The following is a 41,743-nucleotide window of genomic DNA, read 5'->3' on the forward strand; positions in this document are numbered from 1 at the left end:
GCGCTCTTGACCCCTCCCTAAAGGAAGGGGGTTGCCGCGCTTCTGGATCACAGACCGCCTTCCTGCGCTTGTCCGTTCAAAAAACCGTGGTATTTTGCCTGACGATTTCTCCTGCATCGCCTTGAGATTCTGCTAGCTAACTTGAATTATTTTTTCCATATTTTCAGTATATGTGAACGGTTTTCGTAACGAGCTCTTTCTCATCCAAAATTGCATGAACACTGTTGAGTGTTCATGCTGAATTTCCAATCCAATTCAGGCACTCACAATGACATCGAATTCTTCCATTGCCGTTGTCGGCAGTCCGTCATCCACAATGGAGCTTACACTTGACGTTATGGATTCGGCATCGGATCGACGTCTTGTAGGCGGAATGGTTTATTACGATCTCCGGCAGGAAGACCGCGCGGTCCGCGTTACAGGACAGATCACCGAATTGCAGATGCGGAATGCCTGGCATGAGAAGGATGCTATGCGCAACGTTATCAAGACACGCGGGTCCATTCCGACGATGACAGGAAGCCAGGATACACGTACTGCTGTTCTGTCGGCCGGAGCCGCCTTCAGCCGACAGAGCGAAGATGACTTTTGGAGTCATGAGGTTGTCGGAACGGTTCCATCTGCCGGTACGAGCGTCAAGCGCCTTGACCAGGCGACGTTAGACGGTCTCGTCGAGGCGCAAAAGCGCGACCTGTTCTACGTCGGCAAGGCGTACGGCGACGACAGCGTTTCCCTGCCCATGTACGTCAAGCACTTCGGCAATCCGGCGACGGGCGGTCAGGGCGAAGCGTATCACAGCCTGATCGTTGGTAAGACCGGGTCCGGCAAGTCGACGCTCGCCAAGTTCATGCTGGCGGGATACTGTCGGCACGACGACATGGCGCTCCTGATCGTAGACCCGAAGGGTGAGTTCGCGGACGAGGTCGCCGGATACGAGGTTGGAGACAGCGGCCTGCCCTTTCGGGGGATCCTGAAAGGCTTGAGCCGCCCAGCTCGTCGTTACGGCATCACGCAGATCCGACTCGAGGGCTATGAGCTGTTCGAGGACGTTCTCGGGTCGCTGGGACTCGACAAGGATCTAAACATTCGCGGTGCCGACAACAAGGTGGAGCTCGCGACCGCCATCGTCGAAATCATCCGGGCGAGCGACGAATTCACCCTCGAAACGTTGCGTCCGAAGAAATGTCTCGAGAAAATCCTCGAGAGAATCGCCGATGCTGATGACGGCTACGTTGACCGGATCTACAAGTCCAAGGAGCCTCAGGATTCCTTGCGCAAGGAGATCGAACGGATTATCGGCAACGAAAAGCATCGCATTTGGCAGACTTGGGACTTCCTTGGCTTCCTCTTCGAGCGAGGAGACGGATCCAGACCGACCGTCGGTCAGGTCGTTCGGGGGCTGATGGAGAGCGATACCGGTGAGCGTCCCTTGGTCGTCCTTGATCTCTCCGTACCGGGCAACCGCCGAGATCTGGAGGATATCGGAGATGACTTCCAGGCTGCGCTCGATGAGGATCGCGACCTCTTCACTGACGCGCTTCAGAAGAAGGTGATCTATCGGATTGTCAGCGATATGCGACGGCTGGCTGAAAAGATCGTTTCCGACCGCCTTCGCAGGGGTGACCGCCGGAACGTAAATACGCTCGTCGTTTTCGAAGAGGCGCACCGTTTCGCCCCCAAGAGCGTTCCAGTCGACGAGGAGGACGCAAAGAAGCTCAAGACGAAACTGATCGAGGCCGTTCGAGAGACCCGGAAGTTCGGTCTCGGTTGGTTCTTTATCGACCAGACCATCGGTGGTCTGGACAAGGAGATCACCCAGCAGGTGCGTTGCAGCTACATCGGCTACGGCTTGAATATGGGTGAGGAACTTGACCGCGTTCGCGAGATGGTTGGCGCAGATTCCCGCGATGTCTCACTTTATCGCTCCTTCAAGGATCCAGCCTCCTACGGCAAGCCGAAGGATAAACGTTTCCCCTGGATGGCTTTCGGTCCCGTCTCCCCAATGGCGGCCAACCATCCTCTTTTTTTCAACGCGTTCGACGGCAACGGGTTTGCTTCGATCAATTCTCTTCCGGTTGATAGTTCCGACCGGCCAATGCGTCTCCCCACTGCGTCGATGATCGGACACGGAAAGGGGGGTGGCAATTATAAACCTGTTTCCCTATCCGAACTTCCCGACGACATTCTCTCATGAAGCCTCCTGGAGCGCCGTCCGGGACCATGTCGGACGGGATGCCGTCGTCGTGACCGACGACGGCATCAACACCAACTACGTGGAGAGTTTCTTCAGCCGGATCCAGCGGGCCTATGTCGGAGTCCACCGCCGCTTCTCTCCGGGGATCATCGCCGGATGAACAAGGGCCAGCTGGTAGGACTGATCCTTGCGGACGTCATTCGAAGCCTGGCATCCCGATTGCCCTGCGGTTAATGGCGGGGAATAAGTTGGAGGATTCGGATCTGGGGGCCTTCGGCGCATAAGGCATTTTGACTAAGCACACGGAAACACAAACGGGATCCCTAAGGATCCCGTAAGGCGGTCGGCATTAAGCCAGACCCCGTGGCAGAGCCAGATACTCTAGGTATGCTGATATTTTGTCGAGGTCAAGGGACTCGCAAAACTCACGCGGCGATTTCTCACATATTGCAACGAGTTTTTTCAGGTTGGGTGCCTCGATTCCTAAAAATTTGTTGACGAGTTCCTGCTTTTGTGTGTTCCTTGAGCCGTTCACATGGATTCAGATCATGCAAGACACATCGCTCCCGGATTTGAGGGTCGGCTTCTCCGATGTCGTTCGCAGTCTCCTTTGCCTGACCGGTCCCGACAGGGGGCTGGATGTCGTCGTGCATGCGATGCTGGGTGGCGGGAAATTCAAGCCCGTCGTCGGGCCGGAGGATCTGAGGCACCACATGTGGCTGTTCGACCAGATTCCTCGTTACACCGCAGATGCCTCGGCTGTGTCCGTGTTGGCTTATCGGCACGGATTTCAGGTCACGCTCGACGCTCTGCCGGATGGGTCGCATCAGGCGGTGATGTCTGATCCCGAGACCGGGGTTTCCAAGTCCCTCACGGGGAGGCATTCCGCCGGCGTAGCTCTGGTTTCTTTGATCGCGGCTCTGCGCTCCAGGATGACTTTAGTCACGCCGGTCGTGGCAGCGTAAACATCTGGCTCAAGAGAGGTTTTGAGATTTCCTGCGTCCGGGAGACCATTGCGTCAGGGACTTGAGTAAGGTTCCGCAGTGGAGGTCGGATGAAATTTGGTAAATCCGGAAAAATGATCGATCGCCCGGGGTGGACCGGGAAGTGTTTTCTTCGGCCTTTCAAATTCAGGGGTGCGGCAGTGATGCCGCGCCCTTTTTTTGTTGTCGATCGTGTCCGAGCAGACCTAAGGGAGTTCAATTAATGGGGCGTGCGCAGCAGAGGAAATCGGATCGCAGGATCAGGGCGATCAACGAGACGATGCTCGAGGGTGGATCAGTCATCGACATGGAACGCTTCAGCGGGGACAAACGTGGCTCGATGAACGCGGTCCCCCGGAAGCTTCCGAAGCCTCGAAACGACAACCAGCGACGTTTCGTGGAGGTGATTGAGAATTCGGACATTTCCTTCGGTGTCGGTCCCGCGGGCACGGGCAAGACCTTTCTGGGCGTTGCGACGGCGGTCCGCCTCTTCAAGGCGCATCCGGACAAGTACACCCGATTAATCCTTTCTCGCCCGGCGGTCGAGGCTGGAGAGCGTCTCGGCTTTCTCCCGGGTGATCTGAAGGACAAGGTAGATCCCTATCTTCGGCCTCTTTACGATTGTCTTTTTGACTTTCTGGGTCCGAAGGCCGTCCCAGCGATGATCGACCAGAAGATCATCGAGGTCTGTCCCCTGGCCTTCATGCGCGGCCGCACGTTCAATAATGCTATCATTCTTCTGGATGAGGCGCAGAATGCTACCAGAGGCCAGCTGAAGATGGCGCTGACCCGCCTCGGATACTCATCCAAGATGATCATGACCGGGGATCCGGATCCTTCTCAGAGGGATCTCCTGGATAGCGAAAGCGGTTTATCGCCCGTTCTCGAGTGCCTAGAGGGTGCCCCCGGTGTCGGTGTCGCAAGGTTCGATCGCGCCGACGTCGTGCGTTCGAAGATCGTACAGACCGTCATTGAGCGTCTGTAGTTCCAAACAAAACGGCCCCCGAAACCGAATTCGGGGGCCATTGTTTTTTCTTTTGGTATTCTCCGGTCAACGTCTTCCCCACCCTGAAGGAAGGGTTTTACCGCGCTTCTGGTCAGCCGGCGTTGACTGCGGCCTTGAGATGTTTGCCTGGCTTAAGACTTACCCGGCGGGCGACCTCGATCATGATTTCCTCGCCCGTCTTTGGATTCTTGCCGCGCCGGGCTGGCCTGTTCTGCACCTGAAACGTACCGAAGTTGACGAGCCTGACCGCCTCCCCCTTCACCAGGGAGTCCGTGATCGTGTCGAGCACCGCTCCGACAACTTCGTTCACGATCTTTCGGTTCACCGCGGTCTTTTCCGCCACGGTCGCTTCGAGGTCCAGCCTGTTCATTTCTGTTTCCCGTTCTTGGTTCGACGTGAATTCGGCGTTTCCCACTCAATGATTCGAGTAGCTCAAGATTCAGGTTTGAAGTGAACCGTCTCCGTGTCAAGCTCGGTAAACAAGGATTCAATACTTGGAAACGGACCTGCAATGGAAGTCGACGCGACCGTCGTGACATTACCCGACACATCCGAGTCCGAGGGCGTCCCGCGTCCCGGCAGCTTGCGCGAATTCATCGGTCAAAGTCATGCCAAGAAGAACCTCGAGATTTTCTTCGCTGCCGCTCATCGGCGGTCGGAGCCTCTCGACCATATCATCTTCAGCGGCCCTCCAGGGCTGGGGAAAACCACGCTGGCGCGGATCGTCGCCGGCGAAATGGGGGGAGGTTTCAAGATGCTTTCCGCTCCTTCCATCCAGAAACCCACCGACATCGTATCGACGCTCGTTACCGCCGAGCGGGGCGACATCATCTTCATCGATGAAATTCACAGGCTTCCGGTACCTGTCGAGGAAACGCTCTATACCGCGATGGAGGATTTCCGGATCGACCTCATCGTCGGCGAGGGTGCCGAGGCGAAGTCGGTTTCCGTTCCTCTCGAGCGATTTACGCTAGTCGGTGCCACGACGCGCAAGGGCGCCCTCTCCGTCCCGTTGCTAGATCGTTTCGGCATCTCCGTTGATCTCCTTCATTACACCGAGAACGAGATGATCCTGGTTCTGGAGAGGGCTTCCGATAAAATAGGGATGTCCTGCGGTGCGGGCGCGTTGTCCGTCATAGCCTCTCGCTCCAGAGGAACGCCGCGGATAGGGCTCCGCCTCCTTAAGCGGGTTCACGACTTCGTTCTGGCGCACGATTCCGAGGAGCTTACGGCGGAGGCCGCTGCTCTTCATCTCGACAGTTTAGGTATCGATGCCAACGGTCTCGACGAGAACGACCGTCGCTACGTAGAGTGCCTTCGGGGTCGGTTCAGGGGCGGCCCTGTCGGACTGAAGACGCTGGCGGCCGCGCTCGGACTGAACGCCGACACGATAGAGTATTCGATGGAGCCCTATCTCATCGTGAAGGGTATCGTGGACAGGACACCTCGGGGACGAATCCTTATCCAGTCCCGCAGGGAGGGTCAAGGACTCATTCTCTCTTGATATTGTCAACATTTTTGTGCATGTTCGCCGTTATGGAGAATTTGAAGTGAACGCAGTCTCGCCGCGCCTCAACGCGGAACGGGTTAGAATATCGGTTACGGCCGTTTATTCCGGCTCGGCCGTTCTGCTGAACTGGGGGCATACTGCCAAGGGCGGAATGACTATCGAGACCGTTCTAAAAGATTGCGGACTCATGGATGTCCATCCGTTCAAGGGAATGGGATGCGGCAAGGAGAATGGTCAGCGTTTTCGGATTTTCGTTGCGCTCGGCGAGACGAACGACGATCTCGCTGATCAGATTTACGCCGGCGAAGCCGTTTTGATGAAGTGGTCGGACGACAGCATCAACGGAACCACCTGTCGCTTCCTGATCGACGGCGGCCCAGACGGGGCCAACGGGCGTCACCCGTGCGAAGGTCTGTCCATCGGCCGCCGCGAGGGCGAACCTCTTATTCTCAGTGCTTGGGCGGTCGCCGATGACGAACGTCCGGAGGATCCCGGACGGGCGCGCCGTCGGTCGCGTACGCCGTTCTTCGAACAGAGCGAGGTCAAGCAGGCCGGCATTCTTTGTCGCGATGACAGGTTCGCGAGTTTTATTGCCGGTATCGAGGCAGAACTCCTTATCGGCAAGTTGGTCAGCCCGCGCCCCGAGGAAAATCACTCGGAGTACGCGGCCGCCGTCGTCCGGTCCTACCTCGACATCGCGAGCCGGGCGGAATTGGCCCACGACACCGTTAAGGGTCAGAAATCTCGGGAAAAATGGGTTCACCTCGTCAACCGATACATGGATCATATGAACTGGTCTGGACTTCGCGGTTGACCCCTTCCTCCAAATCGTTTTCGCGTTTTGTTCCGTCCTTGTCGCGTGAACTCGTTTTGTGTTTGCGAACCAGGGGCTTACGTTTACGAGTATCGACTTCGATGACTTCGTAAACTGGTCCGCGAAAAGCCCATGCACAACGTATGCAATATCAGAGATCCCGAGCTTTGGGGCAAGGTGCCCTCGCACCAGCGAGTGAGTGCCTACGTGCACCTTGTTGACAGCATGCTTGATCGCGTCGATGGCGGCCGCCGGACACCTGAACCGACATGGCGAATCGGCGAGCGGCAGTGATCTATGACTCCGCCGTCTTTATGGATTCGATGAAAAAAGCGTTGACCGATCCTTTTTCCTTCTCCTACCCTTGAACCTGTTCCCGCCCATTGGGGACTTGGTGAGGTTGTTCATTCAGTAAGCGGACAGATGGCATAAGGGTCGTCCCCAGCGCGGCGACACGCATGGATGCGTGTATCGAATTCGTCTTTTGGGAACCCGGTAATGACAGTCACAACCGTTGAAGATTTCTTCTCCTGGTCCGCTCGCCAAAACTCCGCAGGCTCGTCCGTTCGCTCGCCTTTCGACATTGGCCGTGCGCTCGGTTACTCGCCGGCCGTCATATCTTCTTGGAAGCGTCTCCCTTCCGACCACGCCGCGCCCGCGCGTCTTTGCCGCCTCGTGGACATCGTCGAGACTGCCGGTGTCTCCGGCTCCGTCGTCGCGACGCCGGAGATGATCGCGGAATCCCTCGCTGACATCCGCGTTGAGGACTTCTTCGCTTGGTGCGCCGACTTCGATTTCAAGGATTCCGAGGGCAATTTCGCGAACAAGGAGATAGGGGCTGCCTTCAACCTGTCCCAGCAGACCATCCGCAACTGGCAGAAGCAGGACCAGTCGTCCCGGCTGCCTATCTGGGTCGGCTACGTCCTCTTTCTTTTTGATCTGCACGCGGACCTGAGCGACAGCGGGACGTGGGTGTTCCCTAAATCCGAGCCCCCGAGCGTTCGGGACATCATGGACTGGCGTCATCGCGCGGGACTTTCGAGCTACGAGGATGTCGGGTCCGTGTTTAGCATCACGCGTCAGGCCGTTTACAACTGGTACAGCCGCGGGCGTTTTCCAAAATGGCTTGGTTTGGCTTGCGCCGGCCATGATGCCGTTTTCAGATCAAATAGTGACGAAGTTCCGACTGGTTGGAATTCGTCTTTAAATTCTCGCAGGAACGGGGACACGAAATGAGTATTTTGAAATCGCGTCGCGGTGGTGTTTTGGGTCTCGCCGCTCTTGCGCTCGCATTGACCACGGCTGCTTCTCACGCTTCGTACGAAGGATTCGGGAAAGACATCCCTCTGTCTTCGGCGGTCGGTGAGATCGTTCCGGATGGTTGGAAAATCGAATACGCCGACGGTGTGGACGAGTCAACGGCCATTTCCTGGGGCGCGGACTCCGATTGGAAGGCGTCCCTTTCGAGCGCGCTCTCCAAGAAGGACCTGAAGGCTGCCTACGGCTCCTCTACTGTCCTGATCGAGAGCGCACCCAAGGTTGCCTCGCGTCCTTATGCCGCCTCAGCGTCGGTTCCATCGAAGCGGTCTTCGTCGACGGCTTCCGTCACCAAACCGCGTATGCCCTCCAAGCCCAACAAGCCCGCGATGAAGACCGCGGCGGTGGGTGGCAGCGGCGGCTTCACGATGGTTCCGTACGAGGAACCCGCCGTTCATAAACCTTCCGGTGACGGGATAGGTGGAAAGGGGTCGGTCGACAAGGACGGATGGTCTGCTTATGCGGGCGATGCCGTTCTCGAGCCAGGACTTCAGGATGGCCACTACCACGCCGTCGTTGACTACACGCTTCGCACGACGCTTCAGGAGTGGGCCGATGATGCTGAATGGAAGCTCGTCTGGGACTCCGGATACGACTACATGATCGATGCAAGCGCCTCCTTCTCCGGCGACTTCGTCGAAGCCACAACCGCTCTCGCCGATGCCATGTCGGCGGCTCGTCCCCGCATCACGATCAACTTCTACAAGGGCAATCGCGTTCTCGTCGTCTCGAACGATGCCGCGGACCTGGTGAACTGAGACCGGAGGTTTTAGAGAGAAATGAACAAGTCACGAATTCTTCCGGCCCTTCTGCTGCCCTTCGTCGCCGCTGGTTGTCAGGTGAGCCAGGAGGCGGCTCGAAACACGGCTGACGTGCGCGATCAGGCATCCGGTCTTCTGCCGATGGCGGCCCAGCCGCTCGGCGCGAAGAACGTTGATCCAGTCAAGGTCAGTAACGGCGTCTACGTCGGTAAGCGCGCCATCGAGAACGTTCACGGCGACCCGCTCCCTTCCAAGTTTGAGCGTAAGGACGGTATCACGATCTCTCGTCAGGAGCCGATGACGCTTCGGGAGATTGCGACGGCGATCACCAAGCAGACGGCGATTCCGGTCGTCCTGGCATCCGTCCCCGTTTTTGAGAGCGCGGAAACCCAGACCGAGGACCCGAGCGTCGGCGGGCTTGCCTCCGGACCTATTCCGGAAGGGTTTCCCCTGGAGCAGGCCCTGAGTTCCATTAACGGAGCGCAGTCCATCGAGGCTTCTGGCATGTCCGTCACCGAGGAGAAGCTTCCGCTTCGCTTTACGGGCAAGTTGAGCAATCTCCTCGACGTGGTGACTGCTCATTACAACGTCGCATGGCGTCATAGCGGCGGTAAGATCGTCCTCGATCAGGTCGTCAGCCAGAGCTTTGACGTTCCTGCGCTCCCCGTCGTCGCGGAATTGGCGTTTTCGCTCGATGCCGAAAGCAACAGTGATGGAGAGACGTCATCGGCAACGTCCGGTCAGTCGGCATCGACGGAGTCGACCACCGACCTGTGGACCGAGATCAACGAAGCGCTGGAGTCTCTGGTTGGTACGAGCGATTCCTCGGGCAACACCTATTCGATCAGCAAGACCACGGGCGTGGTGAATGTCACTGCCGATCCGGCAACGGTTAAGCGCGTCGCCAACTACCTGAAGGGCATCAACGAGCGCCTTTCGGAACAGATCGCCATCAGTGTTCGGGTATATTCCGTTGCTCTCCGGGATTCGGAGAGCTTCGATTTGGATGTTGCCGGACTGATTGAGAAGGCTGGCAAGTACGGCATCGGTGTCGGCAACGGCGTGCCGGGCGGACAGGTGCCGTCGGCCACCGACGGCAACGCCGGTTTCGGTTGGGCGCTCCTGGACACGGATTCCAACTGGTACGGTTCCAACGCTCTCGTTCAGGCTCTTTCCGAGCGCGGCGACGTTTCGACCATCACCAACGCTTCGGTCACTACTCTGAATGGCGTGCCAGTGCCCTTGCAGGTCGGTCAGCAGCGCGACTACGTGAAAGACATCACCGTCATTACCGAGGATGGCGTTACGACGACAGAAATCACGCCGTCCACAATCACGGCCGGTTTTGGTCTGCATCTCGTGCCTCGCGTCGACCGTGATGGTGATCTGAACCTTCAATACGGCATCAACATCTCCGAACTGGTCGGCAGTAACGACGGTTTCGACAACTTCACGACGAACGAGCAGGTCGTTCAGCTGAAGCGCGTCAACCAGAGGAACTTCGTTCAGCAGGCGAAAATTCCGAACAACAAGACCCTGGTTCTGGCGGGCTTCGAGCAGGTTCGCTCAACCAACCGCGACCGCGGCGTGGGTCATCCGTTGTTCCCGCTGTTCGGCGGTGGCCGCAGTGCGATGATGGAGCGTGAAATCATCGTCATCGCTATCACGCCGACTGTGCTGGACCTAGGCAAGAAGTGATCGGGGATCTGAATGTCGAACGTTGAAGAAAATTTCGGCGGTAGCGATCTCGAGCTCGAGGAAGATTACCGCGAAGATGTCGGGAGCGGCGTCGGTAAGATTCGCGTCGGTAAGCGAGACTACGCGGTAGGTCTTCATTGGGATCTCGTAAACCAACCGTTACAGGCCGACAAGGAGGCACGTGGCCTTGCGCGCGATCCAAAGTTTCAGGCCGATTTCTACTGCGTTCGTCATGGCGGCACGCAGCAGTTCGGTCTTGGCTTCGCCCGCATGGGCCACCGGGCCAACATGCCCTCCTTGGCGGCGCATCTCGCTGCGGTAAACGGCGACAGCTGGCTCGGCGTCTTCGAGGTTGCCGGCGGATACTATGTCGTCGGGATTCAGTCGGACGGCGTCTTTTCCGAGACGGATCGCTTCTTCGAGGATGCCGAGAGCGCGCAGAGCTTCTTCGAGGAAATGCGCTCCTCGATGGAGGTTGGAGAGCTGTTTGCTCCCGAGGACTTCGGCATTCGTGACGCCCGCACCGTCTCCATCGATGTTCTTCTGGCTGGTAAGGTGCCGATTCGCCTGAAGTCCGTCGGTCGCAGTGGTTTCGTGGTCAAGGCCGTTGTCGCGGTCGGTCTGGTCACTGGTTTGATCGTCGGGACCAGTCTCTATCTCGACAGTCTCGAGATGGCACGTTTGCAGGAGGAGGCTCGCCTTCTCGCCCAGCGCGCGGCGCAGAGCGTTGGTTCTCAGCCCGAGGAGATCGATATCCCGTCGATGCCCTGGGAGGGTAAGTACCAAGGCGCCGCCGTCATCTCCGCCTGCGTCGAAAGCATCAACGAGTTTCAAACCTCGGTTCCTGGCTGGGAGGTTCAGGAGGTCATTTGTGCGGGGACGAACGCATCTGCGCGCCTCGTGAGAACCGGCGTTCTCGAGGACGGAGCTAGCTCGATCAACTGGATCTATCCCTACGTGAAGCGTCCCGGTTTCGACCCGGTTGTCAATCAGCCCGCGACCGGGTCTGCCGACATGGTCACGGTGGACTGGATCCTTGAGGAACCTCCCCTCATTCCGGTTGATCTCAAGACGGCTCCGCTTCTGGATGTTCGCAAAGCCTTGCTTGCGACGTTCGAAGGCCGAATGACCCGGATTTCACTCCAGAACGCCGATAGCAATGATTTCTGGCTGGGGATGAGTTTCAGCTTCTCCACCGACAAGGATCCGATGGCCTTCATGGACATCCTGTCGGCCATTCCGGGAATGATCGTCACACAGGTTCATCAGGACATCGCGACATCCAAATGGACTATCGAAGGAAAAGCATATGAACAACTTCCGCTTCCTGGGCCTCGGGCTCGCTAAAATCGCCGCCGTCACCACGGTTTCCTCACTGGCTCTCGGTTCCTTTGCGAACGCCCAGTCGGCATTCCCGGCACAGGATTCCCAACCCAGTCTGGCGATGCCGGGCACCGTGCAGCAGCAGCCCGCCATCGCGCCGCTTCCCAGCGGTCTGACCGCGGGCGAGGTCGGCAAGACGGCGCGGGACCTTTCGGCCGAGGCCAGTGATCTTCTGAAAAATTTCTCCAAGGGTTCCTTGGCCCCTGCAGAGGCGACAGACATCGAGGAGATATCTCGACAGAAACGTGAAATCCAGCGCCTCGAACACGAGCTGAAGAAGGTTGAGCTGAACGCCGAGATCTACGAGATCCTCAACCCGAATCAGACAGAGAACGATGCCCGCGTTGAAGATCTCGAGAACGAGGTCGAGCGTCTCCAGGCCGAGCTCATTGCTGCCGAGGAAGCTCCGATCGTGATCGAGCAGAAGGATCCGCCGCCCGTCGTCTCTGAAGTCCTTGGGGCAGCCGGGCGCATGGAGGCCAAAATCCTTGTTCCCTACATGGGTGAGGTCATCGCGCGTCACGGAACGGTGCTTCCAAACGGAATGAAGGTGACATCGATCACCTCCTCCGGCGTTCGCGTCATGGACGGCGACAAGTCGTTGCCTCTCGCCTTCGGAACCAAGGTTCCTTCCGTTCGTCCGATGGTGACTTCTGTTCAGCGTTAATTGTTGTTCGATCGATCCCGGGGTTGCGGGCCGTCTGAGGACGGCTCGTTCTCAAGAATAGCCGGAGATTTACTTGTCGCTTCTTTCGTTTCTTACGGGCGGTCTACCCGGGAAAGCCCCGGTCAAGGAGGTTAAGCGCACGCGTACTCCGGAGGCTCAGGGGCCTCAGGGGCCTCAGGGGCCTCAGGGGCCTCCTGAGCCTCCGGCGGTGCGTCGAGCCGTATCAAGGGATTCGTCCAAACCCCGCAAATCCGGATCGATTGATTCCTCGCGCAAATCCGGATCGATTGATTCCTCGCGTAAGGGCGGATCGATTGATTCCTTGCGTAAGGGCGGTCGCCCGGTACAGAAGGTTCAGCACAGGCAAAGTCAGGTCGTCGAACCTAGCCCGGAGGAACTCACCGAGATCAAGGAGTTCTCCGGTAACATCATTACCTCTCCGAGCGGCATGGTTCCGATCAGTCCGGCGCAGATGCAGTTCGTCGCGCTCCTGGACTTTCCGAACTCCCCGGTCCTGATTGTCTCGAAGTCGAATGCCAAGCAGCACGAGGTCTCCACAGCGAAGTCCCTCCTGCGTCGCAGGGGTTTCACCTGGCGCAAGGAGTTCCTCGTTGGTCTCGACGTGGTTCGTTCGGCATACGAACGTTCCGGCATCTTCATGGGCAGTTCCGGCGAGGTGCCGATGCAGGCCGTGGCCATGGAAAAGGCCTTCATCAACCTCCTCAGCGAGGCCGCCGCTCTCGGTACGTCCGACATCCATATCTTCGTTCGTCGTTACGAGGCCGAGGTTAAATTCAGGGTCGACAACCTTCTGACGCGCGTCAAGGACATGACGGCGATCGAGGCCTCAGAGCTGTGCCAGTCGGCGTTCAACATGGCTGACGCCTCCGATCCAACATACATGCCCAACGAACAACAAGGTGCCCGCATTAACGAAGCCAAGCTCAAATCCCTGAACTTCAAGGGCGACGTTCAGTCTCTTCGCCTACAATTCAACCCGCTTGCGGGTGGCGGCCGCCACATGGTTGCCCGCCTTCTCTACAATCAGAAGGTCGGGAGCAACGATGATGTCGATACGCTCGGCTACACAAAGAGCCAGATCGACCAGATCAAGAAGATGCGCCGCCGCCCAGTCGGGGTGAACGTCATCTCCGGTCCAACCGGCTCGGGTAAGTCGACGACCCTGCAGCGCGGGCTGACGGCGTTGATGCGGGAGAAGTCCGGACTGGCTACGCTGACCATCGAGGATCCGCCCGAATACATCATTGAGGGGGCCGCTCAGATTCCGGTCACCAACGCTCAGACCGCCGAGGAGAGGGCCGAGAAGTTTCGGGCGGCTATCGCCGGCGCTCTTCGCTCCGACCCGAACATTATCATGATCGGTGAAATTCGCGACGCATCGTCGGCGAAGCTCGCGTTCGAGGCCGCGATGACGGGTCACGCCGTCTGGACGACACTCCACGCGAACGACGCTGTCAGCATCATCGACCGTCTCCGCGACCTAAACGTTGAACTCTTCAAGCTTTGCGACCCCTCGAACATGTCCGGCCTCATCGGTCAGCGTCTCGTGCGCCGCTCCGTTAAGGACAGGGAGATTTCTTTTGAAGAAGGGGTTGAGCGCGAGTTCCTTCCGGTGGAGCTGGTCAAAAAGATTCGAGTCCTTTGTGGAGACAAGACATCGGGCATTCGCTTCGCCGGTGCCAACGAGTTGGATCCCGACTACGACAGCTACTTCTCCGGCCGTACCGTTGTCGCGGAAGTCATCGTGCCAGATCAGGAATTCCTTGACCTGATGCGGAACGATTCGAAGGCGAAGGCCATCAAGCATTGGCAAACAAACCTTGAGGGGCTGACGATGCTTGAGCACGGACTTCTGCGCGTCATGCGCGGCGAGGTCGACCCGCGGGAGATCGAGTCGAACATCGGTTTCATCTCCGAGATTGAGGATGAGCGCGGCGCATGGATTCGGGAACGGCTGGATCGCCTTTAAGGCGAGCGGTCTCGCCGGCGAAAGTCTGTTGTAGGATTCGATATGGCTTAGTGAAGGAATTAGGGAATGATGGAATCGTTCAATCGTTGGTTCATGAGGGTTCAGTTCGGCACGAAGACCCGGACCCGAGTCTTCCGTAAGCTCGTCCGCTTCCTTGGCAACTCCGTCTCCTTGTCGGCAGCGCTCGACATCATGTACGAGCACGCCTCCGACGACGGCAAGAAGCCGAAGGCGATCCAGGCGGTCGTTCTGGACGAGTGGCGTCGTTCGATCCGTGACGGTAAAACCTTCGGTCAGGCGATCCAGGGGTGGGTCCCCGACAGTGATCGTCTCGTCATCGAGGGTGGCGAAAAGGCGGGCGATCTGCCGACGGCGATTGAGAAGTCCATCCTGATCGGTCAGTCCGTGAAGCAGATCAGGAGCGCAATCATCGCTGGTCTTGCTTATCCGTTGGTGCTCGTCGCTGCCGCCATCGGTTTCATGGTTATTTTCGGGGTTGAGGTCATTCCGGAGTTCGAAACGGTCATGCCGCGCGAGCAATGGACGGGGGCCGGCGCACACATGGCTCTTATGTCCGATTTCGTTCACAATTGGCTGGCCATTGTGCTGACGGTCGTTGTTGCTCTGGTCGTTTTAAGCATCTTTTCGATGTCCCGTTGGACCGGCAGGCTTCGGGTTCGTTTCGACAAGATTCCACCGTGGTCCTTTTACCGTCTCGTCGTTGGCTCCGGTTTCTTGTTGACCGTGTCGGGCATGTTGAAATCCGGTATCGCGGTTCCGAACATCCTTTCAACGCTTCAGCGGGGTGCCAAGCCGTATTACCGCGAGCGTCTTTATCACACAGCTCAGAACGTCAAGAACGGTCACAACCTCGGTGCGGCCCTTCATATGACGGGCTTTGATTTTCCCGACAAGGAAGCCGTTCAGGACATTCGCTCCTATGCGGATCTGAACCGCTTCAACGAATCCCTCGAGATGATGGGTACGGAATGGCTTGATGATTCCGTTGACCTGGTCAAGCAGCAGTCGGGCATCGTGCGTAACGCCTCGATCATCCTGCTGGGTGTCGTCTTTGCGTGGATCGCCTCGGGCATCTTCTCGCTGCAGCAGCAGATTTCGAATTCTTTGTGAGGATAAATGGGTAACGAACTTAAGGTATCAGATTCGAACGAGGCGACCGAATACGAGGAAGCTATTCGTCTGTCTGATCTGGAATTCACCGACCTCTATATCGGCGAGACCGAGGGGATTGTTAAGATCCGCGGGATCGAGGATGCCAAAGGCCCCTTGCAGGTTGTCCCTGCCGGAGCCATTGACGACATCGATATCGTTCACCAGTTGGTTCAGCAGAAAGTCCAGAACAAGGAGCGGGAGTTCTTCGTCGATCACGACGAGGTTCGTTACAGGGTGTCTACCATTCCCTCAATCAACGGGGACTGGTACACGCTCCGCAAATCCAAGACGGTCATCCCGCGCCTCAAGGATCTCGGGGGGTTCAACGTGCCTACGCTTAGGCACTTCGGGTGGCTGGGCAAACAAGCCAAGATGGGTGCCAAATCGGGTTTGATCATCATTGCGGGTGCCACCGGAAACGGAAAGACGACCACGGCGTGCTCGCTTCTTCGTGAATACCTCCTGACCTTCGGCGACATCGCGGTGACAATCGAGGATCCGCCTGAGTTGATCCTCGATGGCGCTCACGGCCCCTTTGGGCAGTGTTTCCAGATCAAGCTCGCCCCGGAGGAAACCTTCGGTAAGGCTCTGGTCTCGGCTCTGCGTTACACGCCGAAATACATATTTCTCGGTGAGCTCAGGAAGGCAGAGGATGCTGGACAGGCGCTTCGCGCCGCCATCAGTGGGCACCTTGTAATCACGACCATTCACGCGGGCACCGTTGAGGAGGCCATCAACTCCATGTTGAAGCTGACATCCTCGGCCGACGAAAGCCTTGAGTTCGCGCAATCCCTGCTCGCGGACGGTCTCGCTGGGGTCATTCACCAGCGTCTGGTGACGCGAGGTGGCCGCAAGAGGCTCGAGATCGAGCAGCTCTTCATGGGCAACGAGAAGGGTCTCCGGAACATGATTCGGGACGGACACATCAATCAGATCTCGACCTCGATCGAACAGCAGAAGAACCTCATGCGACGCGGCGAAAATCCGGTCGGGGTGTAGGAGCGCGCGATGCAAATTCTCTTCATCGTTTCCCTGTCCATCATGCTGATGTCCATGTGGCTTTTTCTCCTGGAGGCCGACCATGGTATTGATCACGTCGAGTCTTTCGCCGTCGCCGAGCAAATGTCCCTGTGGCATCGAGGCGCGCATGACAGGTGCATCGATGTCGGGTGCGCTAAGGGGGTTGTCGATCCGGCGGGCTATCTCGCTCCGGTGATGTCTGCGGGTAAAATCGTCGGACGCGGCTACTTTACGACGCGATTCGATACCGCGAGCAATCTTCTGGTGACCTACATGGCTGACGGGTTCGTCGCCAGGGGAAACGTCACGCCCGCCCGCGTGGCGGCTGCTCTTCGGGTGAAAACGGGTGGACAGACGACGCAAGTCGGTTTCTGGAACGCGACTGACAGGATCGTGGAACCGAACTACAGTTATGGATTGGAGCCGACGGCCGTCGTCGCGCTCCCCTCTCCCTTTGCCGGGACTGTTTTGAAGGATGGAACTCCCGTCATCGTTTCGAAGCTGGTTCCCTAAAATACGGCCGGCCGCTGTATGATTGCAGGTAACTCATGATCTTTTGTTTCGGAGACGGAAATGGAACAGGCAGAACGTAGGCACGCGGTCGCCCGGTTTTTTGAAAGCCGCCGTCGTCGCGGTATGACCTTGATCGAAACGGCTCTCGTTTTGGCGGTTTTCGCCGTCGTGACCGCCGCTATTGTTACGTCCATGGCCGAAAACGCGGAACTTACCCGCGCCCGTGCGGTGTCCATGAAGATGATTGAGGTTAAGGAGGCCGCACACAATTACATCAAGGCGAACTACGCCACACTCGTATCTAAAGCTCCGAAGGCGCCGGGGGCAACCGTTGTTAGGGCCGGGCGTTCAAGTGGGGGATCTTCAGCTCCTGCCGGGAGTCTTCAGGCTGAGGGATTCCTTCCAGATTCTTTTATTGACGTTAATGGTTATGGTCAGCGTCATGCTCTATTGATTCAAAGTACATCGGCTAATCAAATTAACGCCCTCGTCGTCTCTTATGGTGGCCGTCAGATTCCTGACGCGACACTTGCTCGAATTTCTAGCATGATTGGCGCGGCGGGCGGTTATGTCCCGACCAAGCCACTTGCGGGAGACGCTGGGCAGGTTGTCGGCGCCTACGGCGGTTGGAGAACGAGTTTTACTCGCTGGGGTCCTGCATCGACCCGCCCTTCTCAGGGGCGCGTTGCAGCAACTCTCGCTTTTGAGGATGGCAGTCTGTTGACCGATTATCTCTATCGAAACGACATCGGTATCCCCGAGGCGAACCGGATGAACACCGATATTGATATGAATTCAAACGAGATCTATCGCGTTTCCAGGATTTCCGGCAATTCGAACATCCGTATGGACACCGACGTTACCATCGGTCGGGACCTGTGGGCGCTGAGGGATGTACGTGTCACTCGGGATGTGCGTGCCGTTCGGAACGTTAATGCTGGCCAAAACGTGTATGCCGACCTAAACATGTATGCTGGTCGCAACGTGACCGCTGGAAACAGCCTCTACGTCGGTAACGATGGATCTATTGGCGATGATTTGACTGTCAAGGACAGGACTACGACTGAATCCTTGCGTGTTAATGCGAACGCCAATATCGATGGAACGACGACGACTAACCGTATAGATGCTAACAGAATGGTTATCGATTCTCTCTTGGAATCCGGGAGTAGTGGCCGTTCGTTCAATACGGGCGGGTTGAGGCTTTCCGACCTCCTTCCCCGTCAGGTTGCTCAATATTCCTATCTGGTCACGCCTTCGAACAATATTGTGCCCAAGCCGAACTGCGCAGGCGACACAAGTCGGGCAAGGATTATGCTGTATAATAGGACAATCTCACGCCGATCCGTCCCGCAGTTACGGTTCACCACGTCGGGCGGCTACGTTACGGGCATCTATCCAGACTCATATGTTGACGTTGCGGGGGCTATTTACGCTTCACATAACGGGTCGTCCTGGCGGGTTAACTGGAGAGGTCAATCCGCCGCAGGTGTGACGCCTGAGGCGATTGCCCAAACCTACTGCTACTATGGTTAATCCAGAAGTGCGGCAAACCCCTTCCTTCAGGGCGGGGAAAACGTTAGGGTAAGGATTCGAAATTGCTGTTGTGACTGAATCCTTGCCTGTCGGCATTTCGGGTGATAGCTTCCGTCGAAACGAGAGAAACGGGGTACCCGATGGGCATAGGAACCGTCATCATCAAGCCGACTAAGTTCTGCAACGCAGACTGCACCTATTGCGCGGCGCCGCCCGAGGTGAACGGCGCTCCGAAGTGGTCCATAGACGATTTCAAGGGCTATTTCGACAAGCTCCATCCCTATCTCGACCCGAAGGCCGTCCTTCTTTGGCACGGCGGCGAACCCATGCTGATGGGGCCGAAATTTTACTGGGAGGCCTGGGACTACGTTCAGTCTATCAAGCCCGGCATCCGATTCTCCATGCAGTCGAATATCCTGGGATACGACTCCAAGCGCTGGCGCGATCTGATCGGCGGCCCCTTTCAGGGATCCATCTCGACGAGCTTCGATCCCGACGAGCAGTTCCGGGAATACAAGGGTTCGACCGCGCTTTATTCAAAGATCTTCTGGTCGCGTCTCGATGCCGTTCTCAAGGACGGTTTCAGGCCCAAGGTCATCGGAACCTATACGGAAGAAACCTCCGAACTCGCCATGGTCATGTACGAGAAATCCTTGTCCTACGGAGATCTCTGCTTCGATCTGCGCATGAACTATCGATATCCGGCGGGCCGGGACGAGGGAATGGGTGAGATGCTCAGCCCCGAGACTTACGGTCGAGTGCTGCTCAAGATCTATGAACGCTGGATTTCGGAGACACCCGACTTCGTTGTCACGCCTCTCGACGAGATGATGAAGCTCACCATAGGCCTGGAGGCGATGCGCTGTCCGTGGACCGGGTCGTGCGGTGGAAAGTTTCTGGGTATCGAACCGAACGGCGATGCCTACAACTGCTCCGAGTTCGCGGATCTTGGGGACGACGAGTACCGCTTCGGAAACATCAACGAGCACAGCGTTCCGCAGATGCTGGCGACCCAGGCCGCGAAGGCGGCGCGTCGCCGCCGGATGGATCTGCCCGACGATTGCCGGACGTGCGATCATTTCGCCGAGTGCGGCGGTGGCTGTATGAGAGATTCCGTCCTCTATGGGAAGGGGCTGGGCGGCAAGTTCCATTACTGCCACTCCTGGAAGATGGTTTTCGGACGCATCAAGGAGAGCATTCGCTCCGGCGAGGCCGACGGTGCCATTCGCAAATATGGTCTCGATCCGGATGCGACCCGTCGGCGCATGGGTATCGTGGAGGCGGCATGATCACGGCGTACGTCAAACCCACAAATCGCTGCAACGTCGGCTGCACGCATTGCTATCTCCCCGAGGAGGTGCGTGCGGACAAGCGTCGAATGAACGGCGATCTGGTTCTGGAGACGGCGCGGTTTCTCAGGGATATGGCCGAGCGTGGCCGGCACCGGGGCGCACACATCCTGTGGCACGGGGGCGAACCGCTGACCATCTCCGCGGACTGGTATTTCGAGGCCGGGGAGATTTTAGACCGGGAACTCCCTGGGCATACCGAGTCCATGCAGACTTCGCTCATTCCACTTCGTCCTGAGCACGTCGAACTCTTCGCGAGACGTCACGACGGGTTTGTCGGGTCTTCCGTCGACTTCTCCCAGCGGATGATTCAAGGGTCTGTCGAGGCTTATCACATCCTCTGGATGAAGAAGGTCGATATGGCGCGAGCGGGTGGCGTGACCGTCATTCCCGGTGTCGTTCCGACCACGCGTGAACTCGGCCGGGAGGCCGATATCGTGAAATGGTTCGTCGATCGCGGGTTCGAGGCGTTCAACATCGATCGTTACAACGCCTACGGTACGTATTTCGACGACCGCCCAAGCAACTTTCAGCACGCGAAGTTTCTGACGGGGCTTTTCGCGGCCCTCATGGCTGAGATGGAACGGTCTGGAAGCTCTCCCGTCGTTGGCACGGCGCGGGGTGCCCTGACCGGTGTCATGTTCGACATCGGCGGAGATCGCTGGGGCGGTTCCTGCCAGAATGACTTCGTCGTCGTTGAACCCGACGGGTCTCTGAATACCTGCCCTGACAAGGCCTCCTTCGAGGAATCTCACGGCAACATCCTCGACGGCTACGAGGCGTTTCTGAAGTCCCGGTTCCGTCGAAAATGGATCCGGCATCAAAGCGTGACCCACAAGAAGGACTACTGCATGAGCTGCGAGAACTCGTCGTTCTGCGGCTCCGGGTGCCCCATTACGCCAAACGGACCATCCGAGGGCGAGGACGAATGCTCCGGTTACAAGACGCACCTTACCTTCGTGCGTTCCTGGCTCGAGGTTCCGGGGAACAGGGATATCGCTATGGCTTATCTGCGGCAGACGGAACGGTCGGCGAAACTCGACGCGGCGACGCAATATGGAAATGCTGAACAAGGAGCGTGCGCGGCATGAGTGCGAGAGTTCCATTCGCTCCGACATTCGATCACCTAGTCTATATGCGGATATTCGAGGGCTGCAACCTTCATTGCGAACATTGCTTCATCCCGAAAAACCCCAAGCGGATGTCCATCGAAGATGTCGCGGCTTCCGCCGAGGTGGTCCGTTCGTTCGCCAAGCCGGGTCAACGCATTCTTCTCCAATGGCACGGCGGCGAGCCGACCATGTTCGGTTCGAACTGGCTTCGCGAGGCGATTAACGCCATCGAAGAGGCCGGCCCCGAATTCACCTGGGATCACGGAATTCAGACCAATCTGATGACCTATTCCGCCGAATGGGCCGATCTCTATCTAGAGAAATTCGGTGGGAACGTCGGGGTTTCTTGGGATCCCGTAATCCGGCTTCTGCGCGCCGGTCGGCCGGAGACGAATGCCGATTACGAGGTTGCCTTCCGGAAGAATCTCTCCCATCTGGTCGCGGACGGCCTCGCCCCCTACCTGGTTATGACGGCGACGCGGGTGTTTTTCGAGCGCTTCAGGAATCCCTTCGATCTATTCGACGAAATGCTCGCGATGGGCGTGCGCAAGGCGCACATCGAGCGATTAACGGAGACGGGCTACGCCCGCGCCAACTGGTCTCGCCTTGGCGTCGACAACGCGGCTTATTCCAAGGGGATGTCGCGCATCCTGAAGGCGTATGAACTGTGGCGGCGCAAGGACGGCAATGGCGCTCTCCTGAGCCTCTCTCCTTTCGACGGCCTAGTGGCCTCCGTCAGAGATATGGGAGCAAGGTGCGGCGGATACGGGTGCTGGTCCGGCGGTTGTGATACGCGTTTTCATACCATCGATTCCTCTGGCTACAAGCGGGGCTGTACCGCCCTCACCTCGGAATCCGACAACAAGTCCGCGAACGAATCCTTAAATTTTCCCCTTGGATTTGAGGAGGAACGAAGGATTCGACAGATCGTGGATTGCTCCAACTGCGATTTCAGGTCAGTATGTTCGAGTGGATGTCTTGCTCTTTCGATGGATGACGGCTCCGGGGAATGCTCCGGCGGCAGGAAGCTTTTCGAGGCCGCGGCTTCCATTGCAATGAGCGCTTAAGAGAGGGAGGTGGCGTGATGTCTGTTGGGTTGAAAACTGCTGGTGTTATTGTTTCGGCGTCCATGGCGCTCGTCGCCACCCAGGCGCTCGCCTACGTAGCTCAAAACAGCAAAGGTGTCGTCGAGGTCGAAACGGTTTCGGTTGATCCCGAGCTGGAGGCTCGGGTCGAAGCCGCCGTCGCGAAGCAGAACGTCAGGCAGGCAGTGTCCGCGTCCTTCTCGGTTCTCGCCTCGAAGCTCGGAACCGGCAACACCACTCTGAGCGCGAAATATTTTCCGAAAGCCGAGGGCATGGTCGCGTCAGCGTCCTCCGACGATTTCGTCGGCGGACCCAGTTGTTACTCGAATTGCCATGCCGCTTGTCACTCGGCCTGTCATTCGGCCTGTCACTCGGCCTGTCACGGATCGCGCGGCTGGCGCTGATCTCGTTTTCTACGCGAATTATGATCTTCATCTCCTGAAAGGATTCGATTGATGACGCTCCTTAGCGAACTGATCGAAAGGGGGTCCGCGCACCCGGACGTGGAAATCGTGGAATTCGACGGGGTCAAGCGAGCCTCCGTACACGGCGTCATTATCGATGTTGACGACGTGACCCCGCCCGAGGGTCTTCACGAGATCGGTTTCGTCGGGGTCATCGAGGACGGAGAGTTCTCCGATACGACGCTCGACATCGTCATCTCCGCGACCATGGCCGAAATCGATGTCACCGTAGAAATACCTGGCTCGGCCGAGATTTCCGATCCGCGCCACATGCTCGCGACCGCGTCCTCCATGGACTGCTCCCTCGCCCTTCTCCCACCCGAATCCTCCGACGACGGTTCCTTCGACGCGTTTGTCGACAGGGTTCTGGAATTCGCTCGCGCCTACGTTCGTCAAGCCAATATGACCCAGCGGCTCCTGCCGGTCTCGAGCTACCTGGAATACCTGTTCATCGAGGTTCTTGATCCGGAAATGGCGAAGTCCTTCGCCCCTGTCGATCCTCAGGTCGTTTCTCAATTCCACGAGGTGGTGACGGTCGAGCGCGCCGATGCCCTGAAGGCGAAGCTGCGCGCCGTCTTCCATGAGTCCTACGGCGGCGAGGATGAGTTTCGCAAGTTCGCTCTTTCCCTTATGGGTGCGATCTATAATCGCGTCGAGGAGAATTGCGTCGATGAGAGCAAACGTTTGTCCGAAACGTCCGGAGACACCTGCGCTGATGCCGATGACGGCATAATTCCAGCTGTCGCGGGTCTGTCCGGGGCGAATGGTGACATCTCGGCGAGTTCGGACGCGTCCGGCGGCGAGTGATCTCTCATGGGGTCTCACCTCACCCTGCACGTTCGCCTCGTCAAGGGGTGCAACGCCGACTGTTCCTATTGCTCGTCCTGGGAGGAGGATCCTCACAAGCGCATGAGCGCGGGTGATCTATCTACGGCGCTTGGCTTTCTTGTCGAAAGCGTTTTCCCTGTCATGGGTTGCGCTGGACCCGGATCGACGGTTTCCGTTCAGTACGTCGGCGGAGAGATACTCCTGGTTCCCAAAGACGAGATGCGCGACTGCGTTTATGCGGCTCGCGATATCCTTTCCGGCGTATTTGGAACCGTCCTTGACGGCGCTCAGTCGAACCTGATCGGTTCCGAGCGTCGTGTCCTCGAACTTTCCGCTCTCTTCGGCGGCCGACTCGGTACATCCGTCGACGGTCGAGGTGGCCAGCGAACCGTCAAGGGTAATCCCGACGCATATCGGAAGATCGTCGCGAAATCGCGTGAGGCGCTCATGAAGCGCCGTCGGCAGAACCCGAGTGCGATCTTCGTCGTTGACAAGGAGGGGCTTTCGAACGTCGCCTTCGAGGTCGGGGCGGCCAATGAGGCGGGTTATTCCCTCGTTCTTCGCCCCGTTTTTCAGGGTGGCAGCGATATCGACGGTGCATCCGAGATTGATCTCGTGGATGGTCTGGGTGCGGCGTTCGACGGTTGGGTTATGCGTTCGAGCGTTTCGGTTGAGCCGTTCACGCATCTCTTGGGTCGCCGTCTTTCGGAGACCGTTCTCGGGAGTGTCTGTCCTTTTCAGCGCAATTGCGCCGAGGTTTCTCTGGACCTCGAGCCCGACGGCACCCTTTACACGTGTCTCGACATGGCTGACAGCGGCCAGTTCCCGATAGGAAACGCGCTCAGTGGTGAATTTGACCTCAAACTCTGGGAAAGACTCAGGGATCGGAAAAAGCATGTCGACCCGACGTGCCGGGCCTGTCCCTATTTCGAGGCCTGTCAGGGCGGGTGCATGAGCGAAGGCATTCATGCAACCGGATCCATTTACGGAAAAACTCATCTGTGCCCCGTCTGGAAGCGCCTGTTTGCCTCGTGCGACCGGGCCATCGCGGAACATGGAACGCCGGAGGTGTCCAAATGGCTTCACTCCTTGAAAAGGTAGTCATTCCAAAGAAGGCGCTGTTCCTCGAGCCGGTGCGGTTCAACGCCGTTTGCGGCTCCGGCTCCGGCGGGCTGGTGGATCGTCTCGGCGCGGCATTCGACCTCGTCTTTCCCAGTTCCGGCAACGGTTGCGTTACTCATTGGCTCGAATTCGATGTCGTGGTTCATGCCGGAAATCCGCTTCTGGCGGCCCTTACCTGTCTACTCGCCTCGAGATCCGGTTTGTCCGTCGGGCTTGTTGCGGCATCGAACCGGGACGAATGGCCTTACGATCTCGCTGCTACTCCGGAATTCCTCAGTGTCGTGTGCTCCGCCTCCGGGTTTTCCTGCACCGACCTTCATCCCGCCTCGGTCTGCATGTCGATGGCGTTGTGCGCATCCTCTCGGTTGGTGAGATTCCCGTCCGTGGAATTCGGGCTTTCCCGGCGCTCCGCTGAAGATGGTGTTCTGTCCTTGATATTGAACGCCGCGCCCTCGGGCAGCGGGTTTGACGATGGTTACGGGTTCTTCAAGGGGATCAAGGGGGGTATCCATTCCTGCCCAAGCGTCGAGATCGGTAATTCCGGCTCTCTCGCCGTATTCTGCAAGCGCCTCGTGCTCACCTCCTCCTCCGTGATGTTCTCTGAAAGCGTCGCCCGGAACGACGAGCTAGGCCAGCGTCTGGGCTGGGGTAGCGACCTGATCTCGGCGGTTGGCTCTGCGGGGGCGGCTCCTTCCTCGGGAGAGAACGCCGCCAAGCTCGCGCTCGAGACCGTCCTGAGTGTCTCAAGGCTCTTCTGAACCCGATTCCGGCCGCGCATACGGCGCACGCTACAAGGATTCGGCTCGCCGAAGTGTCGTCCACCCGTTTCATCGTCATTTTTTTGTCGTTGACAGTCCCTCTAAAAACGGCGGAATTCAAAGACCGCGTCGTGCGCGGGCGAATTTCATGTAAGGATTCGATGCGAATCCTTGAATATTTTGTTGACAATTACCCCAAACCGAGGGAACTGTTTTTGCAATATTCGCAATTTCAGCGGATTCAGACGATAACTCCGGAGTAGATTCACTATGAGCGAATCCTTAACGGCTCAACCGACCGCCTCGGTCGACATGGTCCCGCCTACCTTTTCCACCCAGCATTTCGCCCAGGAGAGTGTCTTTGGCTGGTCCCTCTCTCAGCTGAGTCCCTTCGGGACGAGCCAGGTTCCTAAACTCGACAAATTATTCATGCACAACACGTCGACCGCCTTGAACGTGTTTCTTCGGGAGATGACCCAGAACAGTCTCGACGCGGCCAGCTCGAATTCCCTCGGCAAGAACAGCGTTCGTATCAGGATCAAACTCGCCAAGGTGAACCGCGCTGAATTCAAGCGCGCGTTTCTGAATGGTCTCGAACCTCATCTCGAGGCCTGCGAGAGGCTTGGTTTTCCGAAGGAACCCGTCTCGGACGAGGCGACCTGCCTGATCTACGAGGACTACGGCACCAGCGGCCTTCGCGGTCCGCTGAACCCCGCCCAGTCACAGACCAGCGAATACAAGAACTTCTCCAAGTACTTCTTCGAACATGGCGAATCTCACAAGGATGACAGCACGTCGGGCGGTCGTCACGGCGTTGGCAAGATCACCGGACCACTCCTGTCCTCCAGGAATATGATCATGGCGGTCACTCGAAGGGACTGCTCTCCGAACCTGGTCGCCTACGGTCAGGCTATCCTCTTCCCTCACTACATGCCTGACGGTACGCGCTACGAGCCTGTCGCCAACTACGGAGTGAGGACCGGTGAAGGTTCCGAGCCGATCGTGGGCCGTCAGGCCTCCCGTCTGGTCGATCGTCTCGGATTTGATCGTTCGGATAAAAATGGACTTTCCCTGTTCATTTATGACGTTAAGGCCGAGGAGATCGATCGGGACGTTATTCTGCGGGAGTTGATCAAACACTGCTTCGTTCAGATTTGCGAGGGCCAGCTTAGCTTCGATGTATTCGACCGCCATCTCGACAAGAACAACATCCTGTCCGTCGCCTCCGAATTCGATGAGACCCTCGAGTACGTGCCTCTCATTAGACTGGTGCAGACATCCCGCGAAGACACCTTCAATCTCAAGACGGACCGCCTGACCTCAAGCACCGCGCGAGGGGTGGTGAGCGGCGAATCCTTCACTGAGTCCGAACTTGAGGAGTTGTCCGTCGCCTTCGAGGAGGGTCGGCCGATCAGGGTAAAGTTCCCGGTCTACGTGTGTCGTCGCGACGGCGACGGCATCGAAAAGGGTTACGGCGAACTTCTAATCCGCAAACACGAGGACAAGAATACCTGTCGTGAGGTTTACGCCCGCGGCCGGGTAACTGTTATCAGTCAGAAGACCAAGGGCGGGAATTACGTTGCGGTCTTCAATACGCACGACAAAGTGTTGTCCACCTTCCTTGGGGATGCGGAAAATGTTTCCCACACCGCCTGGAGGGAAAGTTTGGTTAGGGACAGCTACCGCAATCCCCTGCGGACGCTGCGCGTCAAGTCTGTTGCTGCCGACGTGTATCTTCTCGCGACGGGGGCCGGTGACGGCAAGACGATTAAAAACGCGTTGAAGGATTTTTTCTACACGCCTGACGCTCCAACCAATTCGACCGTCCGCCCCTCGAGGGAGGAGAAGGCCGGTGAAACCGCCCGGCCGCAACTCGAGCTTGTGCCCCAGCCCAAGAAATTCGCGGTCTCCGAAACTCATGACGGTTTCGTGGTCCGCTGTGCACCGGCGGACGGTTCCCGTCACGACCTCAACGTTACCGCTTTCTACGGCGGTTTCGCCGGCAAGCCGAAATACGAGAAGTGGGACTTTGAATTCGGTGAAGATGTCTCCATTGAGGTGAACGGTCCGCACGAGTCCGTTGCGATACTGAGCGGCAACGAGGTCGCGGTCCGGGGTGTTTCCGCTGGCTGTGAGATCCGTGCGACTGGCTTCGACGGAATCCGGGATGTGCACGTGTACGTGAAACACAAACAGGTTGAGGAGGTTTGATATGGCCGGTTCCGTCAAGAGGGCGCTCAATTACACCAACCGTCTGAGGCTCAGGCTTTCGGATGTCCGCCTGAGAACCGAACCCGCCGTCGGGGGTGGTGTTCGAATGCTGCTGGACAACCTCAAGCTCCCGAAGCACGGCGGCGACATACACGGTGATCTGTGGCTTAAAAGCCGCATCGTGGTGTTCGCCAAGCAGCCGAAGAAGGACTTTCTCTTCTCCCGGGCTGTCTGCACGGTCGGGGAGGCTCTCTCCAACGGTCCGGATTGGGTTTTCCAGTGCGATTTGTCTGAGTTCGACGACCTCATGGGTATCAGGTTTAATCTCCGCGTCGTCGCTCCCGGCGGTCGTCTCCTGGCGAGCCTCGATGAATTCAGGGCCGAGAACGACCGCAATCTCGTCGCTGAACTGCTCGAGACCATGCCGGCCGACCTCGGCGAGGAGTCCTGGTTTCTGGACTGGAGCCGCGGAAATGGTCCGGTCCTCCTTATAGACCGGGAGATTTATGAAGCCGGCTTGTTCCGCAATTCTCCAACCTTTCACGCCTTCGTTCTTCCGGATGTCTTCCGAACAATCGTCAATCGAGCCGTGGTGGACTTTGAAGCTGCCATCGATGGTGAGGAGTCCTGGACGACCAAATGGGTCGGCTTCGCCAAAACCCACGGCGGCGGAATGGATGTCGAGGCCGCTCTTGCCGATGAAGCCCGCCGTACTGAAATCGACGAATGGATCGAGAAGGCTATTCGGCAGTTCTCCAGGAAGCACTCCTTCAAGTCTCGCCTGATCCAAAGTTCTCAAACCGACAGCTATGCCGAGAGGAATTAACAATGGTTAAGTCATTTACGGAAATCAGGCGTTTCAACGAGGCTGGTCTCGACGCCTTCAGGCTATTCATCGACGGCTCGGACGAGCAGTGCGTCCGCACCTTGTTTCCGGAGGAGCACCTGACCTCTCCGGCCTATACCGAGGTGGTTATGGCGGACATCGAGATACCGTTGGAAGGTGTCGTTACGAAATTCGACCTCGGAAAGTCTTTTGTCGACAATCTGAGCGCCGATCAACTTAGGGTCCTGATGTCGGACAACGATGTTTGGCCGTGGATCAACGCGTTCCTTGGGGAACTGATCTTCCGGAAGAAGGGAAACCGGTTCTTCACTGGGGCCACGTCCCGCCACATCGTTGAGCGCATCGGCGGTCGGTCTTCGGAATCCCATTATCGCCACCTCGCCAGGTCGGCCGTCCGAGGCGTGATGCGCTACGGCGAGGCCGCGAAGGTTCTTCTCGACGGAAAACCCAGTGAGCACTCCAAGTTGCTGGAGCAGATCGCCTCTCGTCATGGGTTCGCCTCGTCCCCGGAACTCGTGCGCCTCGCCGAGCGAGTGTATTTCGATCCCACTAAGGGAAAGGTGAAATCGGGTGCGAAAAGCATGGGCCGCGGCGGCATCCATCGACTGATCGTCGTCTTCGAGCAGCTTGGTCGAGTATATGACGTGACCGCGATGAATTCGGATGAGATTCTTGGAATTCTGCCGAGGCGCGAGTTCTCGCGGTTCCTTCCTGATTCGGTCGCTGCCTAGTATTAAAGTCCTGCTCTCTCCTCTAACCACCCGCACGATGCGATCGTGCGGGTGGTCTTTAGCCGTATCCGTTGTCGAACCTTGGTTCGAAAGCTGTTCGGCGAGTCGCGTCTCCGGTCGTCTTTCGGGGTTGTTGGTTTCGCTCTTCGGGTTAATTCTGAAACTTCAACAATTCTGGCGAGTTCCAGATCTGTTTATCTGTTTCGTGTGGAGTTAATCATCATGGGTGTTAGTACGAAGGTTCTGTTGGTCGGAAACCCTGGCTATGAGGAGATATCTCAGGCGCTCGGCAAGCGTTTCGAGTGTCAGGTTGATGTTTGCGAGGCGCATTTCAGCGATTTCGTTTGGCTTAAGTTCTTGGATCCGGAGTCCGGCGAACTTCGGCAGATGTCTGTTTTTCAAAATACGGTGGACGGCAAGGATGTATATTCCGGCCCGGCGACGCTGTGTTCCTTAGGGGCGTTTGATTCCTCCGTGGAGATTGCGACCTCCCTGGCCGAGCGTTTTGGTGGATATGTCTGTGCCTCGGATGTTCTTGATGAGTGGGTTTTCGTGGAGAGCACTTCGCCGGATGCCGATCTGGAGGAACTGTCTCCCGAGGATGCCTTCAACGTTTCGATCAGTCGCGTTCTTCCTGTAAAGGTGGCTCTGGTTTTGAGGGATGCTATCCGTGATCCTTACGTTCGTGAAGGTTTAATACAAGCCATTGACGCACTTCGCGAGGCTAAAGAGGATCGGGCGCCCTCCGTTTCTCCGTGATCGCGGTTCGGGCGCATTCTTTCGAGCTGTATTCCTTAAGAGGCCGTTTGGACGCGCTTCCCGACGGGTTCTTTTTTGTGAAGGCGTTCTTGATGGTGCATTCGTCGCCCGGCACGAGACGCTCTGGCCAAGGCATGGCGGTGGCGAGCGAGCATCTCCTGAATTCGCGGCAATCACCGCACGGTGTCCTCTGAGGGAGCATCCCCCTTTTAGCGGTGAACACTTTCGACTTCCGGGTTTCCGGCCCGGAAACGGAGAAGGCTATCCCGTATTGGCTCTCGGAGGAAGTCAGGGTGGGCGTGGCGGCTCCCAGCCACGGAAGTTCGATCAGGTTGTCCGCGCCGCTTCTGGCGGCTCTCACGGCTGCCTCCAGTCGTTCCGGATAGTCAGGGTCGTCCTGATCCCTGAAGAGCAGGTACGAGCATGTTTCGTCCTTGATGGGGTCATCGCCCGGGGTAAGCAGCACAATGTCTCCGTGGCGCGGTCCTGGACGACCTGCGTGCGACAACGACGTTACAATCCCTTTGACGCCCAAGTCGTTCATGGCTGTTAACGCCGCGTCCACATCTCCCTGTTCGGCGATGAGTTCGATTTCGTCGAAGGATCGCAGGTCCTTCGGGAAGTCGTCGCCCGGCCGGAAGTCGATGATGAGCGATCTATAGACGAACTGGTCGGCCAGCTTGGGCGCGTAAAGCGTCCCTCGGCTCCAGAGATGCCTGCCGCTGGGGTGGCCTACCTCTCCGAAGATCAGATGCTTGTGTTCGACGCCACCGAATATCTCCGGGCTCGTGATGCAGATCCCGAGTCTGTTGCCCATGTAGGAAGGTAGCCTGATTTCAGCTTCTCCGACGACGTGGTCGGCCTCCACCTCATGCTCCTTTCCACCTGCCTGGAATTGCCAGATGATGTCGGCCCCTTCCGGCGCGACCACCTTTAGGAACCAGCCGTCTTCGCTCTTGCGAACCGATGTCGACATGTTTTCCGACGAAGCGTCGTCCGACTTTTCGGGGACGAGCCGCCTCGCCTCGCCTCCGGCGTGGGCGATTACTGTTTCCGTCATGTCGCTTTCTTCGTAGCCGCACAGAAACAATTGAAGAATGATCTCTCCGCGGTATTCGATCGGGATCATGGGATCGATGTGTGTACCGTGGTCGGCGGTCCCTCTGACGTGATCGATGCGGACCGACCTGTCGCCCGTTTCGATGCGGGTGACGGACGAGATCTCGTCTTCCGTCCCGATGAGCGTCAGCGTGTTCTCGTCGAAGAGGTTCTTCCGGACGGTCGGCTCGACGTGACGGAAGACACGGCACCTGTGCTTCGCATAAACCGCGCGCATCAGAAGCCGAGTTCCTTGAAGCCGTCGATCATGTTTCCGAGAAACGGCGTCGATTTCTGGAATTCCCGAATGACAGGCAGATAGCCGTAGCAATGCTTGCCGTCGTCGTCCTGCCACTTCCGGAAGAGCGGGATCGCGTGACTGGCGCAGAACGATTTGTATCGGCATCCGCCGCATTTGGGGTGCGACACCAGGTTCCTGAGGACCTCCTGAAGCATCCTGTCCATCACGCCTCCTTTCTCGGTGACGAGATTCTGGATGGATTGATCGCGGATGTTCCCGAGCGGCTCGAAACCGAAGTTCCGGTCCAGGACGTGTTGTCCCATCGATTCTGACCAGACGTGCAGATCGAGATTGTGATCGACGTAGAGGGATGAGAGGAAGATGTCTCTGGTCTTCCGCATCACGTTCCTCATGTCGAACGGTTCCGGCTCCGGCAGCTTCTCCAGATCCAGATATCCGTTGTGATTGAGGGCGACGTGCTCGCCGTACTCGTCGAGGAACGTGACTGCGTATTCGCCGATCGGGATCGGATGAATGTTATATTGTCGCTTTACGATCAACCTGGCTACTTCCGCCAGCCATTCGACCTCCTCGTCGATGTGTACCGTCTGTGACATGCGGTACCCGCGCGTCTTTGACGGGGTATATCTCCCGAACTGCATCTGGGTACCGATCTCCCCCAGCGGACCGACGGCGACATCGACGAAGCGCTCGGGGGTGAACGCGTCGAGCAGTCTGCGGGTGATCAGCACCTCTGGGTATCCGAGGATGTTGTGCCGTCGCATCTCGAGGATCATGTCGCGCAGGTCCTCGGCCTTGTCGGCGACCGGGTCGTAAATGATCTCGAGGTAGTAGTTGCCGGGGTGGCGCTTGCGCAGATCGACGAACTTGACGATCTCCTCCGTAGGTGCCGTTGAGAACACCCTGTATTCGGCAGGCATGCTTTCCGCGATCTCATCAAGGGCCTCAGGTGGTAACTCGGAGTGATTTCCGAACCTGAACGTGTAGGAGAAGTGATCGATGGTGAAGCCGTTCTTGCCGAAGTAACCTTTCTCCTGCGTGTTTACGTTCTCTTTGATCCAGTCGTAATATTCCGTGACGCGGGAATGGATCAGCGACATATCAGGTGCCGGGATTATGTTTCTAAAGCGCCAGTTGTTCTTGAAGTGCTTATCCACGACACAGCCCGGACATCCGCGTGCGCATCCGTCGTAGGTATGCACGGCGACCTGAAGATCATCCATGATCCCGAGGGTTGATCCCGTTCGATCGAAGAGCGGATTTGGATTGAGCATTTACTGATCCTTGATTAATCCTCACCGGATTGTATCCCCGCCTCTCTCTCGCGGCAACGGCGACTGACCACGAATCCCTTTTTGTTTACACGCCCTCAGCGCGCTATAGGTTAGGGAGGGGCCAAACGATGATACCCGCTCTCAGAGGGTAAATTCCGGGATCAAGGGAAAGAAAACAGCTCGTCAAGACGGTCCAAACCTACGCCGCCGATGCCGGGCCACCGTCGATCAGATACACGTAGTCGAGGTTAGTGACACGGAAGTGAGTATTTTTGTCCATGCGGACGCTTCCGCCGCGCCCTTGTAGGGCTTGGAAGGTCGCCTTCTCGCGTCAAGGATTGAGTTCTTGGCCAAGTCATTTTGATCCCGCACTGCCGCGTCCGTGAATCCATGATTTTGTTGACAAGCTCTTCGGGCGCGCTAATCTCAATTGAGTTTTCAAGAGGATTCGCACCGATGGACAAACACGATTTCTTTGACGAGCACTCCTTTGAGGAAAAAGAGCCGGTCTCGCGAGACAACACACGGCAGGAGGGGGAGGAAAGCCATCGGGTTTCCCCGTGTCAGGAACTTTTTTTCGGTTTAGGTCTGGTTTTTCTCCTTGTCGCATGTGTCGCATGTGTCTCATTTGTCGCCTCGGACGCGGTTGATCCGGCATTCGTGGACTATCGTATGCAGGTCACATGCAAAAAGCTGGAAACATCTGAGAGCTGCGGTTCTCTCGTTAGGTCCGTCACCGCCTTTGCAGAGAACTCGGGGGTCGACATCGACCGAATTCGGGTCGATGAGATCAGCAACACGGGGGTAAGTGTTTACGTTCAGATGGAAGCTTCTGCGGCGAAGGCGAGTCTGACGAAGTTGGAAAGACATCTCGTCAAGTCGGGTTTCGAATTTAGAATCATATCGCGTTGAGGTCAGGATTACTTACGCTCGACGACTAATTGTTGACAATGTCGCTTCTCTTTCTATAACGACGCCACGAAAAAGAAAACCAGCGATATGAGACAGAAGCCAGAGGTCACCGTAGATGATCGAATGGGTGTCGATTACATCAGGCATCCATCTTTCGGTCAGATTTCCGCCCGCCGTATTCAGGGCATCGGAGGCATTTTTTTGGCTTTCCGGATTTCTCGGTTGAAATGAGGTGATGTTATGCGCGTGACACAAGGTATCGCGACCACATTGTGGAATTTAGAGACTGACGCGCTTGCCGCAGGGTTGTCTGACGTGCGCAGGTATTTTCGCGAACACCCGCCGACCTATTTCGATGACCAGGACAACCATCTCAAGGACTACAACGCAGAGAAGATACTGAAACCTGTTCAGCGCGCCTCTGCGGCATGCGCAGACGGTGCTCCCCTTGTCATTGTTTGCGACGACAAGTTTGAGTTGGAAAACCTCATCAGAGCGCTGGAGGCGTCCCTTAGTCATCTCGAGGTCACAGAGCGTATGAAATTCCGGGATCGACGCCCGACCGAAAAACAACGCATTCGGATGCAGAAACAGCAATCCGCCGTAAGCAGAACGGTGCGCGCACTCAGGGAAAACCGGAACCAAATGAGGTAGGTATTCCATGAGGGCTGCATGCTGGATAAACGACCGCCTTATGTACTGCGGCGACGATGGAAGATATTACTTCCGCCGCCGTTTACAGCCTCAACCCTGATACGGCTCATGGAAGAAGAGGCGGATCAGGATAGTTCAACCGGATATTCCGGATAGCCAATTATTTTAAAGGGGTTGGCGGCGATGATGCCATCTCCGCCCGGCTCGCTATATTTCAAAAGGACGTTTGGGAAGAGCCTGAAATTATTAATCTTTCAGTGCTCTTTCTCTTAGAGAGCTAGTAACGGCTGCTTACATTTTTGGAGATGTCTTCAGATCTTCTTCAAGGCAGCAGAGGATACTGTTCGATTTATCGACCAGTGATTGCCAGGCCATCATGTCTCCGGTCGTGAAGAAGCTTGCTTCCTTCGTTGCGAATCTGACGGCATCGGTGCCTGTGGGGTAGTATTGCTCCAGCCAAAGAAGCGGTTTCCAGAACGCTTTGTCTATGTCTTCGCGTTCACTAACGCCCTGATTGCTCTTTGATGACACGCCGATCTCGATCGGTTCCTTACCATCCATCGTGAACTGTACCTGGTATCTTCTGTTCTGGCCATCGATCCAAATTTCCCTGACCCCGTTTTCAAGTTCGATTGAAATCGCCTTGTCGTTGAGATCGTTGCAGTAGAAGGCCTTGTCTCGGTGGTCGTAGCCGCGCTCAATCAATGTGTTCGAAAGCGAGACAAGGTCCGGATACAGGTTGTCCGCCATCCATTCAAATGTGCGTTCGGTGAATTGCTGAATGGTCTGCTCGCATGTGTCGGAAACAAAGCCTCCATCCGTTCGCACGGCTGCAAGTCCAATCTCTGCCAGAAGTCGTTTCGGTTCGTGGTAGAAACTCTCGTAAATAGCGGAATTCAACTCCGTATTCTTGCGCGCAATTTCGGAGACATAGTTGGTCTGATAGAGATCATCGCTCTCCTCTAGTGCTTGGGTCATCCAGCAGAATGCTTTGAGAGTTTCAGTGATCCCATATTTGGCAGCGTCTCTCTTAATTTCCGGCAGGTCGTCTTCGTCGATGGGAAGTCTGAATTTGTACTTCATTAGGGGATTATAAGACTCGACCATATCCTTTGGTATGACATCGGGCAGTTCGCGTTCTCTGATGTTCTCATTGCTGACGAACCTTGATTTTTTGCTATTCGTTGTGAAGGCGTGGCAAGTGATCAGCTCCACTTCGGTGCAATCGAGCGGGTCTTTATGGATTTCTGGGTCCGGCTGTTCTGGTGTCGTTTTTTTTTCGTTGAGCACTTCAGAGATGATGCTGTCGGCCCACGCTTTTTTTCGTTCTTCCGGATCCTTGATCTTGGAAAACTTCTCGACCTTCTTCTTGTGCTCCTCACTGGCCTTGCGCTTACCGAGTTCGGATAAATCCTTCCGTGTCCGGAAAATAAACACGAATGCTCCGTCATCCTGCTTTTCGGAAAGTTTCAGCGCAGTGTCCCACGGGAATTGGGTTGGCACTGTCGAAATTTTAATGCCATCGATCTCCCATTCTCCGCGCTCTGCGGTTTTCCTAGCTAGGTCGAGCATTTGAGCAGCACCGGCATAAAGGCCGTGAATGACCATTCCGGACATGATTGACTGCGCATCGTCTGCAAGCCCCCAGGTAGTCTTCGTGTTTTTCGAGAAGTGGGTGTTCATTGCCAAGCTGAGGTCAATGTCACCAACTTTTCGGGTTTTGTATTCTTCGTTACTCATGTACTGCTTCCAGAATCAGGTGGTCAAGGCTGGTGCGGTTTGGTAGTTATCGTAGACAAATTTGAGTGTAGACAAGGGAAAGAAACAAGCGTCGGCGCATAGGCGTCAGCGTCTTTGTTCCCTGCATCCCGACTTGTTATCATCAGAAGAACAAGCGCGGGCAGGTTTTATGAAACTTTCTATTCCACTGGCATATACGGTTGTCGGCAAACGGGTCAGGCATCGCAACGAAAAAGAGATCCAGTACAGGGAGTGGGTCGATATCGATGTTTTGCAGATCGAGCCTTCAGAGGCTCCGGTCGCTGTCAGGGTGACGAATGCCCCCCGTCCGTTCAGGGAAGGCCATCAGGTCGAAGAGGTCCGTTTTTTCGAAGGCGATTTCTTGTATCCGGCGAACATGTCGTGTCCGGTGATGATTGATCACTTCAAAGACCCTCAAAATCTTCATTCGACATCGGTTCGCGATCTGTCTGGTGGCTCCGATCTTTACGAGTTTTTTGCGAGGGAATCTTGGCTGAAAATTAAGGACGCTGAAAACATGGGTCGCGGCGCGGTAAAGAGGTTCGATCCAACGGTCTATAAGTCGATCTCGAGGAACGAGCGTGAAAGTCGTGTCCGTGCTATCCATGAAAAAGCGCAGAACATCGTCATTATTGACGGACAGGTCTGGGTAAAGGACGCAGCGCCTGTTCTCGCCCTCGATAACTTCGCCGGACAGGACGCGGAAAACCACTTGGCAAGGGTTTATCTGGAGACAGAAAAGGTCTTGGACAAGTTGTCGGCCAAATACCACTTTTCTCCCACCATTTCTTTGAAGGAAATCGCGGCGTTTTGCGATGACGCAAGCCGGGCGTTTCGTGATGATGATAGGAGGGTTCGGATCAACACTGATGTTGAGGTTCTAATGCCCGAGGTTTTGGACCATGAGATTGAGGGGCCTGCGTTTTTGTCCTACCTCAGGAACGGGATTGTTTTCTCCTGGAGGCACGAGGGGTTCGAGCGATCATTCGACCAGATTCGCGATGATGTTTTGATTGCGCTTTTGCAGTTAAAGAAGGCTGTTTTCACGGACAATCCGGACATGGGTGAGATTGAAAGCTTGGTCACAGAGTTTGTCGATTTGGCATCGGATACGCAAAATAACGTAAACTACTTAGGAGTTCTGGATACCATCCAGGCCGGTCTCGAGAGATGGCAGGATCGACCGCTTGCTCTTCCGGGCGTAGGTATGCCTTGAGGAGCCACGTCTGGTGGGTTGTTGCCTTGACGTAAAGAAAAAATACAGCAATATTAATAACGATCAGAACCCCCACGCCTCTCCAAGGATGCGCACCAGGGGGTTTATTTTTGCGTGCGCCAGCAACATTCGGCCGGCGGCCCTCTAAGCATGGTCACATTCCCTAATTCAGCACGTGTTGGGCTGCGTACAATTGCACTTTGGAGAGTGTTGGTGGCTGGCAGGTTTAGTTCTCAGACACCGGTAGCGCGCTGCCGACCTAAACTCTCCGCCAAAGGAGAGTTTAGCGGCTCCTGTACAAATCCCAAACGTGCGGAGTTGAGCTGCGCAGACGATGGAGAAAAGCAGGGGTATTTTCACACTTGGGGGCTGCCTGGCTTAGTGTGGTTTGCCGGAAGCGACCTCGAAGGTGCGCCTCATCCCGGAAGGACACGTGTGTGTGCCGCGCGGATGCTTCCGAAGAGCCATTGTCCCTATCCGTTCGGCCCCTGATGAAATGCATGCCGTGTGAAATGGGCAACCGTGACATGCCGGGTTCTTCAGGAGGAAGATGACGCGCCTGAATGAGTTGGGGCTTTCTTCAGCGGCTAGCGGATCGAAGCGGATCGGATCCATTTCGGCGAGCACGGTGAAATAACCGTTATGCCAACTTCCATCTTGGTCGATGTAGACTACGGCGCGTTCCGATTCAGCCGCCCTTGCGAGGCTGTGGGTGAAGGGTTCCTCATCGATGGCAATGGCCATGTCGGTCCGGTTCACGAGACTTGAATCCAGGCCGCGCTCCGATGTCAGTCGATAGAATTCCGCGATCCAGTTCCCGAGTTCCTCGAGCCTGGCTTCATCCTCGATTCCGGCATCATAAAACGGCGCCCAGGTGAGATTGACGGCGAACTTGTATTCCGAAACCCGGTCGACGAGTTCGTGGACATCAGGAAGCGTTTCCGAGGCCAGGGCGAGTTGGAGGATATCTCCGTTACCGTCGATGTTGGACCCGCCTCTATGGGCTTCCATTGCCCTCAGGAAGGTATTCAGGTTTACCCAGTATTTTTCCGACGACAGCGCGGTGTTGGCGACAACGACAAAGCGAGCATCGAACGCTTCATTGTCTGCGGTGTCGAGCAGCTTCTTGGCCCTCTCGATCTGAGGGTCTATTTTCCCGATTAGTGATGTCGTGATTTCGGTGATGCCGTCCCTGAAATTGAACGCATTGCGCCCGGCAGCCATGATCGCCCTGATATCGCCGACGCTCTCCTTCGGAAGCATGAGAACGTTCGCCCTACCGATGCCGAGCGCTAGAGTTCCGATCTCTCCGTAATTATCTCCGGCCGCGTTCAGCCCCTTAATGATGTTCTCGGCGCGCGTGAAGGGGGTTTTTATCGCGCGCTCGTCCTTGGAGAGAACGCATGTCGGACATGTGCCGGCGCAGCTCGTGGCATAGTCGTTGGTCACGATGAGGTAATCGATGGGCTTCATCTCGGTGTCATTCCCTCGTCTTGCACGGCAGTGGTATCTTCTTGCCGCCGATCAGCTCCAGGGCGTGTTGATAGGACGATGCCCGGGCCTGATACCAAAGGGCTGCTTCCTTTTCATCCATGCCGAACGGCGTGTCTTCGTGTTTCGCCGTTAATTTCATCCTTCGTGCTCCTTCGTTTCATGCATTCGAGTCGGTGTGGTTCCGGCCCTCATGCGGCATTCCTCAGAGCAATCGGGCCGTGACAGGATCCCGTCCGGTTCTCGAAATCCTTGTAGTTCATGCGGACGGCTCCAATACCGTTGAATTCGCAGGCAGTTCTGTAGTCGCAGGTCTCGCAACCGAAATCGCTCGCGTTCATCCTGGCGGCGGCCATGATCGACAGGCGCCGCGCGGTCCGTCCTCTGGTAATGTTCTCGAGCGTTTCCTCCCGCAAATCCCCGAGTTTGGTTCCGCCGTTTCGGGCGTCGAGAATGACATCTCCGAAAATAGTGTATCCGGCGGCCCAGACGGAGAGGTCCGGTCCCAGGTGGAAGGTTTGCCTCATGAAGTCCATGAAGGTGCCTTGCCCCTGAAAGCGATTCAGCTCCGCTTCCAGAAGTCGGCGTCCCGACCCGGTCGCTTCGTAGAACTCACGCGCCCAGTCGGCGGCCGTTTTGACATCGTATCCGAAATTCGCGCCGTCCATCCTGGAGACGGCCGGAGTGAATCCGAGGGACACCGCCCTGCCCCGAAGCATGTCGTTCATCTCATTCGCCAGTTCGGCCGGGCCGTTGCGTGTGAGAATCGCTTCGGAGAGCAACATCTGGAGATGGAGTTCAGGGGCGAGTTCACACGCCAGAAGTATTCGTTTCACATACTCCTCGTCGCGCTTCATGCGGATGGGATCGATCGTGATGTCGAAGACGGCCTCGGGATCGTGCTCGAGACAGCTTTCGAGACCGCGCTTGTAGGTCCCTAGACGATCCTCCTCGACAAGGGTCATGGTTAATCCCATGGTGAGTCCCGCGTCCCTGACGGCGGCAAAATACCGCCCAAGAACCTGATGCGGAAGCCATGGAACGTCTCCGAAGACGATGACGGGTCGATAGTTCAGTCCGTTGGTCTGCCCGTGCTCTGCCAGTCGGTCACACGCCGTTCCGAAATCCGGCGGCATCATGACCGGGGATACGGACTTTCTTTCAATGACCGACAGCAGGCATCCCGTGCACGTTCCCGCGCAATGGTTGAACACCTCGATCGTGATGTCTGTTTTGTCGTTCATACTGGGATTAGACCACGTATTTCGCTTCGAGTTAAACCGAATTCCGCGGTTAGCCGGCCTAGTGCGCCCCGCATTCCATTTACTGGGAAAGGCGGCTCGCCTCCATTATTTGGGCGTACGTCCAGTGTTCCGAAATCGTCGTCGCGGCCATGTATATCGCGATGACCGAGACCATGATTGCGGTCGGCTAAACGGCGACCGCTCCCACAACAAGGCCAAGTGATCTCGAAGCCCTCGTCGTTTCCGTTAAGGCAACAGTGGTTGCCGTTGTTCTTGTGATTCTTGTGTTCGTCGTCTGAGAAGGTCATGTCCTTGGCCAGTTGCGCTTTCGTTTCGTGATCGCGGGGGTTGGGTTCGTCAAGAACGCGGCAGAGGCAGCTCCGGGTCCACGATGTGGTGTCGCCCGATTCTCGTATCCGTTTCGAGCCTTGCGCCTTTATTTTCCGCCACCCCGATCCGTTCGAGGATGTCCTGTCTGCGTCGATTGACCAGCGGTTCGTGGAACGCAAATTTTCTGGTCTGCCCTCCATAGAGTGTTTCCATTTCCCTTCTCGCCTTGATGCCGGCGGATTGGAGTGCTCCTTTGCGCGTGATCGCGCCGAGCGCCATCCATTCGGGTGTCGCTTTCAGTCGATCGAGTTCCTCCGTGACGCCCATCATGTCATAGGTGCAGTCGGCTGATACGCCGAACAAATCCTTTGCCATGCCGAATTTCGCGTGAATAAGCAGGTTGAGCATGGTTTCCCGGTGTTTGCCGATGAATTCAGCGATCTTGTCCCGAAGCTTCAATTGGTCATAGTTCATGTCGGCGATGCCGAGGTGGGTGTTGAAATATGCCTGTGATCTGTATCCGTTGCTCTTGGCTTCGGCCCGGAATCCTCTCCCGAGTTTCACCAGCTCTACGTGGCTGTATTTGTCCTCGCTGGAATCCTTGTTACGGATGTCGTATCCGATAAGTATTCCGCTGCCGCAGGGGACCGGAACGTTCTTCATGACATGGGAATAGTCGAACCTCATCAGGTTAGCCATGAGCACGGCATCCGGGATGGCTGCGCGGAGGACGGCGTCGTCGAAATCCTCGTAGCTTTCGTATTCCCGCTCGGCGAACCGCGCGATGGCATGCTTCCGGATGTAGACGTTCAGGTCTTCAGTGCTATAGGCGTAGAGGTTGTTGTTCGTTCTGAACCCGGTGACGGCCGCCGATATGACCTCCTCTTTGTGGCCGTCCTCGCCTCCGATGCCGACGGTGTCGGTGGAGATCGTGATCGCGACGGCAGCCTTGTCGAACGCACGGCGGCAGCCGAACTCCTCCCCCACCTCCCGGTTCCTCACGAGCAACGTGTTCGGATCCCGCTCGAATCCCTTGAGAAGGCGGGAATGCTGCTCGCGGCTCTTCCTTGTGCTGTTCTTCGTTCGTAGTGATCTTTCACCTTCGACGGTCAGCATCTGGCCGCGCGCGCTTTCGGATTCGGATTTTGAAGCCGCAATCTCCCTCAGGATTTTGCTCGCTGCGCCCCTCGCGATCTTGAAATACATGGCATTATTTGCCTTTCCTCTCCGCCCTGGGAAACTGGTTTCGGATTCATACGACGAATCCCTAACTGTTTCAAGTATTCAATTCCTTGTCCGTCCGGACGCGAAAGAACGCCCTTGGTGTCGCCTTGCCGGGAACTGGTTCCGTCCTCGTTACTCTTCCGGCATCCCGCGTTCCGCATTATCTGGTTGCAACCAAACGCACTGTCCACTGCCAACAGATGGCTAGGGGCCTAGTTGGTCGGCGTTTTCGTGACTGTGCCCCGTCGTTCAGGGGTGGGAGCAGTCATGAAAACGCCGCCAGGCCGGCTTGTAGGATTCCAGTCCGAGCCTGGACTGGAACTGGAGGGTGGAAATGCCGCTCGAGTGCGTCGCGACAAGAAACGCGGCGATGGACCACTCCCGGATCGGGATGCGGATGCCGTGCGTGACGGTGCCCGCGTTAACGTCTTCCCCGCCCTGAAGGA

Annotated in this window: 38 protein-coding genes; 30 read left to right on the forward strand and 8 right to left on the reverse strand. The window is 56.9% G+C overall.

The annotated features are described in order from the left end of the window. Positions 1–268: 268 nt before the first annotated feature. From E1297_RS16355 to E1297_RS16370, 4 genes are all read left to right on the forward strand, one after another. The gene (locus E1297_RS16355; RefSeq protein ID WP_155140086.1) at positions 269–2,194 is read left to right on the forward strand and encodes an ATP-binding protein; all 1,926 of its coding nucleotides are present in this window, start codon (positions 269–271) and stop codon (positions 2,192–2,194) included. Further along, the gene (locus E1297_RS16360; protein WP_155140088.1) at positions 2,139–2,354 is read left to right on the forward strand and encodes a hypothetical protein; all 216 of its coding nucleotides are present in this window, start codon (positions 2,139–2,141) and stop codon (positions 2,352–2,354) included. The genes E1297_RS16355 and E1297_RS16360 overlap by 56 nt, the downstream gene beginning before the upstream one ends. A 388-nt stretch (positions 2,355–2,742) precedes the next feature. Further along, positions 2,743–3,159 (forward strand): hypothetical protein, encoded by a 417-nt coding sequence (locus E1297_RS16365; protein ID WP_155140090.1) that lies wholly within the window; start codon positions 2,743–2,745, stop codon positions 3,157–3,159. A gap of 241 nt (positions 3,160–3,400) precedes the next feature. Continuing rightward, positions 3,401–4,162: a PhoH family protein gene (locus E1297_RS16370; protein ID WP_155140092.1), complete on the forward strand. Its 762-nt coding sequence runs from the start codon at positions 3,401–3,403 to the stop codon at positions 4,160–4,162. Between the two features lie 112 nt (positions 4,163–4,274). Here E1297_RS16370 and E1297_RS16375 read toward each other — a convergent pair whose 3' ends face one another. Then, complete coding sequence (locus E1297_RS16375) at positions 4,275–4,553, reverse strand: HU family DNA-binding protein (protein WP_155140094.1); 279 nt, start codon at positions 4,551–4,553, stop codon at positions 4,275–4,277. Positions 4,554–4,694: 141 nt separating this feature from the next. Between E1297_RS16375 and ruvB the strand changes: the two genes are divergently transcribed. The 23 genes from ruvB (at position 4,695) to E1297_RS16490 (ending at position 29,831) form a co-directional block, all read left to right on the forward strand. Beyond that, on the forward strand, positions 4,695–5,687 hold the full coding sequence (gene ruvB, locus E1297_RS16380; protein ID WP_155140096.1) for a Holliday junction branch migration DNA helicase RuvB: 993 nt from the start codon (positions 4,695–4,697) through the stop codon (positions 5,685–5,687). A 46-nt stretch (positions 5,688–5,733) separates the two neighbouring features. Then, positions 5,734–6,507 (forward strand): hypothetical protein, encoded by a 774-nt coding sequence (locus E1297_RS16385; RefSeq protein ID WP_155140098.1) that lies wholly within the window; start codon positions 5,734–5,736, stop codon positions 6,505–6,507. A 498-nt stretch (positions 6,508–7,005) separates the two neighbouring features. Continuing rightward, positions 7,006–7,743 carry a hypothetical protein gene (locus E1297_RS16390; protein WP_155140099.1) on the forward strand — a complete coding sequence of 246 codons (738 nt, stop codon included), beginning with the start codon at positions 7,006–7,008 and terminating at the stop codon, positions 7,741–7,743. Then, complete coding sequence (locus E1297_RS16395) at positions 7,740–8,582, forward strand: toxin co-regulated pilus biosynthesis Q family protein (protein ID WP_155140101.1); 843 nt, start codon at positions 7,740–7,742, stop codon at positions 8,580–8,582. Before E1297_RS16390 ends, E1297_RS16395 begins: the two co-directional genes overlap by 4 nt. A gap of 21 nt (positions 8,583–8,603) precedes the next feature. Continuing rightward, positions 8,604–10,283: a secretin N-terminal domain-containing protein gene (locus E1297_RS16400; RefSeq protein WP_155140103.1), complete on the forward strand. Its 1,680-nt coding sequence runs from the start codon at positions 8,604–8,606 to the stop codon at positions 10,281–10,283. Positions 10,284–10,295: 12 nt separating this feature from the next. Continuing rightward, a complete protein-coding gene (gene pilO2, locus E1297_RS16405) occupies positions 10,296–11,630 on the forward strand; it encodes a type 4b pilus protein PilO2 (RefSeq protein WP_155140105.1) in 1,335 nt (444 codons plus the stop codon). Beyond that, positions 11,593–12,333, forward strand: coding sequence for a type IV pilus biogenesis protein PilP (pilP, locus tag E1297_RS16410; RefSeq protein WP_155140107.1), 741 nt, complete (start codon positions 11,593–11,595; stop codon positions 12,331–12,333). The genes pilO2 and pilP overlap by 38 nt, the downstream gene beginning before the upstream one ends. A 73-nt stretch (positions 12,334–12,406) precedes the next feature. Continuing rightward, positions 12,407–14,323, forward strand: coding sequence for a GspE/PulE family protein (locus tag E1297_RS16415; RefSeq protein ID WP_196223333.1), 1,917 nt, complete (start codon positions 12,407–12,409; stop codon positions 14,321–14,323). Between the two features lie 66 nt (positions 14,324–14,389). Then, positions 14,390–15,454, forward strand: a complete 1,065-nt coding sequence (locus E1297_RS16420; RefSeq protein WP_155140111.1) for a type II secretion system F family protein — start codon at positions 14,390–14,392, stop codon at positions 15,452–15,454. Positions 15,455–15,460: 6 nt separating this feature from the next. Further along, positions 15,461–16,495 carry an ATPase, T2SS/T4P/T4SS family gene (locus E1297_RS16425; RefSeq protein WP_155140113.1) on the forward strand — a complete coding sequence of 345 codons (1,035 nt, stop codon included), beginning with the start codon at positions 15,461–15,463 and terminating at the stop codon, positions 16,493–16,495. 9 nt (positions 16,496–16,504) lie between these two features. Further along, the gene (locus E1297_RS16430) at positions 16,505–17,029 is read left to right on the forward strand and encodes a hypothetical protein (RefSeq protein ID WP_155140114.1); all 525 of its coding nucleotides are present in this window, start codon (positions 16,505–16,507) and stop codon (positions 17,027–17,029) included. A gap of 60 nt (positions 17,030–17,089) precedes the next feature. Next, positions 17,090–18,565, forward strand: coding sequence for a shufflon system plasmid conjugative transfer pilus tip adhesin PilV (gene pilV, locus E1297_RS16435; protein WP_155140116.1), 1,476 nt, complete (start codon positions 17,090–17,092; stop codon positions 18,563–18,565). A 140-nt stretch (positions 18,566–18,705) separates the two neighbouring features. Next, positions 18,706–19,854: a radical SAM protein gene (locus E1297_RS16440; protein ID WP_155140118.1), complete on the forward strand. Its 1,149-nt coding sequence runs from the start codon at positions 18,706–18,708 to the stop codon at positions 19,852–19,854. Further along, on the forward strand, positions 19,851–21,005 hold the full coding sequence (locus E1297_RS16445; protein ID WP_155140120.1) for a radical SAM protein: 1,155 nt from the start codon (positions 19,851–19,853) through the stop codon (positions 21,003–21,005). Before E1297_RS16440 ends, E1297_RS16445 begins: the two co-directional genes overlap by 4 nt. Before the next feature lie 44 nt (positions 21,006–21,049). Next, positions 21,050–22,093: a radical SAM protein gene (locus tag E1297_RS16450; RefSeq protein WP_209015817.1), complete on the forward strand. Its 1,044-nt coding sequence runs from the start codon at positions 21,050–21,052 to the stop codon at positions 22,091–22,093. A gap of 17 nt (positions 22,094–22,110) precedes the next feature. After that, positions 22,111–22,515 (forward strand): hypothetical protein, encoded by a 405-nt coding sequence (locus E1297_RS16455; RefSeq protein ID WP_155140122.1) that lies wholly within the window; start codon positions 22,111–22,113, stop codon positions 22,513–22,515. 51 nt (positions 22,516–22,566) lie between these two features. After that, complete coding sequence (locus E1297_RS16460; protein ID WP_155140124.1) at positions 22,567–23,382, forward strand: hypothetical protein; 816 nt, start codon at positions 22,567–22,569, stop codon at positions 23,380–23,382. A gap of 6 nt (positions 23,383–23,388) precedes the next feature. Further along, complete coding sequence (locus E1297_RS16465; RefSeq protein ID WP_155140126.1) at positions 23,389–24,504, forward strand: SPASM domain-containing protein; 1,116 nt, start codon at positions 23,389–23,391, stop codon at positions 24,502–24,504. Further along, on the forward strand, positions 24,480–25,283 hold the full coding sequence (locus E1297_RS16470; protein WP_155140128.1) for a hypothetical protein: 804 nt from the start codon (positions 24,480–24,482) through the stop codon (positions 25,281–25,283). Before E1297_RS16465 ends, E1297_RS16470 begins: the two co-directional genes overlap by 25 nt. A 270-nt stretch (positions 25,284–25,553) precedes the next feature. Beyond that, positions 25,554–27,494 carry a hypothetical protein gene (locus E1297_RS16475; protein WP_155140130.1) on the forward strand — a complete coding sequence of 647 codons (1,941 nt, stop codon included), beginning with the start codon at positions 25,554–25,556 and terminating at the stop codon, positions 27,492–27,494. A gap of 1 nt (position 27,495) precedes the next feature. Then, a complete protein-coding gene (locus E1297_RS16480; protein WP_155140132.1) occupies positions 27,496–28,320 on the forward strand; it encodes a hypothetical protein in 825 nt (274 codons plus the stop codon). 2 nt (positions 28,321–28,322) lie between these two features. Next, positions 28,323–29,072: a hypothetical protein gene (locus E1297_RS16485; protein WP_155140134.1), complete on the forward strand. Its 750-nt coding sequence runs from the start codon at positions 28,323–28,325 to the stop codon at positions 29,070–29,072. A gap of 45 nt (positions 29,073–29,117) precedes the next feature. Next, positions 29,118–29,831 carry a hypothetical protein gene (locus tag E1297_RS16490; protein ID WP_196223334.1) on the forward strand — a complete coding sequence of 238 codons (714 nt, stop codon included), beginning with the start codon at positions 29,118–29,120 and terminating at the stop codon, positions 29,829–29,831. Here E1297_RS16490 and E1297_RS16495 read toward each other — a convergent pair. Beyond that, positions 29,797–31,167, reverse strand: a complete 1,371-nt coding sequence (locus tag E1297_RS16495; protein WP_155140138.1) for a hypothetical protein — start codon at positions 31,165–31,167, stop codon at positions 29,797–29,799. The genes E1297_RS16490 and E1297_RS16495 overlap by 35 nt on opposite strands. Further along, the gene (locus E1297_RS16500) at positions 31,167–32,465 is read right to left on the reverse strand and encodes a hypothetical protein (RefSeq protein ID WP_155140141.1); all 1,299 of its coding nucleotides are present in this window, start codon (positions 32,463–32,465) and stop codon (positions 31,167–31,169) included. The genes E1297_RS16495 and E1297_RS16500 overlap by 1 nt, the downstream gene beginning before the upstream one ends. A gap of 456 nt (positions 32,466–32,921) precedes the next feature. Between E1297_RS16500 and E1297_RS16505 the strand changes: the two genes are divergently transcribed. Then, complete coding sequence (locus E1297_RS16505; RefSeq protein ID WP_155140143.1) at positions 32,922–33,377, forward strand: hypothetical protein; 456 nt, start codon at positions 32,922–32,924, stop codon at positions 33,375–33,377. 240 nt (positions 33,378–33,617) lie between these two features. Next, entirely contained in the window at positions 33,618–34,031 is a 414-nt protein-coding gene (locus E1297_RS16510; protein WP_155140146.1) for a hypothetical protein, read from the forward strand. A gap of 291 nt (positions 34,032–34,322) precedes the next feature. Here the strand turns inward: E1297_RS16510 and E1297_RS16515 are convergent, their stop codons facing one another. Continuing rightward, positions 34,323–35,771 (reverse strand): hypothetical protein, encoded by a 1,449-nt coding sequence (locus E1297_RS16515; protein WP_155140148.1) that lies wholly within the window; start codon positions 35,769–35,771, stop codon positions 34,323–34,325. Positions 35,772–35,832: 61 nt separating this feature from the next. On the opposite strand from E1297_RS16515, the gene E1297_RS16520 reads away from it, so the two are divergent. After that, positions 35,833–37,008, forward strand: coding sequence for a hypothetical protein (locus tag E1297_RS16520; RefSeq protein ID WP_155140150.1), 1,176 nt, complete (start codon positions 35,833–35,835; stop codon positions 37,006–37,008). Between the two features lie 378 nt (positions 37,009–37,386). On the opposite strand, the gene E1297_RS16525 is transcribed toward E1297_RS16520, so the two are convergent. The 4 genes from E1297_RS16525 to E1297_RS16540 form a co-directional block, all read right to left on the reverse strand. Beyond that, the gene (locus E1297_RS16525; protein WP_155140152.1) at positions 37,387–38,481 is read right to left on the reverse strand and encodes a hypothetical protein; all 1,095 of its coding nucleotides are present in this window, start codon (positions 38,479–38,481) and stop codon (positions 37,387–37,389) included. Positions 38,482–38,488: 7 nt separating this feature from the next. Beyond that, positions 38,489–38,641, reverse strand: coding sequence for a hypothetical protein (locus E1297_RS16530; RefSeq protein ID WP_155140154.1), 153 nt, complete (start codon positions 38,639–38,641; stop codon positions 38,489–38,491). Between the two features lie 49 nt (positions 38,642–38,690). Beyond that, on the reverse strand, positions 38,691–39,743 hold the full coding sequence (locus tag E1297_RS16535; protein WP_155140156.1) for a hypothetical protein: 1,053 nt from the start codon (positions 39,741–39,743) through the stop codon (positions 38,691–38,693). Between the two features lie 357 nt (positions 39,744–40,100). Then, positions 40,101–41,279 (reverse strand): hypothetical protein, encoded by a 1,179-nt coding sequence (locus E1297_RS16540; RefSeq protein ID WP_155140158.1) that lies wholly within the window; start codon positions 41,277–41,279, stop codon positions 40,101–40,103. Positions 41,280–41,743 lie beyond the last annotated feature (464 nt).

The organism is Roseibium sp. RKSG952, assembly GCF_009711355.1.

Excerpts from the sequence above, each read along its gene's own strand:
- E1297_RS16355 (WP_155140086.1), top strand. The coding sequence starts at position 269 with ATGACATCGAATTCTTCCATTGCCGTTGTCGGCAGTCCGTCATCCACA.
- E1297_RS16365 (WP_155140090.1), top strand. The coding sequence starts at position 2,743 with ATGCAAGACACATCGCTCCCGGATTTGAGGGTCGGCTTCTCCGATGTC.
- E1297_RS16370 (WP_155140092.1), top strand. The coding sequence starts at position 3,401 with ATGGGGCGTGCGCAGCAGAGGAAATCGGATCGCAGGATCAGGGCGATC.
- E1297_RS16375 (WP_155140094.1), bottom strand. The coding sequence starts at position 4,553 with ATGAACAGGCTGGACCTCGAAGCGACCGTGGCGGAAAAGACCGCGGTG.
- ruvB (WP_155140096.1), top strand. The coding sequence starts at position 4,695 with ATGGAAGTCGACGCGACCGTCGTGACATTACCCGACACATCCGAGTCC.
- E1297_RS16390 (WP_155140099.1), top strand. The coding sequence starts at position 7,006 with ATGACAGTCACAACCGTTGAAGATTTCTTCTCCTGGTCCGCTCGCCAA.
- E1297_RS16395 (WP_155140101.1), top strand. The coding sequence starts at position 7,740 with ATGAGTATTTTGAAATCGCGTCGCGGTGGTGTTTTGGGTCTCGCCGCT.
- E1297_RS16400 (WP_155140103.1), top strand. The coding sequence starts at position 8,604 with ATGAACAAGTCACGAATTCTTCCGGCCCTTCTGCTGCCCTTCGTCGCC.
- pilO2 (WP_155140105.1), top strand. The coding sequence starts at position 10,296 with ATGTCGAACGTTGAAGAAAATTTCGGCGGTAGCGATCTCGAGCTCGAG.
- pilP (WP_155140107.1), top strand. The coding sequence starts at position 11,593 with ATGAACAACTTCCGCTTCCTGGGCCTCGGGCTCGCTAAAATCGCCGCC.
- E1297_RS16420 (WP_155140111.1), top strand. The coding sequence starts at position 14,390 with ATGATGGAATCGTTCAATCGTTGGTTCATGAGGGTTCAGTTCGGCACG.
- E1297_RS16425 (WP_155140113.1), top strand. The coding sequence starts at position 15,461 with ATGGGTAACGAACTTAAGGTATCAGATTCGAACGAGGCGACCGAATAC.
- E1297_RS16430 (WP_155140114.1), top strand. The coding sequence starts at position 16,505 with ATGCAAATTCTCTTCATCGTTTCCCTGTCCATCATGCTGATGTCCATG.
- pilV (WP_155140116.1), top strand. The coding sequence starts at position 17,090 with ATGGAACAGGCAGAACGTAGGCACGCGGTCGCCCGGTTTTTTGAAAGC.
- E1297_RS16440 (WP_155140118.1), top strand. The coding sequence starts at position 18,706 with ATGGGCATAGGAACCGTCATCATCAAGCCGACTAAGTTCTGCAACGCA.
- E1297_RS16445 (WP_155140120.1), top strand. The coding sequence starts at position 19,851 with ATGATCACGGCGTACGTCAAACCCACAAATCGCTGCAACGTCGGCTGC.
- E1297_RS16450 (WP_209015817.1), top strand. The coding sequence starts at position 21,050 with ATGCGGATATTCGAGGGCTGCAACCTTCATTGCGAACATTGCTTCATC.
- E1297_RS16455 (WP_155140122.1), top strand. The coding sequence starts at position 22,111 with ATGTCTGTTGGGTTGAAAACTGCTGGTGTTATTGTTTCGGCGTCCATG.
- E1297_RS16460 (WP_155140124.1), top strand. The coding sequence starts at position 22,567 with ATGACGCTCCTTAGCGAACTGATCGAAAGGGGGTCCGCGCACCCGGAC.
- E1297_RS16465 (WP_155140126.1), top strand. The coding sequence starts at position 23,389 with ATGGGGTCTCACCTCACCCTGCACGTTCGCCTCGTCAAGGGGTGCAAC.
- E1297_RS16470 (WP_155140128.1), top strand. The coding sequence starts at position 24,480 with ATGGCTTCACTCCTTGAAAAGGTAGTCATTCCAAAGAAGGCGCTGTTC.
- E1297_RS16475 (WP_155140130.1), top strand. The coding sequence starts at position 25,554 with ATGAGCGAATCCTTAACGGCTCAACCGACCGCCTCGGTCGACATGGTC.
- E1297_RS16480 (WP_155140132.1), top strand. The coding sequence starts at position 27,496 with ATGGCCGGTTCCGTCAAGAGGGCGCTCAATTACACCAACCGTCTGAGG.
- E1297_RS16485 (WP_155140134.1), top strand. The coding sequence starts at position 28,323 with ATGGTTAAGTCATTTACGGAAATCAGGCGTTTCAACGAGGCTGGTCTC.
- E1297_RS16495 (WP_155140138.1), bottom strand. The coding sequence starts at position 31,167 with ATGCGCGCGGTTTATGCGAAGCACAGGTGCCGTGTCTTCCGTCACGTC.
- E1297_RS16500 (WP_155140141.1), bottom strand. The coding sequence starts at position 32,465 with ATGCTCAATCCAAATCCGCTCTTCGATCGAACGGGATCAACCCTCGGG.
- E1297_RS16505 (WP_155140143.1), top strand. The coding sequence starts at position 32,922 with ATGGACAAACACGATTTCTTTGACGAGCACTCCTTTGAGGAAAAAGAG.
- E1297_RS16510 (WP_155140146.1), top strand. The coding sequence starts at position 33,618 with ATGCGCGTGACACAAGGTATCGCGACCACATTGTGGAATTTAGAGACT.
- E1297_RS16515 (WP_155140148.1), bottom strand. The coding sequence starts at position 35,771 with ATGAGTAACGAAGAATACAAAACCCGAAAAGTTGGTGACATTGACCTC.
- E1297_RS16525 (WP_155140152.1), bottom strand. The coding sequence starts at position 38,481 with ATGAAGCCCATCGATTACCTCATCGTGACCAACGACTATGCCACGAGC.
- E1297_RS16530 (WP_155140154.1), bottom strand. The coding sequence starts at position 38,641 with ATGAAATTAACGGCGAAACACGAAGACACGCCGTTCGGCATGGATGAA.
- E1297_RS16535 (WP_155140156.1), bottom strand. The coding sequence starts at position 39,743 with ATGAACGACAAAACAGACATCACGATCGAGGTGTTCAACCATTGCGCG.
- E1297_RS16540 (WP_155140158.1), bottom strand. The coding sequence starts at position 41,279 with ATGTATTTCAAGATCGCGAGGGGCGCAGCGAGCAAAATCCTGAGGGAG.